The 55,873-nt window shown below is 67.6% G+C and carries 53 protein-coding genes (1 of these 53 cut by a window edge); 32 read left to right on the top strand and 21 right to left on the bottom strand.

Annotation, left to right across the window (positions count from 1 at the left end):
• From IHD13_RS00270 to IHD13_RS00250, 5 genes are all read right to left on the bottom strand, one after another.
• A protein-coding gene (locus tag IHD13_RS00270) for a coniferyl aldehyde dehydrogenase (RefSeq protein WP_195859026.1) crosses the window boundary here: on the bottom strand, positions 1 to 912 show its 5' portion. 525 nt of this gene lie to the left of the window's left edge; only the first 912 of its 1,437 coding nucleotides appear in the window; it begins with the start codon at positions 910 to 912; the stop codon falls past the left edge of the window.
• Positions 913 to 982: 70 nt separating this feature from the next.
• Positions 983 to 1,198 (bottom strand): hypothetical protein, encoded by a 216-nt coding sequence (locus tag IHD13_RS00265; protein ID WP_195859025.1) that lies wholly within the window; start codon positions 1,196 to 1,198, stop codon positions 983 to 985.
• The gene (locus tag IHD13_RS00260; RefSeq protein ID WP_195859024.1) at positions 1,195 to 3,474 is read right to left on the bottom strand and encodes a heavy metal translocating P-type ATPase; all 2,280 of its coding nucleotides are present in this window, start codon (positions 3,472 to 3,474) and stop codon (positions 1,195 to 1,197) included. Before IHD13_RS00260 ends, IHD13_RS00265 begins: the two co-directional genes overlap by 4 nt.
• Before the next feature lie 70 nt (positions 3,475 to 3,544).
• On the bottom strand, positions 3,545 to 4,000 hold the full coding sequence (locus IHD13_RS00255) for a Spy/CpxP family protein refolding chaperone (RefSeq protein ID WP_195859023.1): 456 nt from the start codon (positions 3,998 to 4,000) through the stop codon (positions 3,545 to 3,547).
• Positions 4,001 to 4,132: 132 nt separating this feature from the next.
• Positions 4,133 to 4,459, bottom strand: a complete 327-nt coding sequence (locus IHD13_RS00250; protein WP_195859022.1) for a hypothetical protein — start codon at positions 4,457 to 4,459, stop codon at positions 4,133 to 4,135.
• A gap of 692 nt (positions 4,460 to 5,151) precedes the next feature.
• On the opposite strand from IHD13_RS00250, the gene IHD13_RS00245 reads away from it, so the two are divergent.
• From IHD13_RS00245 to gntR, 8 genes are all read left to right on the top strand, one after another.
• Complete coding sequence (locus tag IHD13_RS00245; protein WP_195859021.1) at positions 5,152 to 6,960, top strand: multicopper oxidase family protein; 1,809 nt, start codon at positions 5,152 to 5,154, stop codon at positions 6,958 to 6,960.
• 76 nt (positions 6,961 to 7,036) lie between these two features.
• Positions 7,037 to 7,903, top strand: a complete 867-nt coding sequence (locus tag IHD13_RS00240) for a WD40/YVTN/BNR-like repeat-containing protein (protein ID WP_195859020.1) — start codon at positions 7,037 to 7,039, stop codon at positions 7,901 to 7,903.
• A 284-nt stretch (positions 7,904 to 8,187) separates the two neighbouring features.
• Entirely contained in the window at positions 8,188 to 9,537 is a 1,350-nt protein-coding gene (gene cls / locus IHD13_RS00235; RefSeq protein ID WP_230086029.1) for a cardiolipin synthase, read from the top strand.
• A 471-nt stretch (positions 9,538 to 10,008) separates the two neighbouring features.
• A complete protein-coding gene (locus tag IHD13_RS00230; RefSeq protein ID WP_195859018.1) occupies positions 10,009 to 11,088 on the top strand; it encodes a TRAP transporter substrate-binding protein in 1,080 nt (359 codons plus the stop codon).
• 69 nt (positions 11,089 to 11,157) lie between these two features.
• Positions 11,158 to 11,727 (top strand): TRAP transporter small permease, encoded by a 570-nt coding sequence (locus IHD13_RS00225; protein ID WP_195859017.1) that lies wholly within the window; start codon positions 11,158 to 11,160, stop codon positions 11,725 to 11,727.
• Between the two features lie 4 nt (positions 11,728 to 11,731).
• Positions 11,732 to 13,015 (top strand): TRAP transporter large permease, encoded by a 1,284-nt coding sequence (locus tag IHD13_RS00220; protein ID WP_195859016.1) that lies wholly within the window; start codon positions 11,732 to 11,734, stop codon positions 13,013 to 13,015.
• A 234-nt stretch (positions 13,016 to 13,249) separates the two neighbouring features.
• Positions 13,250 to 13,732, top strand: coding sequence for a gluconokinase (locus IHD13_RS00215; RefSeq protein ID WP_195859142.1), 483 nt, complete (start codon positions 13,250 to 13,252; stop codon positions 13,730 to 13,732).
• A 320-nt stretch (positions 13,733 to 14,052) separates the two neighbouring features.
• Complete coding sequence (gntR, locus tag IHD13_RS00210) at positions 14,053 to 15,048, top strand: gluconate operon transcriptional repressor GntR (protein ID WP_326838294.1); 996 nt, start codon at positions 14,053 to 14,055, stop codon at positions 15,046 to 15,048.
• A gap of 16 nt (positions 15,049 to 15,064) precedes the next feature.
• Here gntR and IHD13_RS00205 read toward each other — a convergent pair whose 3' ends face one another.
• From IHD13_RS00205 to IHD13_RS00180, 6 genes are all read right to left on the bottom strand, one after another.
• Positions 15,065 to 16,171: a fatty acid desaturase gene (locus IHD13_RS00205; RefSeq protein WP_195859014.1), complete on the bottom strand. Its 1,107-nt coding sequence runs from the start codon at positions 16,169 to 16,171 to the stop codon at positions 15,065 to 15,067.
• A 212-nt stretch (positions 16,172 to 16,383) separates the two neighbouring features.
• Positions 16,384 to 17,757, bottom strand: coding sequence for a Trk system potassium transporter TrkA (gene trkA, locus IHD13_RS00200; RefSeq protein ID WP_195859013.1), 1,374 nt, complete (start codon positions 17,755 to 17,757; stop codon positions 16,384 to 16,386).
• A 27-nt stretch (positions 17,758 to 17,784) separates the two neighbouring features.
• On the bottom strand, positions 17,785 to 18,504 hold the full coding sequence (locus IHD13_RS00195; RefSeq protein WP_195859012.1) for a response regulator: 720 nt from the start codon (positions 18,502 to 18,504) through the stop codon (positions 17,785 to 17,787).
• Positions 18,494 to 20,434 (bottom strand): ATP-binding protein, encoded by a 1,941-nt coding sequence (locus IHD13_RS00190; protein ID WP_195859011.1) that lies wholly within the window; start codon positions 20,432 to 20,434, stop codon positions 18,494 to 18,496. The genes IHD13_RS00195 and IHD13_RS00190 overlap by 11 nt, the downstream gene beginning before the upstream one ends.
• Before the next feature lie 29 nt (positions 20,435 to 20,463).
• On the bottom strand, positions 20,464 to 21,945 hold the full coding sequence (locus IHD13_RS00185; RefSeq protein ID WP_195859010.1) for a TrkH family potassium uptake protein: 1,482 nt from the start codon (positions 21,943 to 21,945) through the stop codon (positions 20,464 to 20,466).
• Between the two features lie 94 nt (positions 21,946 to 22,039).
• Complete coding sequence (locus IHD13_RS00180) at positions 22,040 to 23,449, bottom strand: aminotransferase-like domain-containing protein (RefSeq protein WP_195859009.1); 1,410 nt, start codon at positions 23,447 to 23,449, stop codon at positions 22,040 to 22,042.
• A 108-nt stretch (positions 23,450 to 23,557) separates the two neighbouring features.
• Between IHD13_RS00180 and IHD13_RS00175 the strand changes: the two genes are divergently transcribed.
• From IHD13_RS00175 to IHD13_RS00150, 6 genes are all read left to right on the top strand, one after another.
• Positions 23,558 to 24,160, top strand: a complete 603-nt coding sequence (locus tag IHD13_RS00175) for a LysE family translocator (protein WP_195859008.1) — start codon at positions 23,558 to 23,560, stop codon at positions 24,158 to 24,160.
• Positions 24,161 to 24,274: 114 nt separating this feature from the next.
• Positions 24,275 to 26,794 (top strand): ABC transporter substrate-binding protein, encoded by a 2,520-nt coding sequence (locus tag IHD13_RS00170; RefSeq protein ID WP_195859007.1) that lies wholly within the window; start codon positions 24,275 to 24,277, stop codon positions 26,792 to 26,794.
• Between the two features lie 76 nt (positions 26,795 to 26,870).
• Positions 26,871 to 27,974, top strand: coding sequence for an ABC transporter permease (locus IHD13_RS00165; protein ID WP_195859006.1), 1,104 nt, complete (start codon positions 26,871 to 26,873; stop codon positions 27,972 to 27,974).
• Entirely contained in the window at positions 27,971 to 29,290 is a 1,320-nt protein-coding gene (locus IHD13_RS00160) for an ABC transporter permease (protein ID WP_195859005.1), read from the top strand. Before IHD13_RS00165 ends, IHD13_RS00160 begins: the two co-directional genes overlap by 4 nt.
• Entirely contained in the window at positions 29,290 to 30,282 is a 993-nt protein-coding gene (locus IHD13_RS00155; protein WP_195859004.1) for an ABC transporter ATP-binding protein, read from the top strand. The genes IHD13_RS00160 and IHD13_RS00155 overlap by 1 nt, the downstream gene beginning before the upstream one ends.
• Entirely contained in the window at positions 30,279 to 31,253 is a 975-nt protein-coding gene (locus IHD13_RS00150; RefSeq protein WP_195859003.1) for an ABC transporter ATP-binding protein, read from the top strand. The genes IHD13_RS00155 and IHD13_RS00150 overlap by 4 nt, the downstream gene beginning before the upstream one ends.
• 58 nt (positions 31,254 to 31,311) lie before the next feature.
• On the opposite strand, the gene ampC is transcribed toward IHD13_RS00150, so the two are convergent.
• The gene (gene ampC / locus IHD13_RS00145) at positions 31,312 to 32,463 is read right to left on the bottom strand and encodes a class C beta-lactamase (protein WP_195859002.1); all 1,152 of its coding nucleotides are present in this window, start codon (positions 32,461 to 32,463) and stop codon (positions 31,312 to 31,314) included.
• A gap of 139 nt (positions 32,464 to 32,602) precedes the next feature.
• Between ampC and IHD13_RS00140 the strand changes: the two genes are divergently transcribed.
• The 3 genes from IHD13_RS00140 (at position 32,603) to IHD13_RS00130 (ending at position 35,847) form a co-directional block, all read left to right on the top strand.
• Positions 32,603 to 33,505, top strand: a complete 903-nt coding sequence (locus tag IHD13_RS00140) for a LysR family transcriptional regulator (RefSeq protein ID WP_195859001.1) — start codon at positions 32,603 to 32,605, stop codon at positions 33,503 to 33,505.
• Positions 33,506 to 33,594: 89 nt separating this feature from the next.
• A complete protein-coding gene (locus tag IHD13_RS00135; RefSeq protein ID WP_195859000.1) occupies positions 33,595 to 34,581 on the top strand; it encodes a restriction endonuclease in 987 nt (328 codons plus the stop codon).
• Positions 34,582 to 34,641: 60 nt separating this feature from the next.
• Positions 34,642 to 35,847 (top strand): methyltransferase, encoded by a 1,206-nt coding sequence (locus tag IHD13_RS00130; RefSeq protein WP_195858999.1) that lies wholly within the window; start codon positions 34,642 to 34,644, stop codon positions 35,845 to 35,847.
• Between the two features lie 104 nt (positions 35,848 to 35,951).
• On the opposite strand, the gene IHD13_RS00125 is transcribed toward IHD13_RS00130, so the two are convergent.
• The 5 genes from IHD13_RS00125 to IHD13_RS00105 all read right to left on the bottom strand — a co-directional run bounded on the left by IHD13_RS00125 (position 35,952) and on the right by IHD13_RS00105 (position 43,174).
• Entirely contained in the window at positions 35,952 to 37,898 is a 1,947-nt protein-coding gene (locus IHD13_RS00125; protein ID WP_195858998.1) for a M1 family aminopeptidase, read from the bottom strand.
• A 6-nt stretch (positions 37,899 to 37,904) separates the two neighbouring features.
• On the bottom strand, positions 37,905 to 39,080 hold the full coding sequence (locus IHD13_RS00120) for a ChaN family lipoprotein (RefSeq protein WP_195858997.1): 1,176 nt from the start codon (positions 39,078 to 39,080) through the stop codon (positions 37,905 to 37,907).
• A gap of 74 nt (positions 39,081 to 39,154) precedes the next feature.
• Positions 39,155 to 40,291: an extracellular solute-binding protein gene (locus IHD13_RS00115; RefSeq protein ID WP_326838291.1), complete on the bottom strand. Its 1,137-nt coding sequence runs from the start codon at positions 40,289 to 40,291 to the stop codon at positions 39,155 to 39,157.
• Complete coding sequence (locus IHD13_RS18355) at positions 40,281 to 42,032, bottom strand: chloride channel protein (RefSeq protein WP_195858995.1); 1,752 nt, start codon at positions 42,030 to 42,032, stop codon at positions 40,281 to 40,283. Before IHD13_RS18355 ends, IHD13_RS00115 begins: the two co-directional genes overlap by 11 nt.
• Before the next feature lie 53 nt (positions 42,033 to 42,085).
• Positions 42,086 to 43,174, bottom strand: coding sequence for a class I SAM-dependent methyltransferase (locus tag IHD13_RS00105; protein WP_195858994.1), 1,089 nt, complete (start codon positions 43,172 to 43,174; stop codon positions 42,086 to 42,088).
• Between the two features lie 108 nt (positions 43,175 to 43,282).
• Between IHD13_RS00105 and IHD13_RS00100 the strand changes: the two genes are divergently transcribed.
• From IHD13_RS00100 to IHD13_RS00080, 5 genes are all read left to right on the top strand, one after another.
• Entirely contained in the window at positions 43,283 to 44,311 is a 1,029-nt protein-coding gene (locus tag IHD13_RS00100; protein ID WP_195858993.1) for a GlxA family transcriptional regulator, read from the top strand.
• A 111-nt stretch (positions 44,312 to 44,422) separates the two neighbouring features.
• On the top strand, positions 44,423 to 44,797 hold the full coding sequence (locus tag IHD13_RS00095) for a YciI family protein (RefSeq protein WP_195858992.1): 375 nt from the start codon (positions 44,423 to 44,425) through the stop codon (positions 44,795 to 44,797).
• Positions 44,797 to 45,150: a DUF1428 domain-containing protein gene (locus IHD13_RS00090; protein WP_195858991.1), complete on the top strand. Its 354-nt coding sequence runs from the start codon at positions 44,797 to 44,799 to the stop codon at positions 45,148 to 45,150. The genes IHD13_RS00095 and IHD13_RS00090 overlap by 1 nt, the downstream gene beginning before the upstream one ends.
• 111 nt (positions 45,151 to 45,261) lie before the next feature.
• Positions 45,262 to 45,612, top strand: a complete 351-nt coding sequence (locus IHD13_RS00085) for a VOC family protein (protein ID WP_195858990.1) — start codon at positions 45,262 to 45,264, stop codon at positions 45,610 to 45,612.
• A gap of 96 nt (positions 45,613 to 45,708) precedes the next feature.
• Positions 45,709 to 46,542, top strand: coding sequence for an AraC family transcriptional regulator (locus IHD13_RS00080; protein ID WP_195858989.1), 834 nt, complete (start codon positions 45,709 to 45,711; stop codon positions 46,540 to 46,542).
• Between the two features lie 10 nt (positions 46,543 to 46,552).
• Here the strand turns inward: IHD13_RS00080 and IHD13_RS00075 are convergent, their stop codons facing one another.
• Positions 46,553 to 46,960 carry a helix-turn-helix domain-containing protein gene (locus IHD13_RS00075; RefSeq protein WP_195858988.1) on the bottom strand — a complete coding sequence of 136 codons (408 nt, stop codon included), beginning with the start codon at positions 46,958 to 46,960 and terminating at the stop codon, positions 46,553 to 46,555.
• Between the two features lie 77 nt (positions 46,961 to 47,037).
• Here IHD13_RS00075 and IHD13_RS00070 point away from each other — a divergent pair, with 77 nt between their 5' ends.
• Positions 47,038 to 47,526: a DUF2938 domain-containing protein gene (locus IHD13_RS00070; RefSeq protein ID WP_195858987.1), complete on the top strand. Its 489-nt coding sequence runs from the start codon at positions 47,038 to 47,040 to the stop codon at positions 47,524 to 47,526.
• Positions 47,527 to 47,645: 119 nt separating this feature from the next.
• On the top strand, positions 47,646 to 48,155 hold the full coding sequence (locus tag IHD13_RS00065; RefSeq protein ID WP_195858986.1) for a GNAT family N-acetyltransferase: 510 nt from the start codon (positions 47,646 to 47,648) through the stop codon (positions 48,153 to 48,155).
• Here the strand turns inward: IHD13_RS00065 and IHD13_RS00060 are convergent.
• On the bottom strand, positions 48,137 to 48,727 hold the full coding sequence (locus tag IHD13_RS00060) for a LysE family translocator (RefSeq protein WP_195858985.1): 591 nt from the start codon (positions 48,725 to 48,727) through the stop codon (positions 48,137 to 48,139). The two genes, IHD13_RS00065 and IHD13_RS00060, sit on opposite strands and share 19 nt — an antisense overlap.
• A 151-nt stretch (positions 48,728 to 48,878) precedes the next feature.
• On the opposite strand from IHD13_RS00060, the gene IHD13_RS00055 reads away from it, so the two are divergent.
• The gene (locus IHD13_RS00055; protein WP_195858984.1) at positions 48,879 to 49,349 is read left to right on the top strand and encodes a GFA family protein; all 471 of its coding nucleotides are present in this window, start codon (positions 48,879 to 48,881) and stop codon (positions 49,347 to 49,349) included.
• Positions 49,350 to 49,608: 259 nt separating this feature from the next.
• On the opposite strand, the gene IHD13_RS00050 is transcribed toward IHD13_RS00055, so the two are convergent.
• Positions 49,609 to 49,989: a hypothetical protein gene (locus IHD13_RS00050; RefSeq protein WP_195858983.1), complete on the bottom strand. Its 381-nt coding sequence runs from the start codon at positions 49,987 to 49,989 to the stop codon at positions 49,609 to 49,611.
• Between the two features lie 645 nt (positions 49,990 to 50,634).
• On the opposite strand from IHD13_RS00050, the gene IHD13_RS00040 reads away from it, so the two are divergent.
• Both IHD13_RS00040 and IHD13_RS00035 read left to right on the top strand, forming a co-directional pair.
• The gene (locus tag IHD13_RS00040) at positions 50,635 to 51,273 is read left to right on the top strand and encodes a superinfection exclusion B family protein (protein ID WP_195858981.1); all 639 of its coding nucleotides are present in this window, start codon (positions 50,635 to 50,637) and stop codon (positions 51,271 to 51,273) included.
• Positions 51,274 to 51,364: 91 nt separating this feature from the next.
• The gene (locus IHD13_RS00035) at positions 51,365 to 51,682 is read left to right on the top strand and encodes an antibiotic biosynthesis monooxygenase family protein (protein WP_195858980.1); all 318 of its coding nucleotides are present in this window, start codon (positions 51,365 to 51,367) and stop codon (positions 51,680 to 51,682) included.
• 69 nt (positions 51,683 to 51,751) lie between these two features.
• On the opposite strand, the gene IHD13_RS00030 is transcribed toward IHD13_RS00035, so the two are convergent.
• Positions 51,752 to 52,027 carry a hypothetical protein gene (locus IHD13_RS00030; RefSeq protein WP_195858979.1) on the bottom strand — a complete coding sequence of 92 codons (276 nt, stop codon included), beginning with the start codon at positions 52,025 to 52,027 and terminating at the stop codon, positions 51,752 to 51,754.
• A 125-nt stretch (positions 52,028 to 52,152) separates the two neighbouring features.
• Here IHD13_RS00030 and IHD13_RS00025 point away from each other — a divergent pair, with 125 nt between their 5' ends.
• The 5 genes from IHD13_RS00025 (at position 52,153) to IHD13_RS00005 (ending at position 55,777) form a co-directional block, all read left to right on the top strand.
• Entirely contained in the window at positions 52,153 to 52,794 is a 642-nt protein-coding gene (locus tag IHD13_RS00025) for a hypothetical protein (RefSeq protein ID WP_195858978.1), read from the top strand.
• Positions 52,795 to 53,748 (top strand): hypothetical protein, encoded by a 954-nt coding sequence (locus tag IHD13_RS00020; protein ID WP_195858977.1) that lies wholly within the window; start codon positions 52,795 to 52,797, stop codon positions 53,746 to 53,748. It begins immediately after the preceding gene.
• Positions 53,749 to 53,806: 58 nt separating this feature from the next.
• On the top strand, positions 53,807 to 54,217 hold the full coding sequence (locus IHD13_RS00015; protein ID WP_195859141.1) for a hypothetical protein: 411 nt from the start codon (positions 53,807 to 53,809) through the stop codon (positions 54,215 to 54,217).
• Between the two features lie 101 nt (positions 54,218 to 54,318).
• Positions 54,319 to 54,810, top strand: coding sequence for a hypothetical protein (locus tag IHD13_RS00010; RefSeq protein ID WP_195859151.1), 492 nt, complete (start codon positions 54,319 to 54,321; stop codon positions 54,808 to 54,810).
• The gene (locus IHD13_RS00005; RefSeq protein WP_326838290.1) at positions 54,785 to 55,777 is read left to right on the top strand and encodes an alpha/beta fold hydrolase; all 993 of its coding nucleotides are present in this window, start codon (positions 54,785 to 54,787) and stop codon (positions 55,775 to 55,777) included. Before IHD13_RS00010 ends, IHD13_RS00005 begins: the two co-directional genes overlap by 26 nt.
• Positions 55,778 to 55,873 lie beyond the last annotated feature (96 nt).

The following is a 55,873-nucleotide window of genomic DNA, read 5'->3' as shown; positions in this document are numbered from 1 at the left end:
ATCGTAGTGGGGGGCATTGATGATCCAGGTGGCGTCCGGGTTGTCGGCCAGGCTCGGCAACTGGCGCCGCACCTGGCTGGTCAGCGCCTCGACCAGCGCTGCCACCCGGTCGCGGGGGCAGAGCACATAGTCCGGGGCCACGCAGGTCTGGCCGGCGTTGAGCCCCTTGCCAAAGGCCAGGCGCTCGGCGGTGTGGGCCATCGACGCCCCGTCGCCGATCAGCGCCGGCGACTTGCCGCCCAGTTCCAGGGTCACCGGGGTCAGGTTGGCCGCGGCGGCCTGCATTACCCGACGCCCCACGGCGGTGCTGCCGGTAAACAGCAGATGATCGAAGGGCAGGGCGGCGAAGGCCTCGGCCACCGCGACCTGGCCGCCCACCACCGCGACCTGGCGCTCGTCGAAGGCCTCGGCCAGCACCCGGCGCAGGGCCTCGCCGCTGGCCGGGGTCGCCTCGCTGATCTTGATCAGCGCCCGATTGCCGGCGGCCAGCGCCGAGACCAGCGGCCCGATGGCCAGGAAGAGGGGGTAGTTCCAGGGCACCATGATGCCCACCACCCCCAGCGGCTGGTAGACCACCCGGGCTCCGGCCGGCTGGAAGGGCAGGCCGACCCGACGGCGGGCGGGACGCATCCAGCCTTTCAGCCGGCGGCGAGTGAAGCGAATCCCCTCCAGGGACGGCAGCAGCTCCGCCAGCCGCGTCTCGTCATGGCTGCGATGGCCGAAGTCGCGGGCGATGGCCTCGCACAGGGTGTCCTGGTGGCGTACCAGGGCGGCTTCCAGCCGGCTCAGGTCGGCCCGGCGCCGTTCGGCACTCGGCATGGGGTCGGCGGCGAAGGCCCGTCGCTGGGCGGCGAAGCAACGCTCCAGGCGAGCGATGGCGGCGGCATCCGTGGTGGGCAGGGCGGCATCCATGGCGGCTCCTCGGCAGGGCATGCCGCCAGGATTAGGCATCTCACCGGGGCGGTCAACTCGCGGTTGCCGCTCAGCGGCGCTTGTTCGGTGGCTCCGGTGACTCGTCACTCGAGTCGCCATGGTGACCATGGCGATGCAGCAGCAGGTGGGCGCCCAGGCAGAGCGCCATGGGCAGCAGCAGCCAGGCGCCGCTTCCGGGGGAGCCGCCGCGCGATATCAGCAGCAGCATGGCACCCCCCATGATTGCCAGGCAGGCGAACATCATGGCGTGGTGATAACGGTTCATCGGGAGCCTCCTTCGCGCCCGGGGAGGCGGGCGAAGCGTCGCTTGAGCAGCAGGGAGTTGCCGATCACCGACAGGGAGCTGGCGGTCATGGCGATGACCCCGAGCATCGGGTGCAGCAGGCCCAGGGCGGCGATGGGGATCGCCGCCAGGTTGTAGCCGCTGGCCCAGACCAGGTTCTGGACGATCTTGCCGAAGGTGGCGCGGGAGAGGTGCATGGCGTCCACCACGCCGGTCAGTTCGCCGCGCACCAGGGTCACGTCGGCGGCCTCGATGGCCACGTCGGCCCCGGCGCCGATGGCGATGCCCACATTGGCCTGGGTCAGGGCCGGGGCGTCGTTGATGCCGTCGCCGACCATGGCCACGTGATTGCCGTATCGCGCCTGCAGGGCACGGATGGCCTCGACCTTGCCCTCGGGGAGGACCCCGGCCTGGACCTCGTCGATGCCCACCTCCTCGGCGATGGCCCGGGCGGCCCGCGCGTTGTCGCCGGTGACCATCACCACATGCAGGCCGAGGGCGTGCATGCCGCGGATCGCCTCCACCGACTCCGTCTTGAGGGTGTCGGCCACCGCCAGCAGCCCCAGGGCCTGGCCATCGGCGGCGACGATCACCACGCTGCGCCCCTTGCCCTCGAGCTCGCCCATGGTGTCATCCAGGGCGTCGAGGCCGGTCACGCCGTGCTCCTCCAGCAGGCGGCGGTTGCCGATCAACAGCGTCTCGTCGCCCACCTTGCCGGAGACGCCACGGGCCCCGGTGGAGCGGAATTCGCTGACCTCGCCGGGCGGGACATCGCGCTCGCGGGCGCCGTCGACGATGGCCCGGGCGATGGGATGCTCCGAGGCGTGCTCCACGCTGGCGGCGAGTCGCAGCAGGCGCGCCTCCTCGACGCCTGCGGCGGCGACCACCTCGGTGAGTCGGGGCTCGCCGCGGGTGATGGTGCCGGTCTTGTCGAGCACCATCACCCGGATGTCCTTGAAGGTCTGGATCGCTTCCCCGGAGCGGATCAGGATGCCGCGTTCGGCACCGATGCCGGAGCCGACCATCAGCGCCGTGGGGGTGGCCAGGCCCAGGGCGCAGGGGCAGGCGATGACCAGTACGGCGATGGCGGCGAGGATCGCCAGCACCGGCGTGGTCGCCGCGGGATTCACCCAGGGCAGGAAGCCGGCCCCCCAGTCGAGGATCGGGCGCAGGGCGTCCGGGAACAGCGCCCAGACGATCAGGCTGGCCAGGGAGATCGCCAGCACCGCCGGCACGAAGCGCCCGGTCATGCGGTCGGCGAACTCCTGGATCGGCACCCGCGAGCCCTGGGCCTGGTCGATCAGGCGCACCACCTGGGCCAGGAAGGTGTCGCCGCCGACCCGGGTGGCCTTGACCCGCAGCCGGCCCTCCTTGTTGAGGGTGGCGCCGATCACCGTGTCGCCGGGGCCCTTGTAGACCGGGATCGACTCGCCGGTGGCCAGGGACTCGTCCAGGTGGCTCTCCCCCTCGAGCACCTCGCCGTCGGTGGGCACCTGGTCGCCGGGGCGCACGATCATGATGTCGCCGGGGGCGAGTTCCTTCACCGCCACCTCGACCTCCTCGCCGTCGCGCTCCACCCGGGCCGTCTTGGCGCCGAGGGTCAGCAGCCGGCGGATCGCCTGGGAGGCGCGCCCCTTGGCCAGGGCCTCCAGGTAACGGCCCAGCAGGTGGAAGGTCATGATGGTCGCCGCCATCTCGACGAAGGAGGTCATGGGGGTGACGAAGCCGACCAGGCCGATCAGGTAGGGGGGCAGGCTGCCCATGGAGATCAACACGTCCATGTTGAAGGTGCGATTCTTCAGCGAGCGCCAGGCCGAGCGGTGGGTGGCCGCCCCGCCGTGGAGGAAAACCACTGGAAAGGCCAGCGCCACCACGATCAGCAGGTAGCCGGGAATCGGCCGCCAGAACATCTGCGGCATCATCAGCAGCATGATCAGGGTGGTGGGTACCGCGGCAATGATCAGCCGCTGGCGGGCCTGGCTGAGGTAGGTTTCCTCGATCTCGGCATCGGCTTCGGCGTCCTCCTCCGCCTGGACGGCGGCCACGTCATAGCCGGCGCCTTCCACCGCCCGGCGCAGGGCCTCGGCGTCGGGGCCGGACTCATCGGCGGCGACCCGGACATGGTGGCTGGCGATATTGGTCTCGATCTCGCCCACGCCGTCGAGGCGCTGCAGCGTGGTACGCACGATACCGGCACAGTGATCGCTGCCCATCCCCGGCACGGTCAGGGTGATGGTTCTCGGTGTCTTGTCGGCCATCACGAGTCTCCTGATGGAAAGCCCAAGCGGGCGACCGCGAGGCGATCGCCCGGCTCAGGGGAACGCGGGGTCAGTGATGGGCGTCGTGATCGTCCGGATCGACGCCACGCTCTGGGGTGGCCTGCTGAAGCTGCTGGCGTTGCTCCTCGGTCAAGAGATCGTGCATGGCGTGGCGCAGGCGCACCATCTCGGTCAGCATCTCGCCATGCAGCTCGGCCATCTGCCCATGCAGGGCCTGCACTGCTTCGGGATCGGGGCGCTCGCCGTGCATCTCGGCCAGCAGGTCGTCGCGCAGGTTCATCAGTCGCGCCATGCGCTCGAACTGGGCCGGGCGCTGCGTCTGCATCATTTCCCGCATCTCGCGGCGTTGCTCGGGGTCAAGCATCGGCATCATGCCCATGCCGGAGGCGCCCATCATTCCAGGCATCGTCCCGGGGCCCATTTCCTGGGCGACCGCCATGCCGCTGCCGGCGATTCCCAGGGCGAGCGAGAGGCCCCAGGCGATGGTGTGTTGGCGTAGTTTCATGATCTGACTCCTGGGGCCACAGGCCCACCTTGAATTGCCTGGCCGTCAAGGCCGAAAAGGATGTCGCTTGTTCGAAGTGCCGCTCGGCGCTTCGGCAGTCGCTTCGTCGAACCGAGGCGAACCGGACAGGACTCAGGAGCGGAAACGTTGGGTCAGCAAATAGAGCGGGGGCGCTGGGGCCATGACTCGCCCCGGAAGGAACAGTGGGGACAGCGTCACCCCTGGCGCGGTGGCGATGGGCCGCGCCGGGGGAGCCAGTGCCGTGGGCTCGATATCCATCAGGGTACTGCGCAGCAGCGCCAGGGCGGAACGCTCCTGGTGATGTCCATGGTGACAGTGGGGGATGTCGCTCGGCGCTAGGGGTACCGAGGAGGACGGGACACCGGGGGTGGCGGTCAGGACGGAACCGGACTGCCCACTCGGCATGATCGAGACCGACAGCAGCACGAGCAGGAGCACCGCCAACACGCCGCCGAGCGGCCCGGACAGGGCAGGTCTCTTGCTGGGGTGGGGCATCTGGCCGGACATTGCCATGGTGGTCGATCTTTGCGGGAGTGATGCCTCTACCATAGTGCAGATCCGCGGGGCGTCACTTGATCCACGTCATGTCAGGCGATAGGCAAAACCTCGGTGCAACACCATGCTTGCCGCACCCTCGAGGCCCATGGAATACTCGCCCCATATGCTCTTACCGGTGTCGCCATTCGTCATGTGCCGCTTCCGATGCTCCGGGTTACTCTGCGTCTTGCTGGGCCTCGTCCTGGCCTTGTCGCCGTTGGCCATGGCGGAGGCTCACGGCACGGGGATGCCTTGTCCCCACGAGAGCGGTATCCCTCACGCAGAGGCCGCGTTCGCCGCGTCCCAGGCCCTGGCACACCCGGGGCATGATGACTCCCATGCCATGGCGCATTCCGGGACTCATGCAGGAAGCCTGGGAGGCACTTGTCAGCTCTGCAGCCACTGCGGTGCCGGGCTGGTGGCGCTGCCGATGCCCTCGGACTCGGCGCTGAGCGCGCCAGTCGTCGTCGCTCTCACCGGGTGGCCGCCGGCCCCCCGGGAGCGCCTCGAGCGCCCCCCTCGCGTCTAAGTCGTTTCCCGCTGCCGCTCGTCCGTCGACGAGCGCCTTCCCAGAAACGATAAGGACGATTCGTATGCAACGTCGCGATTTCCTGCGCTATTCCGCCCTGGGCGGGGTGGCCCTCTCCGCCTCCGGCCTGCTGGCCTATGCCGTGGCCGGACGCCATGCCCCTCATGCCGATCCGGCGAGCGGCACCGACGGGCTGTTGAACCCCGAGGCACTGGCCGATGGCCAACCACTGCGGTCGCTACCGCGTATCATCAACCTGGCCGAGGCCCCGGGGCAGTTTCGTAGCGCCCTGACTCCGGCCCCCGCCGAGGTGCCCCTCGACGGGGGCCTGGCGGCTCATCTCTGGCTCTATAACGGCAAGCTGGCGCCGCTGATCGAGGTCAGCGAGGGGGATGAGCTCGATATCACCCTGATCAATGAGCTGGCGGCGCCCACCAGCCTGCACTGGCACGGGGTGGCGGTGCCCCATGCCCAGGATGGCGGCCCCTGGCATGCGGTGGCTCCCGGCGCATCGCGGCGCTATCGCTACCGCCTCGCCGAGGGCAGCGCCGGGCTGCATTGGTTCCATCCGCACCCCCATCAGGGCACCGCCGAGCAGATCGCCCATGGCCTGGCCGGGGCGCTGCTGGTGCGCCCCCGGGAGGAGCCGCTGCCGGAGGACATCGAGGAGCACCTGCTGCTGGTCAGCGACCTGCGCCTGGATGAGGAGGGCCGGGTCGCCCCCCATCACCCGGTGGACTGGATGAACGGCCGCGAGGGCGAGCTGCTGCTGGTCAATGGCCAGCGCCGACCCAGGCTCGAGGTGGCCCCGGGCACTACCCTGCGGCTGCGCCTGATCAATGCCTGTGCCGGGCGCTACCTGCGCCTGCGCCTGGACGAGCATGAGCTCACCCTGATCGGCACCGATGGCGGCCTGATCGAGCGCCCCCAGGCGCTGGACGAGCTGCTGCTCACCCCGGGGGAGCGGGCCGACCTGCTGGTGCGCATCGATGAGCGCGGGGGAGAGCGCTTCCGGCTGGCCAGCCACCCCTACGAGCGGGGCTGGATGGGGCCGCGCCCGGCCCATCTCGAGGCCGTGGCACCGCTGCTCGAGATCGTCACCGATGCGGCGCCGCCCCGACCGTCCCTGGCCCTGCCGGCGACCCTGACCCCCATCGCCCCCCTGGGCGAGCCCGCGGTGCGCCGTGAGGTCACCCTCACCGAGGTCATGCGTGGCGAAGGGCATGGCGATCATGGCGCCATGCATGGTGGCGGCCAAAGCGGCAGTCACGGTGATCACGGCGCTGGTCATGGGGCGATGCACGGCGGCGGTCATGGCGGCGATCACGGCGCTGGTCATGGCGGCGATCACGGCGCTGGCCATGGGGCGATGCACGGTGGCGGTCATGGCGGCGACCAGGGCGCTGGTCATGGGGCGATGCACGGTGGCGGTCATGGCGGCGATCATAACGGTGGCCATGGTGATCATGGAGCGATGCCTGGCGGCGGCCACGGTGACCACGCCATGCCGGCGATGGGGGAGGGCGCTCGCCCCCCGGTGGACTTCCTGATCAATGGCCGCACCTTCGCCATGGACGAGGTGCTCTTCGAGGGGCGCGTCGGCCAGGTGGAGGAGTGGGAGCTATTCAACGACTCCCATATGGACCACCCCTTCCATCTCCATGGCACCCACTTCCAGGTGGTCGCGACCCGTGACGCCGATGGCGAGTGGCGCGACGCCCCCTGGCTGGCCTGGAAGGACACCGTCAACCTGGCCCCCTACCAGCGGCTGAGGATCCGCCTGGCCTTCCGGGAGGCCGGTGACTGGCTCTTCCACTGCCATATCATCGAGCATGAGGAGCTGGGGATGATGGCCACCATCCGTGTGAGCTGAGGTCGCCCGCGGCACCTCCCATGCCGGGGCCGCGGGCCGGCCCCGGCCTTCTCAGGATGAAGGAGAGACTCTTGCGATGCGCGACTTTCGAAGCGTTTTCCTGCTGCTGACCGCGATGGCGGCCCTGCTGCTGGCGGGCTGCTCCCGCGAGCCAGAGGGCATCGGCCTGGAACAGCTGCGCCAGCAGACCCATATCCATGGCCTGGCCTTCGACCGTGCGGACAGCGCGCGGATCTGGCTGGCCACCCATCACGGCTTCCATGTGGTCGGTACCGATGGCCTGGCGCGCCGGGTGTCGGAGGAGACCCATGACTTCATGGGCTTTACGCCCCATCCCGAAGAGGCCGAGACCTTCTTCGCCAGCGGTCACCCGGCCCGGGGCGGCAACCTTGGCGTGATGGTCTCCACCGATGGCGGCCAGCGCTGGGCGCAGCGCTCGCCCGGCGTCGAGGGACCGGTGGATTTCCACCAACTGACGGTCAGTGCGGCCGAGCCCGAGGTGCTCTACGGGGCCTATCGTGGCGGCCTGCAGGTCAGTCGTGACGGCGGTCACCAGTGGCAGGTTCAGGCCCGGGCGCCGGAGGGCTTGATCGCCCTGGCGGCCTCGAGCCGCGACCCGCAGCATCTCTACGCCGCCACCCAGGCCGGGCTGCTGATGAGCCCCGATGGCGGCCAGCGCTGGCGCCAGCTGCATGACGAGCGTCGTCCGGTCAGCCTGGTGGTGGTCGATCGCGGGCGGCTCTATGCCTTTGTGGTCGGGGTCGGGCTGATCCGCGCCGAGGAGGGCAGCCGCGACTGGGAGGTGATCCATCGCGGCTGGGAGGAGGGCTATCTGGTCCACCTGGCGGTGGATCCGTCCGACCCGGCGCATCTGGTGGCGGCGGATGAGCAGGGGCGGTTGCTGCGTAGCACCGATGGCGGTAGGGCATGGGTGCCGCTATGAGCCCCGGACCGGAGAGAGCGGGAGCCTCTCGATGATGCCGTACCCCCCAGGTCGATGCGAGGTCGGGTCGTGATGCGTGAGGTCTCGTGGCTGGCTCTGTCGAGAGAATCGCCGGGAGCGGAGCAGGCGCCGCTGTTGTCGCCGTGGGGGGAGAGATGAGCAAAACGCGGGTATCACGGGCGTCACTCGATGGGGCTGCCAAACGCCGCAGGCCTTGGCGGCGGCTCCTGCTACTGCTTGGTCTGGCCCATGCGATCGGCTTCGTCTCCTCGCTGGATGCCATGATGTCGAGCCGCACCTCTCAGGGGGCCATTGCCTGGATCGTCTCCCTGAATACGGTGCCCTATGTGGCGGTGCCGACCTACTGGGTGTTCGGACGTGCGAAGTTCCAGGGCTACGTCACCTCACGGCGTGACGAGGACTCGGCCCTGGGCCGGGCGCTGGCCGACAAGCTTGCCGAGCTGCGCTCGCACGCGGTCTCGGGCGCTCACGGTGACAAGCACCTGGTGGGTGTCGAACAGTTGGCCAAGTTGCCGTTTCTCGGGGGTAACCGGGTGGAGCTCCTGATCGACGGGGAGCAGACCTTCGAGAGCCTGTTCGCTGGCATCGAGACCGCCGAACGCTACCTGCTGGTGCAGTTCTATATCGTGCGGGCCGATGAGACGGGGATGGCCCTCCAGGCTCGGCTGATCGAGAAGGCTCGGCAGGGAGTCGAAGTCTACTTTCTCTACGACGAGATTGGCAGTTACGCCCTGCCGGCTCATTACCTCCAGGCGCTGGAGGAGGCTGGGGTCCGCGTGCACCGCTTCCACTCCACCCGAGGGCCGGGCAATCGCTTCCAGCTCAACTTCCGCAACCACCGCAAGATCGTGGTCGCCGACGGCGAGCGCGCCTGGGTCGGTGGTCTCAACGTCGGCGACGAGTACCTGCACGGCCACCCACGCATCGGGCCCTGGCGAGACACCCACCTGATGATCGAGGGACCGGCCGCCCTGGCGCTGCAACTGGTATTCCTCGAGGACTGGCACTGGGCCACCGAGGAGCTGCCGGAGCTACCCTGGGAGCCGACCCTTCCGTCCCATCATGCCTCGCCGGTGCTGATCCTGCCGACTGGCCCCGCGGACCGCTTCGAGACCGCCAGCCTGATGATCCAGCAGGCGATCCACGCCGCCCACCAGCGAATCTGGATCTCCAGCCCCTACTTCGTGCCCGACGAGGGGGTGCTGGCGATGCTCAAGCTGGCGGCCCTGAGTGGCGTGGACGTGCGGGTGCTGATCCCCGAACGCCCCGACAATCCACTGACCTACTTCGCCGCCTACGCCTTCCTCGACTCCCTGCTCGAGGCGGGAGTCCAGGTTTATCGCTACGAGGGAGGCTTCCTGCATGGCAAGGCCTTTCTGGTGGACGACGGCGGCGCGGCGGTGGGTACCGTGAACCTCGACAATCGCTCCTTCCGCTTGAACTTCGAGGTAACGGCGCTGGTGATGGACCCCCATTTCGCCGCCGAGGTCGAGGCGATGTTCGAGGACGATTTCGCCCGCTCCCGGCGGATGCGCCCCGGCGAGATCGAGGCGCAACCGCTCTGGCATCGGGTGGCGGCGCGGGCGGCCTATTTGCTGGCGCCGGTGCTGTGATCCCGAGGGAGCGAGACTCGCAGCCGGGATGCCAGAGCGCCAGTCCCTCCCAGCGTGATCGACCAGAATGAAGCAGAACATGGGATACCAGCCGCTGACCCAGACCCGACGATACCCGATTCATTCCCCTCATGGCCTGAACCAGAGGCAGAGCGCTGGCGAATTCGGCGTCCATAGCCGCACGATCGGCCGAGAGTTGCGTCGACACGCTACCGCCGGAAGCTCTGGATGACTCCTCAGGAGCACTGAATAGAACGGGTGCTGCGCTTACCGGTAAAGCCGGGAGTCCCGCCCCAGGCGGGGCTTAGACCATGGTCTAAGCCCCGTTTTTCGTTCATTCGTTGACACCCTGGCGAGACGACGACTAGGCTCAGCATGAAAGTTACCGGTAACATTGTCCCGCTAACTTCCCTGCCTGCCGCCATGCCCGGCGGTAGCGACCAACAACAACGCAGATCACGGAGTCACGCCATGACACCTCGTTGGAGCCGCGCCTTCGCCCTGACCGGGGCCGCCATCCTCTCCATTGGCATCGCCCAGGCCCAGACCCCCGAGCTCTCCGCGCCCCCCGCCATCGACGGCGAGGTGGTGGGTGACCACGGCAGCCATACCATCCGCATGGGCTTCGGCCTCTCGGAGGGCTCGCCCCAGTACCTCTCCAGCCGCTACTTCGCCGATATCCTCGAGCAGCGCAGCGAGGGGCGTCTGTCGGTGAATATCTTCCCCAACAGCCAGTTGGGCGATGACGTCCAGATGATGGAGATGCTGCAGACCGGCACCCTGGACATGACCTACCCCTCCAGCTCGGCGGCCACCTCCTACGTCTCCGAGCTGGCGGTCTTCGACCTGCCGTTCCTGCTGCCCACCCGGGAGGCGGCCATCGAGGTGCTGCAGAGCGAGGCCGCCCAATCGATGCTCGATGCCTTCGAGGGCACCGGCATCAAGGCCCTGGCCTTCTCCGAGAACGGCTATCGCCAGCTCTCCAACAGCGCCCGCCCGGTGGCCACTCCCGAGGACGTGGCCGGCATGAACGTGCGCGGCCTGACGGTGCGTACCATGGAGAACCCGGTGCACCTGGCGATCTGGCAGGCATTGGGTGCCAACCCCACGCCGATGGCCTTCGGCGAGCTCTTCTCGGCCATGGAGCAGGGCGTGGTGGACGGCCAGGAGAACCCCTGGAGCACCATCCTCACCTCCAACTTCCACGAGGTGCAGGACTACGGTTCCGAGACCCGCCACGTCTATACCCCCTTCATCATGATGATGTCGGAGCGCACCTGGAATCGCCTGGCGCCGGAGTATCAGGCCCTGGTGCAGGAGGCGGCCCGCCAGTCGGCGGCCTACGAGATCCAGATCAGTGCCGAGTATGACGACTGGGCCCGCGATCAGCTCGAGGAACGCGGCATGCAGATCACCCGCCTGGACGACGAGCAGATTGCCGCCTTCCAGGAGGCCGTGCAGCCGGTCTATGACGACTGGGGCCCGCGTATCGGCGAGGAACTGATCGCCGAGATCCAGCAGATCGCCGCCTCCGTCGCCGACGACGAATAAGCCTCCCACCCCGATGTTCGACCCGGCGGGGCCCGCGAGGGCCCCGCCACCCGCCTCAGGAGTCCCGCGATGGACACCCAAGCCACCCCCGATCCCCACGCCTATGTGGAGGATCCCAACCGCCGCCCCCTGGAGCTGGATATCGAGCAGCGCCGCGGGCCGGCCCTGTTCCGCTGGCTCACCGTGATCATGGAACAGCTGATCGCCGCCCTGCTGGTGGCGCTGATCCTCGCGGTCTCGGCCAATGTGGTGGGCCGGGCCCTGTTCAACCACGCCCTGCCCTGGGCCGACGAGCTGGCCCGCATGCTGTTTATCTGGCTGGTCTTCGTGGGTGCCGCGGCGGCCTTCGCCCGCTACGAGCATATCGCCGTGGATTTTCTGGTGCGCCGCCTGCCGCGTCGGGGCGCCTACCTGCTCTACCTGATCCAGCACCTGATCATCGCCGCCCTGATGGGGGTGATCCTGTGGGGCGGGCTCCTGGTGATCTCGCGTTCCACGGCCCGCACCGCCCTGCTGGGAGTGCCCTGGAACCTGATCAACGCCTCGCTGATCGTCTGCGCGCTCTTTATCGGCGCGGTGGCCCTGTGGCGCGCCTGGCAGTGCCTGACGCGACTCTTCTCATCCACTTCCGGGAGCTGATGCCATGCTGTGGATCTTCCTGGCGATCCTCTTCGCCTCCATCGCCCTGGGCCTGCCCATTGCCTTCGGTCTCGGCGTGGCGGCCGTGGTCATGGCCCTGCTCTCCGATATTCCCCTGTCGATCCTGATCGAGCAGTCGATCCGCGGGGTCAACAGTTTTCCGCTGCTGGCGATTCCCTTCTTCATCCTGGTGGGGGAGGTGATGAGCGCCGGCGGCATTGCCCGTCGCCTGATGGACCTGGCCGCCGCCCTGGTCGGTTTCATCCGCGGTGGCCTGGGCCAGGTGGCGATCACCGGCTCGATGTTCTTCGGTGGCATCAGCGGCTCGGCGGTGGCCGATACCGCCGCCACCGGTTCGATGATGATCCCCTCCATGACTCGCCAGGGCTATTCGGCGCCCCATGCCACCGCCATCAACACCGTCTCCTCGGTGATCGGCATCATCATCCCGCCGTCGATTCCGCTGATCCTCTACGGCATCGTCACCGAGACCTCCATCAGCCGGCTGTTTATCGCCGGCATCGTGCCGGGGCTGCTGATCGGCCTGGCGCTGATGGTCACCACCTTTATCATGGCCAGCCTCGAGCACGCCGGCCAGACCCGCAAGTTCCGCCTGGCGCCCCTGTGGCAGGCCTTCAAGGCCGCCTGGCTGGCCCTGGTGCTGCCGGTGATCGTGGTGGGCGGCATCATCGCCGGGGTCTTCACCGCCACCGAGGCGGCGGTGGCGGCGCTGCTCTATTCGCTGTTCATCTCGGTGGTCTGCTACCGGGAGATCCGCCTGCCCGACCTCTGGGGCATGTGCATCCGCACCGCGCGGCTCACCGGCATGGTGCTGCTGCTGCTGGCCTTCGCCACCGTGATCGCCTGGTTCCTGACCATCAACATGGTGCCCCAGACCCTGGTGCGCCAGGTTCAGGCGATCACCCAGGAGCCCTTCCTGCTGCTGCTGATCGTGGCGGCGCTGCTGCTGTTGATCGGCTTCGTGATGGACCTGACCCCGGCCATGGTGATCATGGCGCCGATGCTGGCCCCCATCGTCACCTCGGTGGGCGTCGACCCTGCCTACTTCGGGGTGCTGATGGCCTTTATCCTCGGCATCGGCCTGCTGACCCCGCCGGTGGGTACCTGCCTCTACGTGGGCTGCGGGGTGGGCAAGGTCTCCATGGAGTCCCTGGTCAAGGCGATGCTGCCCTATTACGCGGCCCTGTTGGTGATGCTGCTGGTGCTGGTGGCCTTCCCCGGCCTGGTTACCTGGCTGCCCGATCTGACCGCCGTGCGCGGCAACTGAGGTGGAGAGTGAACATGCCCCGGCATTTCATCCTGGCCACCTGGCTGCCTGCTCTGGCCACCCTGACCGCCGTGCGCGGCAACTGAGCCGAGGGGAGATCATGACGGCGTCTTACCCAATCCCGGCCACCTGGCTGCCTGCTCTGGCCACCCCGACCGCCGTGCGCGGCAACTGAGACGAGGAGTGATCGTGACTCAGGCTTCCTACCCCACGGTTTCCTACCGCATCCTGGTGATGGGCGTCTCCGGCTCGGGCAAGTCCCATGTCGGCCGCCTGCTGGCGCGGCGCCTCGGCGCCGACTTCATCGACGGCGATGATCACCATAGCGACGCCAACGTGGCCAAGATGGCCCGCGGCATCCCGCTCACCGACGACGACCGGCGCGGCTGGCTCGATACCCTGGCGGGGCGGTTCGCCGACTATCGTGGCCGCGACGCCTCGGTGGTGATCGCCTGCTCGGCGCTCAAGGCGCGCTATCGCGGGCGCCTGCGCCGCGGCGATCCCGAGCTGCGCATCCTCTACCTCGACGGCGAGCGGGCCTTGCTGCGCGAGCGCCTCGGCTCCCGCCAGGGGCACTTCTTCAAGGGTGATGCCATGCTCGCCAGCCAGCTCGCCGATCTGGAACCGCCGGGGCCGGAAGAGGCCCGGGTGGCGAATATCGCCGAGTCCCCCGAGGCCATCGTCGAGGCCTTTGTCGCGGCGCTGGGGCAGGGGTAGCGCCATGGAATGGCATAGGGGCGCTGGGGGTAGGCCGGAGCAAAGCGTCTTTTTCAGGGGTGAGGAAGACCCTTCCGAACGGGTAGGCCATGGATGGCCTACCCCGGCCCTGAAAGCGAAGCAGGATAGCGTAGCGCCTCAGGAAAAAGTCGAGCGTCCAAGGATGGATTTACAGCGTCTTTGCGAGGGTCCGGCCGCCGGGGGCCTACCCACAGGTTAGCCCCGTGCTCCAATGGCGATGTCAAAGCGCGGTAGAGGCATGATTTACCCGGGCAACTCCGCTAAGGTGTTGACCTGATTTCAGCGACGGGCGAGCCATGGTGAAGAAGAAGCGTCCCACCCTCCAGGATATCGCCGACCGGGTCGGTGCCACCAAGATGACCGTGAGCCGTTGCCTGCGCGACCCGGCCACGGTCTCGGAGGGCCTGCGTGAGCGCATCTTCGAGGTGGCCGAAGAGCTTGGCTATATCCCCAACCGGGCCCCGGACATTCTCTCCAAGGCGCGCAGCCACGCCATCGGCGTGCTGGTGCCCTCCTTGACCAACCAGGTGTTCGCCGAGGTGATCGTCGGCATCGAGGAGGTCACCGAGCCGGCGGGCTACCACCTGATGCTCTCCCACTACGGCTACGACGAGGCCCTGGAGGAGCGCAGCCTGGCCTCGCTGCTCTCCTACAACGTGGACGGGGTGATCCTCTCCGATAGCCAGCATAGCCCGCGCAGCCTGCGCATGCTGGAGACCGCCGGCATTCCCACCGTGGAGATCATGGACAGCCGCACCCCGCCGCTGCACCAGGCGGTGGGCTACGACAACGTGGAAGCGTCGCGGGCCATGGTGGAGGCGATGATCGCCCGGGGGCGCCGCCATGTGGTCTACCTGGCGGTGCGCCTGGATGCCCGCACCCGCCAGCGCGGCGAGGGCTACGCGGCGGCCATGGCGGCCGAGGGACTGACGCCGCTGACCCTGCAGAGCAGCCAGCGCTCCTCCTACAGCGTCGGCGCCGAGCTGATGGGCGAGGTATTGGCCAACCACCCGGACACCGATGCGCTCTTCTGCACCAACGACGACGTGGCGGTAGGCGCCTACTTCGAGTGCCTGCGCCGCGGCATCCCGGTGCCGCAGCGCATCGCCATCGCCGGCTTCCACGGCCACGACGTGGGCCAGGTGATGGCGCCCCCCCTGGCCAGCGTGATCACCCCGCGGCGGGCCATCGGCGAGCGTGCCGCCCGGGAGCTGCTGGCCCGCCTGGACGGCCGGCCCATCGAGGAGTCCACCGTCGACCTGGGCTACCGGCTCGCCTTCGGCGGCACCCTCTAACTGCCCTGGCCTCGTATCACCTGGCTGGCTGTCGGCCGCCGAGGGCCTGCGGCGGAGCGATCCGACGTACTCGGTCAGGGCTGCTGCCAGCCTCGGTCGGCGACACTTCTCGTGCTTCGTCAAAGGAGACCAGGCGCCGCTTCTCCTCATCCCATAGCGCGAGCTGCACCGCTGCGAAGCTTTGCCGCAGCGTCAGGCGGCCGACACGCCGGAACTCGGGGTGGTAATGGAGCACCTCGGGTAGACGGTAGAAGGGGATGCGGCTGCAGAGGTGGTGGACATGATGCACCCCGATATTGGCGGTGAACCAGCGCAGCACACCCGGCAGGTCATAGTGCGAACTGCCATGCAGCGCCGCCTCGTGGAACGTCCAGTCATTGTCATGTTCCCAGAGGGTCTCCGCGAACTGGTGCTGGACATAGAACAGCCAGACGCCGATTGACGCGGCGAGCAGCATGATCGGCAGATGGACCAGCAGGAAAGGGCCGACGCCGACTAGCCACATCATCGCGGTGACGCCGGCCGCGATCGCCGCGTTGGTGCCCATGGTGCTCAGCCAGGGCATCCATCCCGCGCGGTGGAAACCCCGAGGCAGGCGATTATCCAGCAGGAAAATGTACGCCGGGCCGAGACCGAACAGCACCAGCGGATGCCGGTACAGGCGGTAGCGGAGCCGCTGCCGTCGCGGCAGGCCCTGGAAGTCGCGCACGGTCAGGGTGTTGATGCCGCCGACACGCGGGCGATCCAGGTTGCCGGAGTTGGCATGATGGCGTGCATGGGTGTGGCGCCATACATCGTAGGGCGTCAGGGTCAGAACGCCGATCCCCCGTCCTACCCAGTCGTTGACGCGTTTGGATCGGAAGAAGGATCTGTGGCTGCAGTCGTGCATGATCATGAACATGCGCACGAGAAAACCGGCGGCGGGCACGACGAGCAACAGGCCAAGCCAGTGGCCGGCGCCCAGGCTGGCCCATAGCAGTATCCAGAGGGTGGCGAAGGGAATCACCGTGAGCATGATTTCCAGAACGCTGCGGGCGAGGCGTGGCTCGCGGTAGGCGCCGAGCATGCGCATCAATGCCCGTGGTTCGGTGGTGATGTCGTCATTCGGCTCTTGGAGGGCCATGTTCAGGTTCCTGATGAGCCCGACACGCCATTCTATGGTCTACCGACCCGGCAGGATGCGTGCCTGGTTGTCTTGGGGCAAGGCGCTTCGAACCACTCCTGCTGCGACCATGGACTCGAATGCCCTCAATCCGTAGGTTGGCGCCTGGCGCGCAGGGTGTCTGTACGCGACCGCACACTCGCGGGGAGGGCCGCCGGGGGCCGCGCTGCTTCCTAAAAGAAGGTCAGGCCGACCTGGAAGAGGCGCTCCACGTCGCGGATGCGGCGCTTGTCGATCACGAACAGGATCACGTGGTCGCCGGACTCCACCACCACGTCGTCGTGGGCGATCAGCACCTCCTTGCCGCGCACGATGGCGCCGATGGTGGTGCCGCCGGGCAGGTCGATCTCGCCGATGGCGCGGCCCACCACCCGGGAGGAGCGCGCATCGCCGTGGGCGATCGCCTCGATCGCCTCGGCGGCACCGCGGCGCAGGGAGTGGACATTGACGATATCGCCGCGCCGCACATGGGTCAGCAGGCTGCCGATGGTGGCCTGCTGGGGGGAGATGGCGATATCGATCTCGCCGCCCTGCACCAGGTCCACGTAGGCGGCGTTGTTGATCAGGGTCAGCACCCGCCGGGCGCCGAGGCGCTTGGCCAGCATCGACGACATGATATTGACCTCGTCGTCGTTGGTCAGGGCGCAGAAGATATCGCAGTCCTCGATGTTCTCCTCCAGCAGCAGGCGCTTGCTGGTGGCGCTGCCGTGGAGCACCACGGTGCGGTCGAGGCGCTCGGAGAGGGTGGTGCAGCGCTCCAGGCTATGCTCGATGATCTTCACCTGATGGCTGTGCTCGAGCATCTCGGCGAGGCGCTCGCCGATATTGCCGCCGCCGGCGATCACCACTCGGCGGAAGTCCCGCTCGACCCGGCGCAGCTCGCTCATCACCGCGCGGATATCGCGGCGGGCGGCGAGGAAGAACACCTCGTCGTCGGCCTCGATCACGGTATCGCCCCGCGGGATGATCGGCCGGTTGCGGCGGTAGATGGCCGCCACCCGGGTATCCACGCTGGGCATATGGCGGCGCAGGAAGCCCAGGTCCTGGCCCACCAGGGGGCCGCCGTAGAAGGCCTCCACCGCCACCAGCTGCACCTGGCCGCCGGCGAACTCCAGCACCTGCAGGGCGCCGGGGTACTCGATCAGGCGGCGGATATGGTCGGTGACCACCTGCTCGGGGCTGATCAGCACGTCGATGGGCACCGCCTCGTGGGCGAACAGGCCCTTGCGGGTCAGGTAGGCGGTGGCGCGGACCCGGGCGATCTTGGTGGGGGTGCGGAAGAGGGTGTGGGCGACCTGGCAGGCGATCATGTTGACCTCGTCCTGGCTGGTCACCGCGATCAGCATGTCGGCGTCCTCGCAGCCGGCCTGGCGCAGCACCATGGGGTAGGAGGCGGGGCCGCTGACGGTGCGGATATCGAGGCGGTTGTGCAGCTCGCGCAGCCGCTCGCCGTCGGTGTCCACCACCGTGATGTCGTTCTCCTCGTGGGCCAGGTGTTCGGCCAGGGTGCCGCCGACCTGACCGGCGCCGAGAATGATGATCTTCATGGGGAGAGCTCCTGTGGCCGGATCGGCCTAGTCGTCGGAATCGTCGGGTTCCACCTGCAACCGATAGCCGACGCCGGCTTCCGTTTGCAGCAGGGCGGGGGCCTGGGGGGTGTCCCCCAGCTTATGGCGCAGTCGGCTGACCACGATTCTCAGGTAGTGGGTGTCTTCGGCATGGCTGGGCCCCCAGATCTCCCGTAACAGTTGCGTCTGGGTCACCACCCGGCCGGCATGGCGGCAGAGCTTCTCGAGGACGGCGTACTCCTTGGGGGTCAGGTGCAGGTCCGCCTCCGCCAGCCGCACCCGACGCTTCAGCAGGTCGATACGCAACTCGCCCTGGTGGAACCGGGATGCGAGGGCCTCCCCCTGCTGGCTGGCGCGAAAGCGCAGCAGCCGACGCACCCGGGCGAGTAGCTCCTGGATCCCGAATGGCTTGGTGACATAGTCATTGGCGCCACCATCCAGGGCGCGCACCTTCTCCTCCTCGCGCTCGCGTACCGAGACCACGATCACCGGGACATCGCTCTGGGTCCGCAGGGCCTCCAGCACCTCCTGACCCTCCAGGTCGGGGAGCCCCAGATCCAGCAGCACCAGGTCCGGCGACTGGGACAGGGCCAGCGTCAGTCCCTCGCCCCCGGTCTCGGCCTCGATGACCTGATAGCCCTGGGAGGCCAGGCTGATACGCAGGAATCGGCGAATCTGGCGCTCGTCATCCACCACCAGGATGCGTCCGCCGGGCTTAGTCTCCATGGTTGATCTCCTCGTCGGTGGCGGCCAGGGGCAGGCGGATCTCGATGCAGGTGCCTTCCCCTTCGGGGTTGGCCAGGGCGGCGATGTGGCCGCCGTGGGCGCCGATCATGCCCCGGCAGATGGCCAGCCCCAGGCCGCTGCCGTGGCGGCCGCGGTCCCCCTCGCCGCCGGTAAAGAACATGTCGAAGACCCGCTCGCGCTGGTCGACGGGAATGCCCGGTCCCTGATCGGTCACCCTGAGTACCAGGGCGTTACCCTCGACGCCGGCGGCGATGTCCAGGCGGCCACCGGGCGGCGAGAAGCGCGCCGCATTGTCGAGCACATTGACCAGGGCCTGTTCGATCAGGGCGGGATGCACGAAGAGCAGCGGCAGGTCATCGGGCCAGTCACGCACCAGCTCGAGCCCTTCCAGCGGGCTGGCCAGGCGTTTCTGGGCCGCCGCGACCAGGTCGTCCAGGGCCACCCAGTCGCGTTCGATCTTGAGGGTGCCATGGCCCAGCCGCGTCATGTCGAGCAGGTTCTGGATATAGCGGTTGAGTCGTTCGCTTTCCGAGAGGATGCCATCGAGCAACTCGTGACGATCGGCATCGGAGAGCTGGGCCTCGAGTTCGCGCAAGGTGCTGGCCGAACCGATGATCGAGGCCAGGGGCGTGCGCAGGTCGTGGGAGACCGAGGCGAGGAGGGCGGAGCGCAGGCGCTCGTGTTCCTCGGAGAGTCGTGTCGCTTCCAGCTCCGTCACCAGCCGGGTGCGTTCCAGGGCCATGGTGAACTGACTCAGCATGGTGTTCAGCAGCGTCGCCTCTTCCGGCGACAGAGTGCGTTCCTCCAGGGCGATGGCGACCACCCCCAGGCAGCGCCGCTGTTCCATCAGCGGGATCAGGCGCCACGCCTGCCCCCCCAGGGTCTCGGTGCCATGGCCGCTGGGCCGTCCCTGCTGCCAGCTCCAGGCGGCGGCATTCAAGGCCGTCTCGGGGAGGCGCAGGGCGCCGGGGAGCGCCTCGGCGATACGCAGGCCACTTTCCCCGGCCTGGCGTTCGAGGAAGGCCACCGGGACCCTGAGCCACTGCTCCAGCGACTGGAGGCCGACCCGCCGCACGCCCGGGGTGTCCATGGCCACCGACAGGGCCTGAGCGTATTGCAGCAGCCGATGGGTCTGGTCGCGGCTCTCGCGCAGGGCGAGCAGTCGACGGCGGCCCCGCCCGGCCAACTGCCCCACGGTGATGGCCACCAGCAGGAAGAAGATCACGGTAAGCAGCTGGTCCTGCTCGACCATGGCCAACGACAGCTTCGGCTCGGTGAAGAAGACATTGAACGCCAGGAAGCCGAGTACGGCGCTGAGCATGGCCGCGCCGGTCCCCGCCATGGCCGCGCTGGCGAGGACCGCGGCGAGGAAGAGCAGCGAGAGGTCGGCGAGTTCCAGCCAGGACTCGAGAGCCAGGGCCGCGATCAGGGCCACCAGGGTCGTCGCCGCACCGGCCACCAGGGGAGCACGCCGACGCCAGTTCAGGTGCCGATGGCGCGGCCGGAAGTGTGGTCGGGGGCGTGCCTCGGCCACCACCACCAGGTCATAGGGGCCACCGAGACGTGCCAATTGCTCCGCCAGGGGGCGACGCCAGAACCGCCACCCGGAGGGCCTGGCACCGCCCACCAGCAGGGTGGCGACCCCCTGATCCCGGGCATGGTTGGCCAGTTCCCAGGCTCGCTGCTGTCCCGGAAGCACCCGGGTTTCGCCGCCCAGCCGCTGGACCTGGGCGAAGTCGCGTTCCAGCACCAGGCGACGACCCGGAGCCTCGCGCCCCTTGTCCACGTAGACGGCACACCAGCGTACCCCGTCCCGGGACGCCAGGCGGTGGGCGGCGCGCACCAGGGCGGCATCTTCCTCACCGCCGCTGAGCCCTACCATCAGGCGCAGTGGAAGGCTTGTCATCATGTCCCTCGAATCCGTATTCATCGTCTCGCTCAGCGCCGCCAGAACATCGGCGTCAGCAGTACCAGCACGGTCAGGATCTCCAGCCTGCCCAGCAGCATGCCCAGGCAGAGCAGCCACTTGGCGGTATCCGGCAGGGACGCGAAGTTGCCGGCCGGCCCCACGGTATCGCCGAGCCCCGGGCCCACGTTGGCGACCGCGGTCACCGCCGAGGAGAGGGCGGTCATATAGTCCAGGCCCAGGGCGGCGAGCCCCAGTGCCAGGCCGGCGATGGTCAGGAAGAAGAAGAACGAGAAGGCCACCACGCCGCGAGTGATCTCGTCGGTCAACGGCTGGTGGTTGTAGCGGGAGGCGAAGACCCCCCGGGGGTGGATCAGGAAGGTCAGCTGATTCTTCAGCAGGGTGGCGGCAACCTGAAAGCGAAAGATCTTCATGCCGCCACTGGTGGAACCGCTACAGCCGCCCATGAACATCAGATAGAAGAACGCCATGATCGCCAGTGATCCCCAGGTGCCATAGTCATCCGAGGCGTAACCGGTGGTGGTCACCACCGAGATCACATTGAAGGTGACATGGGTCAGGGCCTCGAAGGCCGCGGTGCCCTGGCCGATACGCCAGGCGCTCAAGCCGACGATGGCGGTGGCCAGCAGTAGCAGTAATCCCCGCACCTGCTGGTCCCGCCAGAGCGCCAGTCGCGAGCCCCGCAGCATGCGGATATAGAGCACGAAGGGCAGGGCCCCGGCGAGCATGAATAGCGAGCCCATCCACAGCAGGTGGGGACGGTCCACATAGGCGCCGAAGGAGGCGTCGGAGTTGGCGAAGCCACCGGTGGCGAGCGATGTCATGGCATGCACCACGGCATCCAGCGGCAGCATGCCCCCCAGCCAGTAGGCGAGCATCGCGGCCAGCGTAAAGCCGCAGTAGACCCCCAGGGTGGCCTTGGCGATACCGCCGGTGCGGGGCATCACCTTGTCCGACCAGTCCGAAGACTCGGTGTGGAAGAGGCGCATGCCGCCCACCTTGAGGAAGGGCAGGATGGCGATGCCCATGACGATGATGCCGATGCCCCCCAGCCACTGCATCAGGCCCCGCCACAGCTTGATGCCGTCGGAGAGGGTCTCGATGCTCTCCATGACGGTGGAGCCGGTGGTGGTGATCGCCGATACCGATTCGAAGACCGCATTGGTGAAGGAGAGCTGGGGTGCCCCCAGGACCAGGGGCAGGCTGGCGAAGGCGCTGACGCTGAGCCAACTGAGGGTGGTGAGCAGGAACATCTGCCAGGGCTTGAAGGCGATCTCGATGCGGCGCGTACCTGCCCAGACCAGGGCCACCGCCACCAGCACCAGGCCGATGGACTGGGCGAAGGCGTGAGCATCCGGCTCCCGCTCGATCACCAGCACCAGCCAGGGGATCGCCATAAAGGCCGCCAGCACCAGCCAGAGTATGGCCAGCACCTTGAGTATCGGGGCCCAGTTCAACCAGTGCTCCCGGATCCTGCGCCGCAATATCGCCATCCTGTGTCCCTTGTCCCGATCAGACCCGCCCGTGTCCGGCTATGCCATCATGGATGGGGCTAAAAAGTCCGTAAAAATTCACCAGGACAGGCGATTACAGTGTCTCCCAGGGCAGCGGTGGCGGCGACTCCAGGGCCTCGCGCACCAGCGCCAGGGCCCGCTCGAGCGGATCGCGGCTGGTGGCGGCGCTCAGGCACAGGCGCAGCGCCTGGGGTGCCGGCTCGCTGCCCACGCAGAAGGGCTCGGCGCTGGTCAGGCGCAGGCCGCGCTGGGCCAGCGTTGCCTGCAGGGCGGCGCCGCGCAGGCCGTTGGGCAGCGGCAGCCAGAGGTTGGAGCCGTGGGGGCGCCCCTCCACGGGGATGCCGGCCAGGCGCTCCCGGGCCAGGGCCTGTCGGGCCCCCAGCTCTTCGGTCTGCCAGGCCAGCAGGCGGTCGGCGTCTTCGCTTGCCACCCAGCGGCATACCGCCTCCACCATCAGCGGCGGCACCATCCAGCTCTGGGCGCGCAATGTCGCGCCGAGGCGTTCGCGCAGGGCCTCCGGCACGCAGAGGGTACCGATGCGCAGGCCCCCGGCCAGCACCTTGGCGGTGCTGAAGATAAACAGGGTGCGCTCCGGGGCCAGGGTCAGCAGTGGCGTGCCGCGCTCCGCGGCGGGCAGGTACTGGACCCCATCCTCGACGATCCAGAAATCGTGCCGGCGGGCCAGCTCGACCAGGTGCCTGCGCCGCGCCTCGCTCAGGGGGCGGCCGGTGGGGTTGTTCTGATCCGGGGTCGCATAGACCAGCCGCGGCGGCTGCTGGGCACAGAGCCGCGCCAGGGCCTGGGTGTCCATGCCGTCCTTGTCCAGGGGCACCCCCAGCACCTTGAGGTGGGCCTGCTGGGCGGCGTTGATCAGCCCCGGGTAGGTGAGGGCATCCGCGGCGATGCGCTCGCCGGGGCGGGTCAGGGCGCGCAGGGCCAGGTCGATACCGTGCTGGCCGCCCTGGGTCACCAGCAATTGCTGCGGGTCGGCATCGATCCCCAGCAGCCGTTGCAGCCAGGCCGCCAACTGGCGGCGATGGGCCGGCACGCCACGCTCCGATTGGTACTCCACGGCACGGCGCAGCACCGCCTCGTCTTGGGCCAGCTCACCCAGGATTCGCCCCAGGGTGCCGGCCCGCAGCGGGTGGGGCGGCGGCAGGCTCATGCTCAGGTCGATGACGCCGTCGTCCAGCGACTCCTCCTCCGGGGGCGCGGCCAGGAAGGGTGGGGTCCCCGGAGTCTCGGTGTCGCGGACATAGGTACCGCTACCGACCCGGGCGGTCACCCAGCCCTGGCGCTCGGCCTCGGCATAGGCGCGGGTCACGGTGCCCACGGTCACGCCCAGGGCGTCTGCCAAGCGCCGCTGGGGCGGCAGGCGCTGCCCCGGGGCCAGCTCGCCGGACGCGATGGCTCGGGCGATGGCCTCGCCGATGGCGCGGTAGCGGGGGCCCTGGTCGTCGAGGGTGGGAATCCATATTGTCATGGTGACAATAAAACCTTTGACGGAGAAATTGTGCCCATTATGCTGAGTTTAGGCGCGAATGTCGCGCATTTCTCCCCAATGATCGCATAATTGTATGGGTGCAATATTATGGAAGCCTTGGCATTCCTGGGCCCGGCGGCCCTCTATATGATCTCCATGACCATCACTCCCGGCCCCAATAACGTGATGCTCACCGCCTCCGGGGCCAACTACGGCTTCCTGCGCACCCTGCCGCATATCTTCGGCATCCTGGGGGGCTGTTTCCTGCTCTTCGCCGGCATCGCCCTGGGCCTGGGGCTGCTCTTCGAACGCTTCCCCCTGGTGCAGACCGCGCTGCGCCTGATCGGCAGCGCCTACCTGCTCTACCTGGCCTGGCGCATCGCCACCGCGCCACCGCCGGACCTGCGCCGGCGCGGCGAGGGGCACCCGCTGACCTTCTGGCAGGCGGCGGCCTTCCAGTTCGCCAACCCCAAGGCCTGGGTGATGGGCCTGGCGCTGATGGCGGGCTTCTTGCCCGAGGGCGGCGACACCTGGGTCAATGCCCTGCTGCTGGCAGCCTTCGCCGAGCTGGTGGCGCTGCCCTGTATCGCGGTCTGGGCCGGCTTCGGCACCGCTATCGGCCGCTGGCTCGACAGCCCCCGGGCCTGGCGGGTCTTCAACGCCCTGATGGGCGCGCTGACCGCCGCCTGCGTCTACTTTATTCTCGCCTAGGCGTGACTTTCTCCCCAGGGGGCCCGTGGAGTGAATGGTGCCACCCACTAGCGTTGAACCCCGTTATCCCGTTGCCGGCTAGGGTGGTAACAGGGCTGGCCGGGGGAGACGCCGATGGGCAAGTGGGGAGTCATGGCAGGGGCCCTGTTGCTGGCGGTGGTGGGCCTGGCCCTGTTGCCGGGGTCCCGGGCGCCCCTGTCGAAGGGCGAGCCGGCGACACCCGAGGCCCTGGCCGAGCGGCGTGGCGCCCTGATCGACCGCCTGGTCTTCACCCGGGAGAGCGACCCGGGGCGGGTCACCGGGCTGCTGGCGAGCGGCAGCCACCAGGCCTTCGTCCAGGGCATCGGCAGCATTCCCGTCTATCGCCGCCTGCGTGACACCCCCGAGGCGGATTACGATCTCGCCTATGGCTCCTCGGTGGAGTTGACCCTCAACCCGGTGGGCCCCGAATTCCGCGATGGCCGCCTCAATCCCTTCCATGTGCCGGCCATCCGCGAGGCCCTGCACCGATTGGTGGATCGCGAGCATATCGCCGAGGAGCTCTACGGCGGCCTGGCGGTGCCCCGCTGGCTGCCGATCAGCACCGCCTTTCCCGATTACGCTCGCCTGGCCGAGACCGCCCGCGCCCTGGAGCTTCGCTACGCCCATGACCCGGCGGCCGCCGAGGCCACCATCGCTCGGGAAATGCGCGCCCTCGGCGCCACCCTCGAGGCGGGGCGCTGGCGCTACCGGGGGGCCCCGGTGACCCTGATCCTGCTGATCCGCAACGACGACGAGCGGCGCCGGGTGGGGGATTACCTGGCCAACCAACTGGAGGATATCGGCTTCACCGTGGAGCGCCGCTACCGCAACGCCGAGGAGGCCTCGCGGCTATGGATCGCTTCCGATCCCGCCGCCGGTCAGTGGCACCTCTATACCGGTGGCTGGATCTCCATCGTGATGCAGCGCGACCAGGCCCAGAACTTCAGTGACTTCTTCACGCCCCGGGGGCGCGCCGAGCTGCTGTGGCAGGCCTATGCCCCGAGCCCCGAGTTCGATGCCCTGGCCGAGCGCTTGGAGCGCCGTGACTACGCCGACTGGGCCGAGCGCCAGGCGCTGATGGCCCGGGCCCTGGAACTGGCGATGGAGGATTCGGTACGGCTCTGGCTGGTGGATCGCCTCAGCGTCTCGGCCCGGGCCAGCAACGTCTCGGTGGCCGCGGACCTGGCCGGCGGCCTGGCCGGCTCGGCGCTGTGGCCCTACACTCTGCGCTACGAGGAGCGTCTGGGCGGCGAGATGGTCTTCGGTACCCCGGGCCTGCTCACCGAGCCCTGGAACCCCATCGCCGGCAGCAACTGGATCTTCGATCGCATGATCACCCGGGCCCTGGCGGACCCGCCGCTGCTGCCCGATCCCTACACCGGCCTCTACCGCCCCCAGCGCCTGAGTCATGCCGAGGTGACGGTGGCCGAGGGCGTTACCCTGACCCGCAGCCTCGACTGGCTGAACCTGGATCACCAGGCGCGGATTCTCGTGCCCGAGGATGCCTGGCTCGCCTGGGACGCCGGCGAGGGGCGCCTGGTCACGGTGGGCGAGACGCACCCCGAGGGGCTCGGCGCCCGCACCCGGGTGCGGCTGCACTACGAGGCGGGCTACCTGGAACAGCGCTGGCATGACGGCTCGCGGCGCTCGGTGGCGGACCTGCTGCTGCCCTGGATCCTCGCCTTCGAGCGGGCCGACGAGGCGAGTCCGCTGTTCGATGCCGCCCACCAGCCCACCTTCGAGGCCTACCGCCAGCACTTCCGCGGCTGGCGCATCCTCGACACCGAGCCGCTGATCATCGAGGCCTACAGCGACCAGGCCTTCCCCGACGCCGAGACCCTGGTGGCGGCTCGGGCGCCCCAGCCGCTGCCCTGGCACACCCTGGCCCTGGGCATTCTCGCCGAGCGCCACGGCGAGCTGGCCTTCTCCTCCCACCAGGCGGATCGCCGGGGTATCGACTGGCTCAACCTGGTGGCCGGGCCCAGCCTGGCGATCCTCCGGCGTTACCTGGACGAAGCTCGATCTCACCCCCAGGCCCACCATAGCCTGCCCTTCGCCGCGGCCCTCTCGCCCTGGGTCGAGGAGGCGGAGGTCGAGGCGCGTTTCGTGGCCCTCGACGACTGGGTCACGGCCCGGGGGCACTTCTGGGTCGGCGACGGCCCCTTCGAGCTGGCGGCGGTCTACCCCCTGGAGGGCAGCCTGGTGTTGCGGCGCTTCGCGGACTTTCCCGACCCGGCCGACAAGTGGCTGGCGCTGAGCCGGGCGGCGCTGCCGGAGCTCGCCACCGAGGGGCCCCTGGTGGTGGCCCCCGGCGAGCCGGCCGAGGTGCGCCTCGCGGTGACCCAGGCCGGCGAGCCCTATCCCGAGGCGGCCCTCGAGGGGGTGCGCTACCTGCTCTTCGATGGCCAGGGGCGGCTGATGGCACAAGGCGCACCCCGGCCGCTGGGCGACGGCGAGTGGGGCCTGACCCTGGACGCCGAGACCCTCGCGGCCCTGGGCGCCGGCGCCAATCGCCTGGAATTTATCCTCACCAGCCATTGGGTAGCGCTACCCAGCTTCGCCAGCCACCTCTTCGCCACCCTGCCGGCCGATGCAGAGGAGATACGCCCATGATGCCGCGTCGTTCCTCTCGACCCGATCGGGAAAGGGACCTGCGCGACTTGGCGGCCCCTGCCGAGGAGGTACGCCCATGATGCCGCGTCGTTCCTGGGGCAGGGATCTGCGCTACCTCGCCCTCTATCTGCTCAAGCGGGCCCTGGCGCTGCTGGTTACGGTGCTGATCGGCGTCTACCTGACCATCGTGGTGGCCAATATGGGCGGCCAGGTGGACGACTTGCGCCGGGTGCAGATCCGCAGCGAGGCCTTCGAGCAGGTGCGCGCCGACCCCGCCTTCCAGGAGATGGCCAGCGCCGAGCGCAACGCCCTGGTGGAGCGCCGGGTGGCACTCGAGGTGGAGCGGCTGCGCCTCGATGAGCCCTTTATCCTGCGCAGCGTCGACTATCTGCAGCGGGCCATGCGCCTCGACCTGGGACGCGCCGAGCAGATGCACAGCGACGCCGGCTCCCGCCAGGTACGGGCGATCATCGTCGAACGCCTGCCGGCGACCCTGCTGCTGTTCGGCACCGCCAACCTGCTGGTGTTCTTCTCGGCGGTGGGCAGCGCCCTCTGGTTGTCGCGGCGCTATGGCAGCGGTGTCGATCGCCTGGTGATCGCCCTGGCCCCCAGCTCGGCGGCGCCCGGCTGGTTCTACGGCATCTTCCTGATCCTCGCCTTCGCCTTCCTGGTGCCCTTGTTGCCGCCGGGGGGCATGGTCACCGCGCCGCCCCCCGATAGCCGGTTGGAGTACGCGGCGAGCCTGGCTCGCCATATGCTGCTGCCGGTGGCGGCCATGTTCCTGTCGTCGATCTTCGTCTCCATCTACGCCTGGCGCACCTTCTTCTTGATCCATGCCAGCGAGGACTACGTGGAGATGGCCCGGGCCAAGGGGCTGCCGTCGCGGCTGATCGAGCGCCGCTATATCCTGCGCCCGACCCTGTCGCCGATCATCACCAACTTCCTGCTGATGCTGATCGGCCTGTGGAGCGGCGCCATCATCCTCGAGCAGGTCTTCAACTGGCCGGGGCTCGGCTCGCTGCTGTTCCAGGCCATCGGCTTTCGCGACACCCCGGTGATCATCGGCGGGGTGGTGATCTTCGCCTACCTGCTGGCGGTGACCGTGCTGCTGCTGGACCTGCTCTATGCGCTGCTCGACCCCCGGGTGCGGATTCTCGGCGAGGGGAGGAGTGGCACATGAGCCTGGGGATAGGACGTCGTGGAACCTGGGCGGAACTGCGCCGCTACCCCTCGGCCCTGGCCGGGGTGGCGCTGATCCTGCTGCTCGTCGCCCTGGCCCTGCACACCCTGGCCACGGTGCCCTATGGCCAGGCGGTGGCCAGCTGGCGCAGCGGCGAGGCGCACCTGCCGGTCAATGCGCGGCCGGTCTGGAGCGACTGGCTGAGCCCCGGCCGGGCGCCACGCAGCGAGCGCCTGAGCGCCGAGACGCGGGAAAGCGAGGCCTTCCCCGGTGGGCGCCGCCTGACCCAGCGCATCGAGCTGGACTACACCTACGACGACTTCCCCAGCGAGCTGGCCCTTTTTCTCCGCCCGCAACACAGCGAGCGGGCGGCCTTCCTGCGGCTTGGCTGGCAGACCCCGGATGGGCGCGAGATCACCCTCGGCAGCCGGCGCCTGGTCGGCGAGACCCGGGTGGCGCTCTCCCAGGATCGCGCGCTGGAGCAGCGCCTGGGGCGGCCGGCTCACTTCGGCCTGCTGGCCGGGCCGGACGGCGAGGCGCTCGTACCGGGGCGCTACACCCTGACCCTGGAGGCGGTGTTCTTCGATCCGGCCGCCGAACTCGAGAGCGAGCTGTGGCTCTATGGCCGGGTGCACGGCCTGGCCGGTACCGATCACCAGCGCCGCGACCTCAGCCTGGCGCTGCGCTGGGGCACGCCGATCGCCCTGGCCTTCGGCCTGGTGGCGGCGGTGGGCACCACCCTCAGCACCCTGGTGATCGCCGCCGTCGGCGTCTGGTACCGGGGCTGGGTGGATGCGCTCATCCAGCGCCTCACCGAGGTCAATATGATCCTGCCGCTGCTACCGATCCTGGTGATGGTGGGCACCCTCTACTCCACCAGCATCTGGCTGATGCTGGGGGTGGTGGTGCTGCTTGGCATCTTCAGCGCCGGCATCAAGACCTACCGAGCCATGCTGCTGCCGATCCGCGAGGCCCCCTATATCGAGGCGGCCCGGGCCTATGGGGCCAGTCACCTGCGCATCGTGATGCGCTACATGCTGCCGCGCATCCTGCCGGTGCTGATCCCCACCTTCGTGACCCTGATCCCCACCTTCGTCTTCCTCGAGGCGTCGCTGGCGGTGCTGGGGCTGGGCGACCCGGTGCTGCCTACCTGGGGCAAGGTGCTCAACGATGCCCAGGCCCAGAGCGCCCTCTACAACGGCTACTACTACTGGGTGCTGGCCCCGGCGGCGCTCTTGATGCTCTCCGGGCTCGGCTTCGCCATGCTCGGTTTCGCCCTCGACCGGGTCTTCAACCCCCGGCTAAGGAACCTCTGATGCCCGATACCCTGCTCCAGGTGGAGGGGCTGACCCTCGACTACCAGACCCGCGGCGGCGTGATGCGCGCCGTGGATGATGTCAGCTTCGATGTCGGGCGTGGCGAGGCCCTGGTGGTGCTGGGGGAGTCGGGCTGCGGCAAGAGCTCATTGGCCCGGGCCCTGATGCGGCTCTTGCCGCGCAATGCCGGGGGCCTGGGCGGCCGGGTCTCCCTGGATGGCCGCGAGCTGCACCTCCTGGACGACGAGACCTTTCGCCGGGAGGTGCAGTGGCAGGGGCTGGCGCTGGTGATGCAGGCCTCCATGAACGCCCTCAACCCGGTGGTCAAGGTGGGCGAGCAGGTGGCCGAGCCGCTGCGGGTGCACCTGGGCTGGGAGCGCCGCCGGGCCCTGGCCCGGGCCGGCGAGGTCTTCGAGCTGGTGGGCCTGCCCGGCGACTTCCTGCGCCGCTACCCCTTCGAGCTCTCCGGCGGCATGCGCCAGCGGGCGGTGCTGGCCATGGCGCTGGTGGCGGAGCCCGCCCTGGTGATCCTCGATGAGCCCACCTCGGCCCTGGACGTGCTGACCCAGGCCGGGATCATGAATGCCCTCAAGCGGGTCAAGGCAGAGCTCGGCACCGGCTTTATCCTGATCACCCATGACGTGGCCACCTCCAGCGAGCTGGCCGACCGGGTGGCGCTGATGTATGCCGGCCAACTGGTGGAGGTGGCCGATGCCGCCACCTTCTTCACCGCCCCGGGCCACCCCTATGCCCAGGCGCTGATGGCCAGCGTTCCCCGGCTTCGCCAGCGCGAGCGACCCCGGGCGATCCCCGGCGAACCCCCCAGCCTGCTCGACCCGCCCCAGGGGTGTCGCTTCGCCGCGCGCTGCCCGCAACGTTTCGCCGACTGCGCCCGGCTACCGCCGGCCTTCGCCCCGGCCCCACGCCAGAAGGTACGTTGCTGGCTGCATAAGGAGGAGGGGATGAAGGGTGGTATGGAGGGTAGCGTATGAGCGCCCTGGTGGAGGTGGAGGATCTGTCGGTCCACTTCGAGGTGCGCCAATGGGGCTTCCTGCGCCTGGGGGCGGTGCAGGCGGTGGATCGGGTGGCCCTGACGCTGGCGGAGGGGGAGTCGGTGGCCATCGTCGGCGAGAGCGGCTGCGGCAAGAGCACCCTGGCGCGCACCCTGCTGGGGCTGCACCGCCCCACCCAGGGCGAGGTGCGCTTCGCTGGGCGCGAGCTCAGCGGCCTGCGCCGCCGCGAGCTCAAGGCCTACCGGGCCAGTGCCGGCTATGTGCAGCAGGACCCCTTCGGTGCCACCGCCCCCTTCCTCGATGTGCGGCGCATCCTCGCCGAGCCGCTGATCATCCAGGGAGTGAAGCGCGCCGAGCGGGAGGCGCGGATTCGCGCCGCCCTGGAGGAGGTGCACCTGACCCCGGTGGAGGAGCTGCTCGGCAAGTTCCCGCATATGCTCAGCGGCGGCCAGCAGCAGCGCCTGGTGATCGCCCGGGCGCTGATCCTCGGGCCGCGGCTGCTGATCGCCGACGAGCCGGTCTCGATGCTCGACGCCTCGGTGCGGGTGGAGATCCTCGAGCTGCTGCGGCGCATCCAGGGCCAACGCCGCCTGACCCTGGCTTTTATCACCCACGACCTCTCCACGGTGCGCCACTACGCCGAGCGGATCTTCGTGATGTATGCCGGCCGCCTGGTGGAGTCGGCGCCGGTGGACGAGTTGCTGGACGCTCCCCGCCACCCCTACACCCAGGCCCTGCTGGGGGCCATCGCCGACCCGGACGCCGCCAATGCCCACCGCCAGCGGGAGCTGCCCGCCGGCGAGCCGCCTAGCCTGCTCGATCCGCCCCGGGGCTGTCGCTTCCACCCCCGTTGTCCCCACGCCATGGCCGGGCTCTGCGACCGGGACGATCCCCCGGACTTCGACGTCGGCGCGCAGCACCGCAGTGCCTGCTGGCTGCATCGGGAGTGACACGCTGGTGGGCGATTCGCCCCTGCGATGACGCCTCCCGCCCCGCGAGGCGAGGGGCTTACTCCTCCAGTGCCGCCAGGATCCGCCAGGCCGCCTCGACGCGCTCGCCGTTGGGGTAGCCCTTGTTGGCGAGGATCACGATGCCCTGCTCCCGGGCCGGAATAAAAGCCGCATAGGCGCCGAAGCCATGGGTGGAGCCGGTCTTGTGATACCAGCGTGCCGGCTGCGGGTCGCCCCCTATGGTGTCGAGAGGGGGGGCGAGCAGGGTGGCGGGCTGGGGCTCCAGCGCCATCTCGGCGGTGGTGCCGGCCTGGAGGCTGGCGAGGGAGACCGGCAGGGCATAGCTCTCCCAGCTCAGGCCCTGGTGCATCTCGCCGATGGCGGCATAGCCGTGTTGCGTCGCCAGGAGAGCCCGGGACATGGGGTCGTCCTGGTGGTAGGCCGCCAGGTTGGCCTGGACGAAGCGGGCCAGATCGCCCGCCGTGGTCTTGATGCCGTAGGCCTGGGCGTCCATGACGCCGGGGTTGAGGCGCAACGGGTCACCGTCGCGGTTATAGCCCTGGGCATAGTCACCGCGCCGGGCTTCCGGTACCTCGAGCCAGGTCTGTTCCAGACCCAGGGTCGGCAGGATCCGCTCCTGCATCAGTTCGCCGTAGGGCAGGCCATGGTGGCGCGCCGCCAGCTCGCCGAACAGGCCGATGCTGGGGTTCGAGTAGAGACGCTGGCTACCCGGGGCAAACGCCGGCTGCCAGTTTCGGTAGTAGTCGAGGACGTTGTCCTGGCTGATCCCGTCGGGGAATTGCAGGGGGAAGCCGCCGGCGGTGTAGGTGGCCAGCTCGACCAGGGTAGTCTCGCCCACGGGGTTGCCCGCCAGGCGGGGCTCGATGCTGGCAACGCGCTCGCCCCAGTCGAAGCCCCCCTGCTGATGCACCCAGGCGGCGAGGACGGAGGTGAGGGTCTTGGTCACCGAGCCGATCTCGAAGAGGGTGTCATCCCCCACGGCGACCCCGGTATCGCGGGAGGTCACGCCGAAATGGCTGACGCACAGCTCGCCGTGACTCACTACCGCCACGGCCATTCCGGGGATGTCATGGCGGCTCATCAGGGCCGCCACCTGCTCATCCAGGGTGGGGGAGCCGCAGGGGGGCACGGCGGCCTGGGCCGAGCCGGCGGCAAGGGCGAGGACGAGAGGCAGTAGGCGGCGTGGCATGGCAAGAAACTCCTGGGGCAGCTGATAGTCCAGTTTATGCATCGGCGAGACCGATACGGCCGAGGGAGTGTAGAAAGGCACCATAGCTGGCACAATCGATGAAATTTACCCCCTGATACAAATTAATTTTGTTGCTGAGATGCATCGACACCAACTCCCCCTGAACGCCCTGCGTGCCTTCGAGGCCTCGGCACGGCATGGCAGCTTTACCGGCGCGGCCAATGAGCTCTGTGTCAGCCAGGCGGCGGTCAGCCACCAGGTGCGACAGCTCGAGGCGCAACTGGGGGTGGCGCTGTTTCGTCGCCTACCCCGTGGCCTGAGCCTCAGCGGAGAGGGCGAGCTGCTGTTTCCGGTCCTCAACGAAGCGCTGGATCGCCTGGCCCAGACCCTGGACTCGCTGGCCGATGGCGCGCGCCGCGAGATCCTGAGGCTGGGCGTCGTCGGTACCTTCGCGGCCTGCTGGCTACTGCCGCGCCTGGCCGACTTTCACCAGCGTTTCCCGTTTATCGAGGTGCGGGTCGCCACCCATAACAACCGGGTCGAGCTGGCCGCCGAGGGGTATGACATGGCCATTCGCTATGGTAGCGGTGCCTGGCACGGCGAGTCGGCGATACACCTGATGGAGGCCCCCTTGAGCGTGCTCTGCTCGCCTCGGGTGGCTCGGGAACTGCACGGCCCCGCGGACGTACTGACGCAGACGCTGTTTCGCTCCTTTCGCAGCGACGAGTGGCAGACCTGGTTGGCCGCGGCGGGAGTCGACCCCTACCGGCGGCTGCCCGAGAGCGTGATGCTCGACTCCTCCCTGGCCATGATGGAGGCGGTGGTGCAAGGCAGTGGGGTGGCCCTGGTACCGATTCCCATGTTCGAGCGCCACCTGGCCAGCGGGGCGATCGTCCAGCCCTTCGATATTCAGGTGACCCTGGGGAGCTACTGGCTGACCCGGCTGCAGTCACATCCCGAGAGTGCCGGCATGGCGCTGTTTCGACGCTGGCTGCTCGAGGAGGCCCATGCCTCGGCCATGGCGGCCCCCGAGAGCAGATAGCTCGATCGTTACCGATACCCGAGTCGCCGCTGACAGCCGGCGGCTCGGGTATTAGCCTAGGGCGTTTTTGAATCAGAAGAGTCTTCTATATGCCTAAGTACGTGCTGGTGCGTAGCCCCGCTGCCTTGCCGCCCCAGGGGTGGGTCGGTTATGGCTGGTCGAACGTGGACTTCTCGCGCTTTGCCAGCGCCCAGGCGCTACTCGCGCACTTTCGCGCCGAAGGCATCGACTACGGCCGCAAGGGCAACCAGATCCGGCGCTACTTCGCCCTCGGCGAAGGGGATCGCGTCATCGTGCCCATGGGCAGCCATATCGTGATCGGCGAGGCCAGCGGCCAGAAGGCCTTCGAACTGGGTGTCGCCTATGGCGAGAACCGGGTGGCGGTGAGTTTCCTCAAGCATGCCGATGGCAGCCTGGTACGGATACCGCGCAATCAGTTGCCCCAGGGGCTGGCCTCGCGGCTGAAGATTCGCATGGCCATTGCGCCCCTGGACGAGTTTGCCGAGAAGGTCGAATGGTTGATTCACCAGGCCCGGGACGAGGGCGCGGTGAGCCTGGATCGGCGCATCGAGACCCTGGAGTACGAGACGGAGGAGGCCTTCAAGGCCCAGTTGCTGGCCAACCTGCGCCAGGGGCGCACCTACCTGGAGAGCGGCGGCTATGGGCTGGAGCAACTGGTGCTTGAGCTCCTGACCCTGGAGGGCTACGAGGGCCGCATCGAGGCCAAGAATGCCCGCGCGGATCTCGGCGATGTGGATATCGCCGCCTCTCGCACCGATGCCTTCAGCTCGACCCGCCTGCTGGTGCAGGTCAAGCACCATGACGGCGTCTCGGGCCTGCATGGGCTCAGGCAACTGGAGGCCCTCGAGGATGACGAAGAGGCGATTCGCTGCTTCGTGACCAGCGCCGAGGTCTCCGACACCCTGCGGGAGCGGGCCGAGGCCCAGGGCATTCGCGTGATGGATGGGGCGGATCTGGTGGAGTGGCTGGTGGGCCACCTGGAAGGGCTGTCGCGCACCACGCGCCAGCGGCTCGGCATCGGCTTGACCCCGACCCTGTTGCTCTCGACGCCTTGAGCCGTGATCGCCGATCCCGCCTCGGGTATGATCGGCGGCCCCTTTCATTTGAGCCTCGTCATGTCTTCCCCCCATGCCCAACGCTTCGCCCGCCTCACCGAGCTCCTGGCCCATTGGCAGCCGCTCTGGGCGCCGGAGCCGTTTCGTTATCGCCGGGCCCCCTGGGGGGCGGCCTTTCCCGACCTCGAGGCCTGGCTGCTGGGGCTGAACGAGGCCGAGCGGGAGCGCCTGGAGGCGGAGCCCTTCGCCCCCTCGAGGCTGGGCGACTGGCTGCCGGTGGCGGAGCTTGCCGGGCTCTGCGAGGTGGCGCCCCTGCCCGAGGCGGCGGGGGCACGGCCCCTGCCCGAGGCCTGGGCCACCCATGTGGGGGGGCGCAAGTGGGCGCAGATCAGCGCCTTCGCCGCTCGCCTGGCCCCGGCGCCGGCCTACCTGGAGTGGTGCGCCGGCAAGGGGCACCTGGGGCGGGCCCTGGCGCGGCGTGACCAGGCTCGGGTCATCGGCCTGGAGTGGCAGGCGCCGCTCTGCCAGGCGGGCCAGGCCCTGGCCGAGGCCCAGGGGGCGGATCTCGAGTTGCATACCCAGGACGTGATGGCCGATAGCGCCGCCGACTGGCTGACCCCGGGCCGCCAACTGGTGGCCCTGCACGCCTGCGGCGACCTGCATGGCCGGCTGATTCAGCGGGCCGCCGAGCGGCGCCTGCCGCTGACCCTGGCCCCCTGCTGCTACCAGCGCACCGCCGAGGCGAGTTATCGGCCGCTCTCCCGCCAGGGCGAGCAGGCCATGGCCGAGCATGGGCTGGCGCTGACCCGGGAGCAGCTGGCCCTGGCGGTGCAGGAGACGGTGACGGCGCCGCGCCAGGTGCGCCTGAGCCGCGCCCGGGCCAATGCCTGGCGGCTGGGCTTCGATGAACTGCAGCGGGAAGTGCGGGGGGAGGATCGCTACCTGCCGGTGCCGAGCCTCGCCTATGGGCGCCTGCCCGACGACTTCGCCGGCTTCTGCCGCTGGGCCGCCGCCGAGAAGGGGCTGCCCTTGCCTTCGACCCTGGATTCGACCCTGGACTGGGCGCGTTTCGAGGCGGCGGGCGCCGCGCGCCAGGCCCGGGTCGAGCGCCTGGAGCTGGTGCGTCACCTCTTCCGCCGCCCCCTGGAGCTGTGGCTGGTGCTGGATCGCCTGCTGTGCCTGGAGGAGGCGGGTCTGGCGGTGCGCCTGGGCACCTTCTGCGAGCGCTCGCTGACGCCGCGTAATCTGCTGATTCAGGCTGAGTAGGCCTTGCTCCTCGGCGGACGCAACGGTGTCTCGTTAGCTACGTTTCTTGCGGCTGTCGGCTGCGCTCGCTCTGGCTCGCTTAGCCGACCTACATGCCGCGGGCCTTACTCCTCGCCGTGGGGCGGGGCGAAGGTCACGCCGGGCACCTCGCCGCCATGCTCCCGAGCCGCTTCCCGCTCCTCTTCCCAGCCGCCCACCGCCAGGGTCTCGCCCCGGTCATCCACCACCAGGTAGCCGTGTTGGCCATGGTGTCGCCAGCGCCGGGCCAGGGCGGCCAGGGCCTCGGGGCTCTCGGCGCTGAGCAGGGCGATGGGCCGCTCGGGCAAGAGCCAGAGCCGGGCCTGTCCCCGGGTGGCCGGTGCCGCCGCGGCCCCGTCGATCCCTTCCGCGGCGAGCCAGGCCGCTATCGCCCGGGTTTCGCCCACCACCAGGGTCAGGGCGGCATCGTCCGCGATCGGTGTCTCGCCGATCAGCGGCCGGGCGTCCAGGCCTGGGCTCAGCGACGCCAGGCGTAGCGCCGGGGCCAGGGCCAGGCGGCGCAGGATCGGCGGCGGGGGCAACTGTCGGGGCAACTCGAAGGCGGGGTCGAGGAGAAGGCGCCGGGGGCGGGTCTCGCTCTCCAGCACGAAGGGCTGGCGCGCCTCCTCCAGGGGCACCTCGAAGACCCGGCGCTCGTCCGCCGTGTCGCCCTCGAGCACCAGGGGCACCCTCATGGGCCAGACGCCCCCGTCCTGCACCAGCTCGCCGCTGACCCGCCAGCTCCCATCCTCGTCCTGGCTCAGGCGTACCGCCTCGAGGCCGAGCGTCGGCCGCCCGGGTTCCTCCAGCCAGGGGGTGGCGAAGGCCATCAGCGCCTGGCCCTCGGCGGCGTCGCCCGCCAGGGCGTCGATCAGCTCGGCCCAGCTCGCCTCCTGATGCATCCAGGTGTCGGCGAAGCGGCGCAGGCCCGCCTCGAAGGCGTCGTCGCCGAGCCGGCGGCGCAGTTGGTGGAAGAGCAGGGCGCCCTGCTGGTAGCCCACCAGCCGTTCGGCGGCATCCGGGCCGCCTTGGAAGTCGACCAGGGCCGGGGTGTTCGCCTCCGGCAGGGCCGCCAGGTCGCGCAGCCAGCGCCGCCGGGTCTCGCCGGCCTGGCCCCGGGCCTCGTCCAGGGCATAGTCGGCCAAATAGGTGGTCAGGGCCTCGGCCCAGTTGCCGGCGGCGTCGTCCACCCGCACGCCGGCCCCCCACCAGCCATGCATCAGCTCGTGGGCCAGGGAGGTGTGGGGAATGAAGGGCAGGGGGATGACCCGCTCGCCGAGCAGGGTGAAGCCGGGGAAGGCCACCCCCAGGGGAGCGGGACTGGCCGCCATGCTGAAGCTGGCGAAGGGGAAGGGGCCCAGGCGCGCCTGGAAGGCGGCCAGGTGATCGGCGGCGGCATCCAGGTAGGTCTCGGCGAACGCCTCGTCGAGGGGCGCCGGGAAGAGCACCCTTAGGCGCACCCCTTCGGCCTCGCGTTCGTGCAGGCGCCAGGGGCCGGTGGCCAGGCTCGCCTCGGCGGTCAGGGGGTGGTGGAAGTCAAGGCGTGGCCCCTCGGCGCCGGCGTGCTCCGCCACCAGGCTGCCGCTGGCCACTCCCTGCTGGCCCTCCGGCAGGTGCAGGGTCAGCGTCAGGGGGCCGGGGGGCATGGCCTCGACCCGGGGGTGCCAGGCGATGGCGCCGGGTAGCAGGCCGCCACGCTCGGCCAGGCCGATGGCCCCCTGGCGGGGCAGTGCCCCCTGCCAACGCAGGCTCAGGGGCGCCTCGCCCGCCAGGGTGTCGAGGCGATAGCGCCCCGGGGCCAGACGCTCGACGGCTATCGCGTCCTCGCCCTGGCTCGCCGCCTCCAGGCGCAGCTCCGGGTGCAGGCGTAGCTCGCCGGAGACCGGCGCCAGGGTCATCTCGCCGCTCAGGGTTCTGGCGGTGGGGTCGAGCCAGACACGCAGCGACCAGGCATCGTCGTTGCCCCAGGCCAGGGGCTGGGTCAGGGGCATGGCCAGGGTCGCCAGGCCCAGTAGCCATCTCAATGGGGGCATGGGCGACTACTCCGACGGGGTGGGGAAGCGGGCCAGCAGCTCCCAGACCGTGCCGTCGCGGCGGATCTCCAGGGGCATCAGGCTGCCCGGCGGCTGGCGGCCGACCAGAGCGCTCAGGTCACCGGGCCGGCGCAATGCCTGGCCGGCGGCGCGCAGGATGATATCACCGACTTGCAGGCCCAGCCGCTCGGCCAGGGAGCCGTCGCCGACCATCTGGATGCGCACCCCCTCGTCGGCACTGTCCACCCAGACCCCCAGGCGCGGCGGCGGGGTGGGCTCGAAGGGGCCTTCGTCGCCAAGCAGGAAGAGCGCATCGGCCAGGTCCCGGGGCGGGGGCTCGCAGGCGTTGGCGTTCAGCGGCCAGGGCAGCAGGCTGCGCTGGGCCGCGATGCCCAGGTCATGCAGCTGATGGGGCACCCCATGGCCGTGGCGCAGGTGACCATGACCCATCAGGCCCACCACCAGGCGCCCCGGGCCGCTGGCCTCGGCCAGGGCCATGGCCATGGCGCGATCCCAGACCAGTTGGGCATCGATAAAGCGCGCCAGGGCGGCCTCGCTGTCGGCGCCGGTGGGGTGGGCCCGGAACACCTCGCTCAACGCCTCCCGGTAGGCGTCGGGGGGCGCGGCCGGCGGCGTGATCGCATGGCGCTCGGCGCTGGGCACGGCGTCCCAGCCATCGCTGGCCAGGCGCTGGCGCAGCGCCGGGGTGACGTTGAGGGCCAGCAGCGGCAGCCGGTGCATGCGGGCGAAGTGCAGGATGGGCAGGTAGAGGTCGGGGTCGAAGCCCCAGTGGCGGTGCCAATCGCTGGCCTCCAGGAAGGCCGCCTCGTCCAGCTCGCCGGCGACCCAGGCGTCGAGGGCCGGCTGCGCCTCCCGGGGCAGCATCTCGAGGCCGATCACCAGGTCGGGCTGGTGGGCGTGCAGGCCCGCCAGGGTATGCAGCTGCCAGCGGTGGTGGGCCAGGCGATCATGCTGCTCGCCGAGCAGCACCACCCGCTGGCCGGCCAGCTCGGCGAGCAGGGCCGGGGTGCTCAGTGGCGTACCGTCCGTCGCTTGCCACTGTCCCGGAGTGGCGTCGGGGCAGGCGGGGCCATTGGCGAAGGCGGCCGGGGCACCGCCGAGACCGAGGGCGAGCAGGCAGGGGGTGACCAGGGCAGGAAGGAAACGACGAGGGAGGGGCATGGCGTGCATCCGTGACGACAGCGATGCCCTTAACGTTACCCCCTGGTGCCCGGCAGGCAAAGCCGGTACCCCGCCTACTCTTCGAGCAGGGCCTCGCGAAACAGGGCCGCGATGCGCTCTTGGGTGCGGGCGTACCAGGCCTCGTCCTTGGTCACCGCCCCCTGGGCGTTGAGGGGGTGGGTGGGAATATGCAGGCGCATGTCCAGGCCGCTGTCCCGGTGGGTGGTGACCTGGATGGCGGCGGAGCGCCGCGCCGGACCATAGGGGATATGCCGGGCCAGCTCGGCCTGGCGCTCGCTACTGGTGGCGAAGCGGATAAAGTCGCGGGCCGCCACGGGGTTGGGGGCGCCGCGGGGAATCACCCAGGTCTCGTGCTCCTGGAGCTGGCCGTCCCAGAGGATCTCGATGGGCAGGTCGCGCTCCACCATGGCGGCGAAGAAGCGCCCGTTGTAGCCGGAGGCCATCACCACCTTGCCCTCCGCCAGCCACTCCACCGGGGTCTCGCCGGCCTGCCACCAGTGGATCTCGTCGAGGCCGCGGAGCCGGGCGAAGGCGAGGTCCAGGCCGCGGCGGGTGCTGAGCAGCCGATAGAGCGCCTCCCGGGGTATCCGGTAGGAGAGCAGGGCCCACTCCAGGTTGGCCGCCGGGGTGCGTTGCAGGGCCCGGGGGCCCGGGAAGCGCTCTTGATCGAAGAGGTCGGCGATGCGCGTGGGGCGCCGTCCGGGGAAGGCGTCGCGGCGGTAGGCCACCACGGTGGCGAAGATCGAGTGGCTGATGGCGCAGCGCCCCAGGGCGCCGGGCAGGAAATCCTCGGCCGCCGGGGTGCCGTCCGGTGCCGGGGCCGCCAGGTCCGCGGGCAGTGGCTCCAGCAGCCCCTCCGCACAGGCCGCCATGGCCTCGCTGCGGGTCATGTCGATCAGATCCCAGGGGACGGCGTTCTCCGCCACGGCCCGGCGCAGGTCGCTCAGGCCGCCGTGATAGCGGGCCGCCTCCACCGCCATGCCCGTCGCCTCGGTAAAGGGGGTGAAGAGGGCGCGGCGCTGGGCTCGCTCGTAGGCGCCGCCCCAGCTGAGTACCGTCAGGGGGCCGCCCTCGTCCGGCGCCTCGGCGACGGCCGAGGATAGGGGCAGGGTGGCTAAGGCCAGCAACCCGGCCAGCAACCCGGGCAGCAGCCGAGCCACGACGCCCGGGAGCCAGCGCCTAGCCGGCACCGTGTTCCTCCCGCCGCAGGGCGTCGCTGTGGTGCAGGAAGGCGCGGGCGATGCTCGATTCATAGGCGACCCCCAGGAAGCGCTCCTCGTCGTCCACCACGGCGATGGCCTCGCCGGTGACCCGCTGCAATTGATGCATGGCCTCCCAGAGCGAGGCCTGGGGGCCCAGCACCGGGCGCGGCGTTTCGGGACAGTCGGCCAGGGTGCGGGCCGCCCCGGCCTCGCGGTGGGCCTCCAGGTCCGCCAGGGTCACGCAACCCCGGTAGCGCCCCTCGCCATCCACCCGGTAGGCCTCACCATGGCCCGCCCGGCTCAGCCGCGAGATGGCGCGCTCCAGCGGCGTCTCCGGGGCCAGGGTCACGGCGTCCTGGCTGATCAGCTCGGCCAGCCGCACCTCCTTGAGCACGGCGCGGCCGCGGCCCGCGGAGAGGTCCAGGCCGCGCTGGGCCAGTTGGATATCGAACAGCGAGCGGCCGAACAGCTGGGCGGCCAGGGGGCTGGCCAGGGTCACGCTGGCCAGGGCGGCGGTGGTCAGGGCATAGCTGCCGGTGAGCTCGAAGACGATCAGCAGGGTGGTGAGGGGGGCGCCGATCACCGGCGCGGTGACCGCCACCATGCCGCACACCGCATAGAAGATAAAGGTCTCCTGGGCGCCACCCAGCCCCGCCACCAAGGTACCAATCAGGGCGCCGAAGAGGGTGCCGATGACCAGCGCCGGGCTGAACACGCCGCCGGCGAAGCCCAGCCCCAGGCACAGGGCGGTGGCGGCCAGCTTGAGGCCCAGCACCAGCAGCAGTTCGCCGCCGCCGTAGGCGCCGGCCAGGGTGGCGAAGCGCAGGGTCTCCTGGCCCATGCCGAGGATGTCCGGCACCCAGAGGGCGGTCAGGCCGAGCAGGGCCCCGGCCAGGGCCGGGCGCAGGCTGACCGGCAGCGGCAGGCGCTTGGCCAGGCGCCCCATGCCCAGGATGGCGTGCATATAGGCCCCGGCCACCAGGGCCCCCAGGCCGCCCAGGACCAGGAAGAGGGCGAACTCCCAGGGCCGGGGCACGGCGGGGTCGGCGATATGGAAGAGCGCCCCCTGGGCCAGCCATTGGGTGGCCAGTACATGGCCGACGATGGCTGCGGCGGCCACCGGGGCGAAGGCGCGCAGGGCGTAGTGACGCAGCACCACCTCATGGGCGAAGACGATGCCCGCCAGGGGCGCATTGAAGGCCGCGGCGATGGCCGCCGCCACCCCGCAGGCGATGGTGATATTGTCCTCGGAGCGGCCCAGGCGAAGCAGCCGCGCGGCCTGGGAGCCCAGGGTGGCGCCCAGGTGCACCAGGGGGCCGTACTGGCCCACCGAGGCGCCGGCGCCCAGCGACACCAGGCCGCTCAGCGCCGAGAGGCCGCCGGCCCGGGCCGGCAGGCGGCCGCGGCGGGTCTGGACGGCGGCGATGGCATCGGCGGGGGTATGGGGGCGGCCGTCGGGCAGGCCGCGGTGCAGCTGGCCGACCACCAGGCCGCCCAGGGTCGGTACCAGCAGGGTGGCGAGCACCACCAGGCCGGGGTCGGCGGCCATCATCCGCCCCCGGGGGGAGATCAGCAGCAGGTCGTTGAGCCATACCACCGCATTGACGAAGCCGACGGCGGCCAGGGCGGCCACGCCACCGATCAGCGCGCCCAGCAGCACCAGGCCGAGAAAGCGCCAGATCGCCAGCACGCGCCGCACCTTGGGGCCGAAGGCAAGGGGTGAGTCCATTCACAAGGTGTAGGCAGGATTGGCGGGGGGAGCAAGCCCCCCGCTCAGGCCTCTCAGGGCCGGCAGACGAAGTAGTCGTTCTGGATGTCGTGGGGGAGCTGATGGACCTCGATATCGTGGAAGCCGGCCTCCTCCAGGTAGGCGAGGGCCCGCTCGCGGCCCCACATGGTACCCAGCCCCTCGCCGCCCTGAGCCAGCGACACCGTCATGCAGTGGCTCAGCGACACCGCGTAGAGCATGGCGCCCAGCGGGTGATCCCGGTCCAGGTGATGATGGCTGGAGGCGTGGATATCCTGCACCAGGTAGAGGCCATCCGCGGTGAGGGTGCGGTGGATGCCCGCCAGCAGTCGGCGCGGCTGGGCCTGGTCGTGGATGCCGTCGAAGGTGGTGACCAGTTCGAAGGCCTCGGGCTCGGCGGTGGCGTCGAAGTCGCTGAGGTCGCGGGCCTCGAAGCGCAGGTTGGTCAGCCCGGCCCGTTCGGCCTGTTCGCGGCCCCAGGCGATGGCTTCCTCGGAGAGGTCGTAGCCAACGAAGCGGCTGGCCGGGAAACGCTCGGCCATGGCCAGCAGGGCCCGACCGCGGCCGCAGGCGCAGTCCAGCACGCGGATGCCGCTCTCGAGGCGCTCAATCAGCCCCGGGGCCAGCGGCAGGATATGTTCGAACAGCGCCGGCAGCACCGTCTGGCCGCTGTCGCTGGCCATCACCTCCTGGAAGCGCGGGTAGCGGGAGTAGGGCACGCCGCCGCCCTCGTGGAAGCAACGCACCACGTCATCCTCTACGCTGCCTAGCAGGGGCATGAACTGGGCATAGACGGCCAGGTTCACCTCGCCCTGGCTGGTGAGCAGGGCGGCGCGCTCATCGGGCAGCCAGTAGCGGGCGGTGTCGGGGTCGGTCTCGATGACCTCGGCGGCCACCATGCCGCCCAGCCATTCGCGCACATAGCGCTCCTGCAGGCCGCTGCGCTCGGCCAGGGCCTGGCTGGTCAGCGGTGGCTGGCCGGCCAGCGCCTCGAGCAGGCCGGTGCGGTGGCCGATGGAGGTCAGCAGCAGCAGGCCGCCATGGTTCAGCGCCTGTACCAGGCGCGTCTCGAAATCGTCGGTGGCCGCGGCGGGTGCCGCCGTCGCCAGGGGAATATCGCACATGATCCATCTCCGATTGTCGTTATGGTGGGCGAGAGGCCTGTCCTCAGGATATGCCCGAGGGGGCGGGGCCACGCAGGCGCTTTGCGCCGCGACCGGGAGTTTTCTGCCATGAGTGACCCTGACGGCGCCGATGGCATCACGGTCGCCCTGCTGGCGGGCGCGGATGCCACCGCCTCCACCCTCTACGGCATGTACGACATCCTCGGTGCGGCGGGGCGCGACTGGGGGCTGCTGATGCATGGCCAGGCCGGCCAGCCGCTGATCACGCCCTGGATCGTGTCGCGGGATGGGCGCGGCTTTCGCACCGCCAATGGCGCCTGGATCGAGCCCCATGCCGCCCTGGCCGAGCTGCCGTCACCCCGAGCCGTCTGCGTGCCGGAGCTCTTCGTGGCGCCCCAGGCCAGCTTGGCCGGCTATGACGCGGAGAGCGCCTGGCTGCGCCACTGCCATGCCCAGGGTGCGCTGCTCGCCGCCGCCTGCACTGGGGCCCTGCTGTTCGCCGAGGCGGGGCTGCTCGATGACGAAGATGCCACCACCCACTGGGCTTACTGTGACGCCCTGGCGCGGCGCTATCCCCGGGTGCGGGTGCATGCCCAGCGCAGCCTGGTGGTGAGTGGCGAGGGGCAGCGGCTGATCATGGCCGGCGGTGGCACCACCTGGCTGGATCTGGCGCTGTTCCTGGTGGCGCGGCTGGTGGGCGTCGACGAGGCCATGCGCCTGGCGCGGATCAACCTGATCGACTGGCACCACCAGGGGCAGCAACCCTATGCGGCCCTGACCTGTTCGCGGCAGGTGGAGGATGCCTGTATCACCCGCTGCCAGGTCTGGGTGGCCCAGCACTACGACACCCATTCGCCGGTGGCCGGCATGGTGGCCATCAGCGGCCTGACCGAACGCTCCTTCAAGCGCCGCTTCAAGGCCGCCACCGGCATGACGCCCATGGAGTACGTGCACACCCTGCGCCTGGAGGAGGCCAAGCAACTGCTGGAGAGCGGCGAGGCGCCCATCGACGAGGTGGCCGAGCAGGTGGGCTATGCCGACCCCAGCTTCTTTCGGCGCCTGTTCGGGCGCCGGGTGGGGCTGACGCCGAGCCAGTATCGGCGGCGCTTTCGCGCCATGCGGCTGCGCCTGGAATAGGACGGCGAAAAACATTTGGCGTCGCTGTCGATTCTGCGCCACGTCGGGCGATTCACCGATACCCCGTCGCCGGACGGCGGGGCGACCCTGTCACACGGAGGTACGAGACCCATGCAATATGCCGCCCTGGTCTATTATCAGCAGAGCCTGATCGATGCCATGACCGAGTCCCAGTGGCACGACCTCAACCAGGAGTGCGTGGCCGGCGTGGCGCGCCTGACCCAGGAGGGCCACTTCCTGGGTGGCCAGGCCCTGCAGCCGGTGGCGACCGCCACCAGCGTGCGAGTACGCGACGGCGAGCCGCTGATCTCCGACGGTCCCTTCGCCGAGACCAAGGAGCAACTGGCCGGTTTCTACCTGCTGGAGGCCCGCGACCTGGACGAGGCGCTGCGGCTGGCCAGCCGCATTCCGCCGGCCCGCTTCGGCACCATCGAGGTGCGCCCGGTGCGGCAGCTACCTCCCCTGGATAATCAAGGAGACGACTGATGAACTATATGGATGCTTTCGTGGCCGCGGTGCCCACCGCCAACAAGGCGAAGTATCTCGAGCACGCCCGCATCGCCGCGGCGGTGTTCAAGGAGCTCGGCGCCCTCCAGGTGGTGGAGTGCTGGGGCGATGACGTGCCGGAGGGCAAGGTCACCTCCTTCCCCTTGGCGGTGAAGTGCCAGGCGGACGAGACGGTGGTCTTCGGCTGGATCAGCTGGCCATCGAAAGCCGTGCGCGACCGGGCCATGGCCCAGGCCATGGAGGACCCGCGTATGCAGCCCGACGTGAACCCCATGCCCTTCGACGGCCAGCGGATGGTCTATGGGGGCTTCGAGGTGCTCTTCGACGGATAAGGGCGATGCCCCGAGGCAAACGACAGGCTCGGCATTTCCCGGCCTTTCGATGGCGTTCGAGGCGGCGCTGTCCTATGACTGTCTGGGGACGATCCACTGGCGAGGTGACTTATGCGGGTCAGGCGCATCGTAGCCAATACCGAGACCCCGGATATCCATCGGGCGGCGGCCTTTTATCGGGACATCCTCGGCCTGGAACTGCTCATGGACCACGGCTGGTTCCAGACCTACGGCACGGACGAAAAGATGACCGTCCAGGTCAGCTTCGGGAGCGAGGGCGGGTCGGGCACCCCCGTCCCCGACCTGTCGATCGAAGTCGATGACCTGGACGCCGCCTTGGCCAGGGTCAGGGCGGCGAACCTGCCCATCGAGTACGGGCCGGCGAGCGAGCCCTGGGGCGTGCGCCGCTTCTATGTGCGCGACCCCTTCGGTCGATTGATCAATCTCTTGCAGCACGAGTGAGTGGGGCGACCCCGGCCTGGCTGGGCGGGGTGTCGCGGCATCATCGCGGCTCCGTGGCGGTGTACACTGGTCGGGAATGCCTCAGGGAGAGGAGCCATGACGAACCCCAGCCAACCCCGCTTCTGGCGCGATGCGCGCTTGCCGCACCTGGAGCTGCGCCGGGTCGAGGACGGCCGCAAGGTCTGCTACGCGCCGCATAGCCATCGGCACTGGTCGCTGGGGGCGGTGACCGCCGGGGAGAGCACCTTCCACTATCGGGAGGCACGCCACCCTATCCAGGCCGGCCAACTGGTGCTGATGAACCCGGAGTGGGTCCACGCCTGCAACCCCATCGACGACCGGCCTTGGGCCTACCGCATGCTCTATGTGGATACCGACTGGCTGACCGCGCTGCGTCATGGGGCGGGGCTGCTCGAGGCGCCACGTTGGCAGGACATTCCCACCGCGGTGATCACCGCCCCCGAGTGGTATGCCGGTTACCTGCGCATGACCGATGCCCTGCTCGACCCGTGCCGTGACCTGCTGGACAAGCAGAGCGAGGCGGCCGACTACCTCTCGGCGCTGATGCACCACCTGGCGGGGGAAGCGGCCCAGCCGCGGCCGCTGCCCCCGGCCACCCTGCGCGAACTGGCCGCCTACCTGGACGCCCATGCCGCCGAGGAGGTCTCCCTGGACACCCTGTGCGCGCGCTCCGGCTACAGCCCCGGGCACCTGATCCGCGCCTTCAAGCAGCACTTCGGCCTGACGCCCCACGCCTACCTGATCAATCGCCGCGTCCAGCTGGGGCAGCGGGAGCTCAAGCGCGGCACGCCCATCGCCGAGGCGGCCCTGAGCGCCGGCTTCAGCGATCAGCCGCACTTCCAGCGCACCTTCAAGCGCCTGGTGGCCGCCACCCCCGATCAGTACCGCCGCTCGCGACTCGAGTCCTAGCCGGGGGCGCTTATGGGCGCCGCCGGGGCGGCCGGGCGGCATGGCGCAGCAGGCGCCGGAAGGTCGGGCATTCCAGGTGGCTCGGCGCCGTACAGGCCGCGACATGGCGCAGGCCGTCGCGCATCCTGACCAGGTGCCGGATGCGCTTATCCAGGTCGTCGGCCTGCTCGAGGAGTCGGGCCCGGTCGATGGCCGGCCGGCCATCGGCGCCGAACATCTCGGCCATCTCCTCCAGGGTGAAGCCCGCGCCCTGACCGAGGGCGATCAGGGCGAGCCGCTCCAGCACACTCTCCGCGAACAGCCGCCGCAGGCCATGGCGCCCCGTCGAGCGGATCAGCCCCTTTTCCTCGTAGAAACGCAGGGTCGACGCCGGCAAACCGGAACGTTGGGCGACCTCGGCGATATCCAGCGTCTTCATGCTTGACCTCAAGTGCTCTTGAATTCGTAGAGTGACGGCTGTCGCCAACACAGGGATAGCTCGTCATTATGAACGGAATGCATGCACTCATCTGGCATGGCGCGGTGATCGGCCTCGGTGCCACGGCCGTGATGGACCTCTGGGCCCTGCTCCAGCGGCGCCTGTTCGGGGTACCGTCACTCGATTATGCGCTGGTCGGGCGCTGGCTCGGCCACTTCCCCCGGGGGCGCTTTCGGCATAAGGCCATCATGGCGGCGCCACCGGTGGCGGGGGAGCGGGTCCTCGGTTGGGCGGCGCACTACGCCATCGGCATGCTGTTCGCCGCGCTGCTGATTGGGCTCTGGGGGCCGGCGTGGGTGGCCGATCCCACGCCGGGGCCGGCGCTGATCATCGGCGTGGGCACGGTGGTCGTGCCCTTCTTGATCATGCAACCGGCATTCGGTGCCGGCCTGGCGGCCTCCCGCACGCCCCAGCCGAACAAGGCTCGCTTCCGGAGCCTGGTGGCGCACCTGTCCTTCGGGGTGGGGCTCTACTTGGCCGCCAAGGCCGCGGCCTTCTGGGGCTAAACGGCGGGGCCCGATGGCCAGGTGATGCCAAGATCCTTACCGCTGGCTACCATGGCACAGACGCATCAGTCTGACCCGCCCCTTGAGGCACCACCACAGAGAAGAGGATGTCCCCCGAGATGGAAGCAAGGATTCGCATCGTGCGCCTGAGCGGTGACTCGCCGCATGTCGCCACCCTAGCCGAATGGACTCACGACGCCTGGGGGCACCTGCACCCCGGCCGTAGCCTCGAGACCGCCATCGCCCTGCTGCGGGAGGAGTGCGGCCCGGCCGGGGTGCCCTCGGTGTTCGCCGCCCTGGACGGCGACACCCCGGTGGGCACGGCCTGCCTGGTGGCCGACGACATGAGCGATCGCCGCGACCTGACGCCCTGGCTGGCCTCGGTCTTCGTGCTGCCCGAGTGGCGGGGGCGGGGCATCGCCTCGCGGCTGGTTCAGCGCGTGGAAGAAGAGGCCTGCGCCCAGGGGCACGGCCACTTCTACCTCTACACCCCGGATCAGCAACCCCTCTACCGGCGCCTGGGCTGGCGCGACCTGGAAGAACGCGACTATCGCGGCGAGGCGGTGACCATTATGCGCCGCGACTTCGTCGCGCCGGGGGCAGACGCCGATCAATCGATCAGCAGATAGACGCAGCTGGCGGCGAGCAGCAGCGCCAGGCTGCGGTTGATGGCGACCAGCACCCCGGGACGTTGCACATGGCGGCGCAGGAAGGCCCCGGCATAGACCCAGCTGCCCAGGGAGAGCCAGCAGATGGGCAGGTAGAGGGCGGCGAAGAGCCAGAGCTGGCCCACGTCGCCGCCGGTATAGGCGCCGATGCCAGAGGCCGAGGCCAGCCAGGCCTTGGGGTTGAGCCACTGCATCAGCGCCCCCGCCATAAAGCCCGGGGCCTGTCGGCCGTCGTCCTCTGGCAGCCGGCTATCGTCGCGAAACAGCCGCAGGCTCAGGTAGAGCAGGAAGGCCACCCCCGCCCAGCGCAGGGCCGTCTCCAGTCCCGGCACCATCGCCAGCAGCGAGTAGAGCCCCAGGCCCACGGCCAGAAACAGTACGAGAAAGCCCAGGGTCGCCCCGGTGACGAAGACCAGCCCCCGGGGGATGGGGTAGCGGGTGCCGCTGCTCAGGCAGACCAGGTTGACCGGGCCAGGAGAGATGGAAGCGGCCAGGGCGAAGGCCGACATCGGCAGGATCAGGGACAGGCTCATGGGGTTCCTCCTCGAAGAGCAAGCGATGCCCCGAGTCTGGCCGCCCCTGCGTCCCCGGTATTGCACAAAATTGCCCTGGGCGAGCGCCGATGGTCGTCGGAGAAGCTCTAGACTGGAGGCGGTAATCCCTCATCGAAAAGGAGATAGCCCCATGCGACTCCAGGGTTCCTGTCACTGCGGCGCGGTGCGCTTTAGCGTCGAGTCGCCGCACCCCTATCCCTACCAGCGCTGCTACTGCTCCATCTGCCGCAAGACCGCCGGGGGTGGCGGCTACGCCATCAACCTGAGCGGGCACGCCGCGACCCTCCAGGTCGAAGGCGCCGAACACCAGGGTGTCTACCGGGCGGTGATCGACGGCGAGACCAGCCCCGGAGAACGACACTTCTGCCGTCACTGCGCCTCGGCGCTGTGGGTCTTCGATCCCCGCTGGCCGGAGCTGGTACACCCCTTCGCCTCGGCCATCGACACCGAGCTGCCGATCCCGCCCGAGCGGGTCCACCTGCTGCTGGACAGCAAGGCCAGTTGGGTGGAAGTCGAGGCCAGAGACACCGACAAGTGCTTCGCCGGCTACCCGGAGGAGAGCATCGCCGACTGGCACCGCCGCCTGGGGCTGGAACGCTAAACGATAAGCGAGCCCCGGGATGCAGGACCGTTGCCTACGACCAAACTCGACTTTGCATCGACCAGGGGCCTCGCATAGGCTGGATCATCGAGGCCCCCTAAGAGGGCCAGGGAGTGGAACATCGCGGCACGCAGGGACTACCGCATGGATGGCAGGACGCCATCGCGACATGCCCAGGTAGGGGCGGTAGCGTGCCTGAATGCCTCACCCACCCCAGCACTACTCTTGTCCCACCGGCAAACTCCTGCAGGCACCGGCCTTAGCCGGCGATATAAAAAAGTCTTCGCCCTTTGCCGTGAATACCATAGTGGGAGCGCGGATTCTGCCGGTCCGACGCTTCGGCGATATCGCCCGAAGGGCGATCCTGGCTGCCACCAGGGGCGACTTCGTCACCTAATCGTTCGGGAAAGCCACACTTCCACAATAGCTTGTCGGAAATCAGCGATATCTTGGATTTACGCTGATCTGTGGTGAACCAAATAAACGGCCAGTTGACGCAGTGGTGGTAGGAGCTTGCTTTAGCAGGCGATAGAGAAAGCCAGTTTAAGTAGGCCTTCTCGGTACGCAGGCTGTAACGCTTCACCCTCATGGTGGCCTTCACCCGATCCATCAGCTTCGGGGGCCTGTTGTGAGTATCCATACGGTGGACCTCTTGGGGTATGGACGTACATACAGTATTATTGGCCCTGGCAAAACGCGCAAGCACGCGAATTCTACATAGGTGGCCTAGCTATAATTAATTTATTTTAAAATCAATTGGTTAGGTGCTGAATGGTAGGCTATATTTGCTGGACAATCGTGCCGGCACGTTGATCCAATCATAGAGCGCGCCGTCTAATACCTGTTATGCATTCTGTAGCTGAAACGATGGAAGAGCGAATTCACCACTGCGAAACCCTACCTGAATCCGTCCGTATTGAGAAAGACGGTGGCTATTTTGGAAAGGAGGAAAACTGGGTGCTGGTTGTCACGCGATTAGCCACCGACGAAGATCTGGAGGAGAATCACTACCTGGAGGAAGTAGGCGAAACTATCTGGTGCACTGTGGCCGAAATTTCTCATTGCCCCTATTGCGGCAAATTCCTTGGGGAAATTCGGGGCAGGGATCCAAAAACAGCACACTTTGATTTCAGTAGTTGGGAAGCAAGGAGATGTTAGTGCCCAACCCGGCCTCCATGCATAACCATGGGTTCAACCGGACGCCGGCAAGCTCAACGGCGGCAAAGCCGGGCGAGCTCAGTGGCGGCGCCGGTTAACCCAAACGTTGGGCGCGAAAGGAAAACGAATGGAGTGGATTTCTCGGATAGCGGACTTGGCCAAGGTGCCAACGAGGCTTGTGGCCGTGTTGGGCCTTGCTTCTGCCCTGCTGCTTTTTCTCCCGCAGCCTTGGCTAGAGCGGCTCGCCCTCGCTCAGCTCCGGGAAGATTTTGCTCCATATGCGGGCGCTGTCTTTGTTGTATCCGTTTCTCTCCTGGCGGTTGAGTTGGCGATTTGGGCTTACGGCGGAGTCCAACGCCGCCGTCGAAGCGAAGCCGCAGCGACTAAAGTGCAGAATTTCATGCTGGAGCTAGATGGTGCGGAGAAGGCGGTACTTCGTGAATTCTTGATTGCAGGGACGAAGAGCCTGCGGCTTCCGCTTGAGCAGCCGGCCGTCGCATCGCTGCTGAACGCAGGTGTGCTCGTGCAGGCGGCATCCACCGGAGTTCGTACTACCGTCGGTTCGGTGTTCTCCCTCTCGTTGTCCACGGCTGCTCAAGGGCTCCTAAGCCCCACGCTCTTGGATCTTGGCCCTTTCGTGGTGCATACCGACGACGGCAGATGGGATCTGACAGAAGACGGACGGTCTTGGCTGGTGGCAAACCGGCCACGCTTCATGAGGGAGTTGGAGCGCCACTTTGCGCTGTTCGAGGAGCGGGGATTCTAGCAGTGCCCAACAAGTCCATCGAGCGGACGGTTCAAAAGCTGGCGCTTTTGCCCCGCCGCTCATGTCCAGCGTTAAATGTTCAGAGGGAGATATGTCGGAAATAGCTAAAACTCCTGAGCCGCCATATTTCGCGGTTATTTTCAGCAGTCACCGCACGGAGGGAGATAACGGGTACGCAGAAATGGCTGATAGAATGGTGGAGTTAGCGGCAACCCAGCCCGGTTTTCTGGGAATGGAGTCAGTCAGAGAAGATTTGGGGATTACGGTATCCTACTGGGAAAGCCTGGAATCGATCACCGATTGGAAAAAGAACGTGGAGCACCTAGAAGCCCAGCGGTTGGGCCATCAAAAATGGTACGCAAGTTTTCGGGTGCGTGTCGCAAAGGTTGAGCGTGAATACGGCATTTAACAAAGCGCACCATTACACCGCCGCAAGCGGCGGTGGGACGCTCGCAAGCTCGCGCCCATGTGCTCGGCGTTATGTGCACATCCAGTGCGGGCAGGCTTGCTCCTTCGCCCGATCCTTTAGTTCCTCTAGCCATTTGGCGTGATCTTCTGCCGAGTGCGGCCAGATCGCCGGGGCTGAGAAACAGTACGGTAGGTATTTCTTTCCCTCTGCCGTCATCCGTTGGTGGAGTTCCGCGTACTCTGCATTCAGGTACGCGGCAACCTTGATGGCTTCTCCCATGCTGTGAACAGGGATCACATCATCCATGCCGGCAATGTGTACGCAAAAAAGCACGTCCTCACTCATTCCAATCTCCTCGCAATAACAAACGGGTCAAGCGGACCCGGTAAACGCTGCGGCCCAATCATTTACGGGGCGGGCCGCTTACCCTTCACGTTAGTGCTCGTAGCTCCAAGAGGGAGGTTTAATTAATGCTGGAACTTGGTGATTTAGAGCACAATGGCGTTGCCATAATAGATAACGTTTGTTCTCGTGCTGAATTGATCGAGTTGGCAAAGTCTATTGGTAAAATAAGGACCCACCCGAATGGAGAAGATGTATTCACATTAAAATCTAGCGATGGAAGAAACTCTCTTCCTGGGACACTAAGTAACATTTATGGCTTGTCAGCATTTCCTTTTCATACCGATACAGCCTTTTGGGGAATTCCAGCTAGGTATGTAGTAATGGGAATGTTCAGGAAGAGTCAATGCACTACCAACTACATTTCACTTTCTGATATTGCTGGAGCTGTTTCCAGAGATTTTTATGCGAAGGCAGAACAATCGATTTACCTGGTTGAAACCTTTGAAGGGTGTAAATATACGTCTCCAGTTTTTTCTCGAAATAGAGTTTGGGGGATTCGATTCGATCCAAATATCATGAAGCCAGCAAACGGTCATGCCAAAAAGTTTCATGGTGAGTTGTTGGCGGCTATGGGTGCTATCCAGCCGAAAAAGGTTCACTGGGATGGTGACAAAGCTGTTGTTTTTGATAACTGGAAAAATTTACATAGCCGATCCGCAGTGAATAATGAGAGGCGTGAGATATTAAGAATATATTTGGAGGGGTAGATGAGCTGGGACAAGGACTCGCTATGGGCAAAATCAAAATTATATTTTGAGCGCTCATTTGAAGTAGATAGAACAGATGATGTTTTTGGATTGTGGTGTGCGATGGGCCTTGAGTTATTGTCACGGTCTACGGTGGCACATTTTAGCCCTGTTCTCTTGGCTGAACCTGACAAGGAGCAGCGCCATGTTCTATCGGCTCTTGGGCTTGGATCATCCACGTCTCAGCGCAAATCAATAGCCACAAGCCAAGTGCTTCGCCTCTGTAAAGAGCTGATTCCGCAGTTCACAGATGACGAACTTTCCATTGCGTTAGCTCTGGCCGGAAGAAGAAACGAAGAGCTGCATTCCGGTACCGCAGCATTTGTAGAGTATAAACATCAAAAGTGGATTGGTGGGTTTTATAAGTGCTGCAAAGTCTTGGCTGAAGCTCAGGGTGAAAGCTTAACCAGCTTGCTAGGCGAAGACGAGGCACAAACGGCCGAAAAGATAATTGAAGAAGTTAAAAGTGAAGTGACAAGCAAAGTCAAAAGTAAGATTGCTGCTTTTGCAAAGGTCTTTAGTGAAAAAGATCCTGGTGAACAGGCTAGACTAAAACAGGAATCAGAAGATCAAGGTGAAGTACTTAGTCATCAACAGCATCATAGAGTCGAATGCCCTGCTTGTAGTTGTGTAGCAACAGTTCAAGGGGATACATACGGGCGTGAGCAAATCCAGAACACAGAAGATGAAGTAATTGTAAGGCAGTCCGTTATTCCGACAAAGTTTTCATGTAAAGCGTGCGGCCTAAATTTGAATGGATACGGCGAGTTAATGGCTGCAAATGTTGCGGACCATTTCACCCATCGGGTGCACTATACACCAGAAGAGTTTTACGAGCTTGTGGACCCGAACGACAGAGAAGCTATGGATTCATACGCTGAAGACCATGGTTATTTTCATTTTAGCAATGATTAGGCACTAACAAAGCGTTGCACCGGATAAGCCGGTGAACGCGGCGTTAATTGGTAAAGATATGGAAGTTGTCGTTCAAGAAGAAGTGACGGGTTGTGGCATTGCAGCATCTGCCGCACTGGCGGGTCTCAGTTATGCTGAGGCCAAAAAGAGAGCCAGCGCTCTTGGTATTCACGCATCAGACACATCACTCTGGTCCGACCCGGAGTACGTCCGAACCCTTCTGCGAGAATTCGGTATCTCCGTCTCTCCCAAAGAAACACCATTCGAGTCTTGGGAGCAGTTGCCAGATAAGGCCCTTCTCGCCATTAAATGGCGAATAGAGCAGGGCAAGCCTTTTTGGCATTGGGTTCTGTTCGTCCGAGAAAATGGCGAGGCAAAGGTGCTCGACTCCAAAAAGACGCTGAAATCAAACGTTCGCCGGGATTTCGGGCGCATCAAGCCCAAGTGGTACATTGAGGTATCCAATTAACAAGGCGCAGCAGTTCGCGGCCGGTGGCCGCCGGACGCCCTTTCCGTGGCTCCTTCGTCGCCACTCCAAGGTCGCCGCTGTGCTTCGGCGTTAGGTGATTCATGATACTTAAGGCCTTATCGATCATTGTGTGCTCAATCAGCCTGCTTCTGATCGGCATGGCCGGATATGCTTTAGTAGATCCGTACGACGTCAAATTGGCCATGTACGGCCTTGTCAGCTCAGAAGAAGCTGCGAGCTGGGGAAGCTCCTGGGTTCATGCGGCAGTCCATATGCAAGTTGGCGGTGTACTGGCCCTTTTGGCGGGAATTGGAATGTGGTTGAGACGGCGCTGGTCAATGATTCTTTTCTTCATAGCGTGCCTTTGGCTTCTTCTTTTCCATTGGCGCTCAGTGAGTGCTGGCCAAGGACTATGGCTACAAGACAGCGAGAGCCTAATCGAAATCGGTATTCTAGTTGTAGCCGCCAGTCTTTCTATTGTTTTCTATGCTCGCTGGAGCCATTTCGCCCCATCACCTAACAAAGGGTTCAACCGGACGCCGGAAAGCTCCGGGCCGGCGAAGCCGGGTGAGCCTGGTGGCGGCGCCGGTTAACCCAAACGTTCAGCAATTACGAGTGGAAATATATCAGGAGGTTTTGGTGCCAGAGAAATTTGTCCCCGTGGAAGGCAGGTCACTTTGGAGTCATTCTGTCGGCTCGGACGAACGGGACGCCATACTATTGGTTTCAGGTGCGAATGCATCAGCTTTGATGTGGCCGGATGAATTCGTTGAACTGCTCGTATCTAAGGGATATCGCGTGATTCGGTATGATCATCGTGATACTGGACGCTCTACCTTCATTGGGTTTGATGATGCCCCCTATACCGTGGAGGATCTGGCGTCAGATGCGGTATTGATTCTCGACGCGTGGGAAGTGGACAAGGCGCATGTTGTTGGTTTATCGATAGGCGCGACGTTAGGCCAAGTGCTTACGCTTGATCATTCGGATCGACTCCACAGTTTGACCCTCATGTGTGGAGCAGCACTCGATGTGGACTTCGTCGGCAATATCGGACGGGCCTTTTCAGGAGAAAGTTCACCGGATGGTTTGCCCCTTCCAAACAAGGAGGTACTTGAAGCGCTCTCTGCGCGAGCAACACCCTCAGAGAGTATGGAGGAAGAACTTGATCGTCGCGTAAAAGAATGGGGCCTCCTTTCAGGAGAAAAGCTCGAGTTTGATGCGGCTGATTTTCGGCTCCGTGAGCAACGATGTATAGATCATGCCGGAACTTGGGTACAGCCCGGAAATCACGCGATGGCAACGCCAGTACCTCTATCCAGAGGGAGGGAGCTGAGCAAGGTGAGCGTTCCGACCTTGGTGATTCAGGGTTCTGAGGATCCTCTCAATCCGCCACCCCACGGCAAGCACATTGCGGATTTGTTGCCGAACGGTCGCCTGGTTGAGATTGACGGTCTTGGGCACTGTCTTCCAAAAGCCTTGCTGCCTCAGATAGCTAATGAAATTGTCAATCATGCTGAACAAAGCCATGCAGCCGACGCTCGTGCCTCGCGCGGCTGATGGCGGCGTTAGGCTTCACCCCGCCTTATTCACGAAGGTACCGAATCGCGCGTTATGACCCCATGGCTTGTCGGCTGCGCTTGCCACCAGCAGCGG

This window comes from Halomonas sp. 328, assembly GCF_015645095.1.
Lineage (GTDB): Bacteria > Pseudomonadota > Gammaproteobacteria > Pseudomonadales > Halomonadaceae > Bisbaumannia.
The sequence above is the reverse complement of the archived record's forward strand: the minus strand, read 5'-3'. Positions and strand labels throughout refer to the sequence as shown.

Coding starts and splice junctions, on each gene's coding strand:
- IHD13_RS00265 (WP_195859025.1), bottom strand. CDS start 1,198: ATGAACCGTTATCACCACGCCATGATGTTCGCCTGCCTGGCAATCATG.
- IHD13_RS00260 (WP_195859024.1), bottom strand. CDS start 3,474: ATGGCCGACAAGACACCGAGAACCATCACCCTGACCGTGCCGGGGATG.
- IHD13_RS00255 (WP_195859023.1), bottom strand. CDS start 4,000: ATGAAACTACGCCAACACACCATCGCCTGGGGCCTCTCGCTCGCCCTG.
- IHD13_RS00245 (WP_195859021.1), top strand. CDS start 5,152: ATGCAACGTCGCGATTTCCTGCGCTATTCCGCCCTGGGCGGGGTGGCC.
- IHD13_RS00240 (WP_195859020.1), top strand. CDS start 7,037: ATGCGCGACTTTCGAAGCGTTTTCCTGCTGCTGACCGCGATGGCGGCC.
- cls (WP_230086029.1), top strand. CDS start 8,188: ATGTCGAGCCGCACCTCTCAGGGGGCCATTGCCTGGATCGTCTCCCTG.
- IHD13_RS00230 (WP_195859018.1), top strand. CDS start 10,009: ATGACACCTCGTTGGAGCCGCGCCTTCGCCCTGACCGGGGCCGCCATC.
- IHD13_RS00225 (WP_195859017.1), top strand. CDS start 11,158: ATGGACACCCAAGCCACCCCCGATCCCCACGCCTATGTGGAGGATCCC.
- IHD13_RS00220 (WP_195859016.1), top strand. CDS start 11,732: ATGCTGTGGATCTTCCTGGCGATCCTCTTCGCCTCCATCGCCCTGGGC.
- IHD13_RS00215 (WP_195859142.1), top strand. CDS start 13,250: ATGGGCGTCTCCGGCTCGGGCAAGTCCCATGTCGGCCGCCTGCTGGCG.
- IHD13_RS00205 (WP_195859014.1), bottom strand. CDS start 16,171: ATGGCCCTCCAAGAGCCGAATGACGACATCACCACCGAACCACGGGCA.
- trkA (WP_195859013.1), bottom strand. CDS start 17,757: ATGAAGATCATCATTCTCGGCGCCGGTCAGGTCGGCGGCACCCTGGCC.
- IHD13_RS00195 (WP_195859012.1), bottom strand. CDS start 18,504: ATGGAGACTAAGCCCGGCGGACGCATCCTGGTGGTGGATGACGAGCGC.
- IHD13_RS00190 (WP_195859011.1), bottom strand. CDS start 20,434: ATGATGACAAGCCTTCCACTGCGCCTGATGGTAGGGCTCAGCGGCGGT.
- IHD13_RS00185 (WP_195859010.1), bottom strand. CDS start 21,945: ATGGCGATATTGCGGCGCAGGATCCGGGAGCACTGGTTGAACTGGGCC.
- IHD13_RS00180 (WP_195859009.1), bottom strand. CDS start 23,449: ATGACAATATGGATTCCCACCCTCGACGACCAGGGCCCCCGCTACCGC.
- IHD13_RS00175 (WP_195859008.1), top strand. CDS start 23,558: ATGGAAGCCTTGGCATTCCTGGGCCCGGCGGCCCTCTATATGATCTCC.
- IHD13_RS00170 (WP_195859007.1), top strand. CDS start 24,275: ATGGGCAAGTGGGGAGTCATGGCAGGGGCCCTGTTGCTGGCGGTGGTG.
- IHD13_RS00165 (WP_195859006.1), top strand. CDS start 26,871: ATGATGCCGCGTCGTTCCTGGGGCAGGGATCTGCGCTACCTCGCCCTC.
- IHD13_RS00160 (WP_195859005.1), top strand. CDS start 27,971: ATGAGCCTGGGGATAGGACGTCGTGGAACCTGGGCGGAACTGCGCCGC.
- IHD13_RS00155 (WP_195859004.1), top strand. CDS start 29,290: ATGCCCGATACCCTGCTCCAGGTGGAGGGGCTGACCCTCGACTACCAG.
- IHD13_RS00150 (WP_195859003.1), top strand. CDS start 30,279: ATGAGCGCCCTGGTGGAGGTGGAGGATCTGTCGGTCCACTTCGAGGTG.
- ampC (WP_195859002.1), bottom strand. CDS start 32,463: ATGCCACGCCGCCTACTGCCTCTCGTCCTCGCCCTTGCCGCCGGCTCG.
- IHD13_RS00140 (WP_195859001.1), top strand. CDS start 32,603: ATGCATCGACACCAACTCCCCCTGAACGCCCTGCGTGCCTTCGAGGCC.
- IHD13_RS00135 (WP_195859000.1), top strand. CDS start 33,595: ATGCCTAAGTACGTGCTGGTGCGTAGCCCCGCTGCCTTGCCGCCCCAG.
- IHD13_RS00130 (WP_195858999.1), top strand. CDS start 34,642: ATGTCTTCCCCCCATGCCCAACGCTTCGCCCGCCTCACCGAGCTCCTG.
- IHD13_RS00125 (WP_195858998.1), bottom strand. CDS start 37,898: ATGCCCCCATTGAGATGGCTACTGGGCCTGGCGACCCTGGCCATGCCC.
- IHD13_RS00120 (WP_195858997.1), bottom strand. CDS start 39,080: ATGCCCCTCCCTCGTCGTTTCCTTCCTGCCCTGGTCACCCCCTGCCTG.
- IHD13_RS18355 (WP_195858995.1), bottom strand. CDS start 42,032: ATGGACTCACCCCTTGCCTTCGGCCCCAAGGTGCGGCGCGTGCTGGCG.
- IHD13_RS00105 (WP_195858994.1), bottom strand. CDS start 43,174: ATGTGCGATATTCCCCTGGCGACGGCGGCACCCGCCGCGGCCACCGAC.
- IHD13_RS00100 (WP_195858993.1), top strand. CDS start 43,283: ATGAGTGACCCTGACGGCGCCGATGGCATCACGGTCGCCCTGCTGGCG.
- IHD13_RS00095 (WP_195858992.1), top strand. CDS start 44,423: ATGCAATATGCCGCCCTGGTCTATTATCAGCAGAGCCTGATCGATGCC.
- IHD13_RS00090 (WP_195858991.1), top strand. CDS start 44,797: ATGAACTATATGGATGCTTTCGTGGCCGCGGTGCCCACCGCCAACAAG.
- IHD13_RS00085 (WP_195858990.1), top strand. CDS start 45,262: ATGCGGGTCAGGCGCATCGTAGCCAATACCGAGACCCCGGATATCCAT.
- IHD13_RS00080 (WP_195858989.1), top strand. CDS start 45,709: ATGACGAACCCCAGCCAACCCCGCTTCTGGCGCGATGCGCGCTTGCCG.
- IHD13_RS00075 (WP_195858988.1), bottom strand. CDS start 46,960: ATGAAGACGCTGGATATCGCCGAGGTCGCCCAACGTTCCGGTTTGCCG.
- IHD13_RS00070 (WP_195858987.1), top strand. CDS start 47,038: ATGCATGCACTCATCTGGCATGGCGCGGTGATCGGCCTCGGTGCCACG.
- IHD13_RS00065 (WP_195858986.1), top strand. CDS start 47,646: ATGGAAGCAAGGATTCGCATCGTGCGCCTGAGCGGTGACTCGCCGCAT.
- IHD13_RS00060 (WP_195858985.1), bottom strand. CDS start 48,727: ATGAGCCTGTCCCTGATCCTGCCGATGTCGGCCTTCGCCCTGGCCGCT.
- IHD13_RS00055 (WP_195858984.1), top strand. CDS start 48,879: ATGCGACTCCAGGGTTCCTGTCACTGCGGCGCGGTGCGCTTTAGCGTC.
- IHD13_RS00050 (WP_195858983.1), bottom strand. CDS start 49,989: ATGGATACTCACAACAGGCCCCCGAAGCTGATGGATCGGGTGAAGGCC.
- IHD13_RS00040 (WP_195858981.1), top strand. CDS start 50,635: ATGGAGTGGATTTCTCGGATAGCGGACTTGGCCAAGGTGCCAACGAGG.
- IHD13_RS00035 (WP_195858980.1), top strand. CDS start 51,365: ATGTCGGAAATAGCTAAAACTCCTGAGCCGCCATATTTCGCGGTTATT.
- IHD13_RS00030 (WP_195858979.1), bottom strand. CDS start 52,027: ATGAGTGAGGACGTGCTTTTTTGCGTACACATTGCCGGCATGGATGAT.
- IHD13_RS00025 (WP_195858978.1), top strand. CDS start 52,153: ATGCTGGAACTTGGTGATTTAGAGCACAATGGCGTTGCCATAATAGAT.
- IHD13_RS00020 (WP_195858977.1), top strand. CDS start 52,795: ATGAGCTGGGACAAGGACTCGCTATGGGCAAAATCAAAATTATATTTT.
- IHD13_RS00015 (WP_195859141.1), top strand. CDS start 53,807: ATGGAAGTTGTCGTTCAAGAAGAAGTGACGGGTTGTGGCATTGCAGCA.
- IHD13_RS00010 (WP_195859151.1), top strand. CDS start 54,319: ATGATACTTAAGGCCTTATCGATCATTGTGTGCTCAATCAGCCTGCTT.